This window comes from Bauldia sp. (assembly GCF_020442045.1).
Lineage (GTDB): Bacteria > Pseudomonadota > Alphaproteobacteria > Rhizobiales > Kaistiaceae > Bauldia.
In genome coordinates, this window is record NZ_JAGRLA010000129.1 from 1 (window position 1) to 54067 (window position 54067).

The window sequence follows — 54067 nt, forward strand, 5'->3', positions numbered from 1 at the left end:
AGGCCCATCAGCATGTAATTGTAGACGCGCAGCATATGCGCGCGCAGACCTTCGTCGATCGCAGGTACGGAGGCGGCATGCGTCCCGTAACGCGCCTGCTGGTTGTCGTAATTGGCCATCGAAACCCTTCCTTTTCTCAAGTCTTTCCGGTTTTGCCCGGAACTCGCAGACCTGACGGCAATATGGGGCTTTGGCCTATCGCAAACAAGGGTCAAGGAAGCGTGAAACGTACCCTTGCGTAAACGATTTCCAGATATCCGGCCCCGATGATGCAATCGGTTCGCGAACCCCGGACGCGGTCGTCCCCCCTGTCCGGTTCGTATTGCGTGAAGGGAGATCATCGACCATGCAGCGAGCACCCATGCTTCGGCGAATCGTCACCGGTCTGGCGGTGCTCGGAGGCATAGCGGCAATCGCCACCGAGGCCGGCGCGGACGCGTCCAGGTCGAACCCCGATTCCGCCTTCCAGCTTGCCCTCGAAGACCTTGTCACCCGGGCACGCCCCGGAATCCTCGGAATCTCGGTCATCGACCTGGATACCGGCAACCAGTGGGGCGTGAACGACAAAGATGCCTTCCCGATGATGAGTGTCTTCAAGGTACCCGTCGTGGCCGCGGTCCTCGACATGGTGGACCGGAATGAGCTCGCCCTTTCCGACACCGTCACGATCGGCCGGGGCGACCTGCGCAAAGGCGCCAGCGAGATCGCGAAGTCGTTCGCCGGGACGGAGATGACCTTCACGGTGGACCAGTTGATGGCCGCCGCGGTCAGCCGGAGCGACAACACCGCGGTCGATGCCCTCATCAAGCGGATCGGCGGACCGGCCGTGGTCGACGCCTTCCTAAAGGATAAGGGCATCGGTGGCATGCGTATCGACCTGGACGAAGGCGGCATCGAGCACGTCTTTTCAGGGCTGGGTGCCAACGCGAAACCGCCGCCGGGCGAAACCGGCGACGCGAGTGACGCGCGGCTCTGGCGCGGATACCAGGCTTTCCTCGCGGATCCGAGAAACCGGAGCACACCGCAGGCGGCGGCGGCTTTTCTGCAAAAGCTCTGGAATGGCGATCTCCTCTCGGACGCATCCACGCAACGGTTGCTGGACCTGATGTACGCTCAGACCAAGCCGATGCGGCTGAGATCAGGCCTGCCGGAAGGCGCGCGCCTTGCCGACAAATGCGGTACGTCGGTTTCCATGCGAGGCGTGACAGCGGCCTTCAATGACATCGGCATCATGACACTGGCCGACGGCCGCTCCGTCATCATCGCGGCATTCCTAACCGCGGGCACGGGGTCGCGAGAGGAACGAACCACACTCTTCGCCGATCTCGCGCGCCAGGTGGCCTCGCGCCGGAGATAACGGCGCCGGCCCGCCGAATCCGGAGGCGGCTAGAGATTCCGGAGCACGGGAGCCGCCTTCTGGCCGAGCACCCGCCAGGTCCCGGCGAGGCCGAAGACCAGGGTCAACAGCAGGGCAAGCGCCGCCGCGCCGAGCGCCGGCCCGGGCAGGAAGGCAAAGGGCACGTCCATGATCGTCGCCAGCACGAACCAGGCGGCGAGCGACCCGGCGACGACGCCGAACAGTGCGGTCGCGGCCCCGAGCAGCAGGAATTCCAGGGCAAAGGCCGCGATCAGCTTGCCGCGCGTCGCCCCCAGCGTCTTGAGGACGACGGCATCGTGAATCCGCCGCCGGCTGCCGGCGGCGAAAGCCCCGCCCAGGACCAGCATCGAGGCGACGAGGGTGATCGCCGATGCGCCGCGGACCGCCCAGCCGATCTGGTCGACGAGATCGTTCGCCGTCTCGATCGCCTCCTTGACCCGGATGACCGTGATCGCGGGAAAGGCGTTGACCACCGCCTTGAGGAAAGAAAGCTCCTCCTCCGTGGTGCCGCCATCGGGATAGGCGAGCGTCGCGAGGCTGGTGAAAGGCGCACCGCGCAGCGTGTTCGGCGAGAAGATCATCACCGAATTCATCGATAGCGACTGCCAGTTGATGGTTCGGAGGCTGCTGATTTCGGCCGTGATCTCCCGGCCGAGGACGTTGACGGTGATGGTATCGCCGAGCTCGAGGTGCAGCTCGCCGGCGATCTCGTCGCCGAAGGAGACAAGCGGCGGACCCTCGTAATCGGGCGGCCACCATTCGCCGGCGGTCAGGTCGTTGTTCTCGGGCTTCGAATCCGCATAGGTGATGCCGCGGTCGCCCTTCAGCACCCAGCGCGCTTGCGGGTCGATCTCCGCCTCGTCTGCCGGGACGCCGTTGAGCTTGGTAATCCGCCCGCGCAGCATCGGCTGCATGTCGAGCTTCCCGCCGGGCGCCTTCTCCGCGACGAAAGCCTTGAGGCCGTCCGCCTCCGCCCCCTGGATGTCGAGGAAGAAGAAGCTCGGCGCGGTCTTCGGGATCGAGCCGAACAGCTCGCGCCGGAAGTTGCCGTCGATCAGCACCAGCGACACGAGAAGCGTCAGGCCGAGGCCAAGCGAGAGGACGACGGTCTGGGTGAGCGCCCCCGGCCGGTGGATGTTGCCGACCGCAAGCCGCACCACGGTCGAGCGGACACGGGGGACCCGGCGGGCGAGCGCCATCACCCCGAGGGCGACGACGCGGAGCAGCACGAAGGCGCCGGCCGCGCCGACCACGAAGGCGGCGGCGATGCGCGAATCGAAGGCGAGGCCGATGGCGAGCCCGGCCAAAACGGCGAGCGCGGCAGCGACCGCGGCGAGATAGGCCACCGGCGGCCGCTTCTGCACCGGCGCGACGGAATCCCGGAACAGCGCGGTCGCGCTGATCTGCCGGGTCCGCCCCAATGGATAAAGGGCAAAGGCGAGGGCCGTCAGCAGGCCATAGACGGCGGCTATTGCCAGTTCGAGCGGATAGAAGCCGGCGATGTCGACCGGCACGAATGCAGCGAGAAGCGGCCCGGCGACAAAGGGGATAACCGCGCCGAGAACGAGGCCGGCGACGATGCCGAGGCCGGCGATGATCATGATCTCGATGAGGTAGACGGCGACGGGAAGGCCGGCCGGCGCCCCGAGGCACTTGAGCGTGGCAATGACCGCTCTCTTGCCTTCGAGGTAGCTCGACACGGCGTTGGCGACACCGACGCCGCCGACCACCAGCGCGGTCAGGCCGATCAGCGTCAGGAATTCGGCAAAGCGTCGGATGTTGGTGTCGAGCGACGGCGCGGCATCCTCCCGGGTCCGCACCCGCCAGGCCTTGTCGGGGAAGTCGTCGGTGACTTTCTTGGCCAGCGCTTCGACCGCTGAGTCTCCCGGGTGGCCGGGAAGCAGGATGCGGTAGTGCCAGGTGGAAAGCGAGCCTGGCTGGACGAGGCCCGTTGCGCCGATAACGCCGCTGCTCACCATCAGCCGGGGACCGATCGAGAAGCCGTCGCCGAGTCGATCGGGTTCGCTCGCGATGACACCACGCAGGACGATCTCGGCTTCCCCGAGCTTCATCACGTCTCCGACCTCGACCCCGGCGCGGGTGAGAAGCTCGGCTTCCGCGAGCGCACCGAACCTGCCGTCCTTTTCGGCAAGGAGCGCCGGAGGGTCGCCGCCGCCTTCGACCGTGATCTCCCCGACCAAGGGATAGCTGTCGTCGACGGCCTTCAGCTCGACGAGTGCCTGGCCCTCACCGTCGACCCGTCGGGCGATCGCCCGCAGCGTCGCGACTTCCGAGACTTTCCCGAGCCCGTCGAAATAGGCGCGCTCTTCGGGAGTAGCCCGATTCTGGAGGAGGCGGACAGCGATGTCGCCGCCGAGGATGGCGCGCCCTTCCCGCGCCAGCCCCTCGGTCATGCCGCGGGCAACCGACCCGACGCCGGCGATGGTCGCAACGCCCAGGATGATGCAGGCAAGGAAAATACCGAAACCACGCAGGCCGCCGCGCAACTCACGCACCGCGAAGCGCGAGGCCAGCCGAAGCCCGGGCGACCGGCCGGCCTTGCCTTTGACCGTGGGCGCGGCCAGGACGCCGCTGGTCGCCGACGCCATGCCGGTCAGACACCCATAGCGGGTTCGGGCGACGGTTGAGTCGACCCGCCATCGGCGACGATGCGCCCCGACTCGAGACGGACGACCCGATTGGCCCGTTCGGCCAGCGTCCGGTCATGGGTGACGAGGACCAGCGTCGTGCTTCGCTTGCCGCTCGCCTCGAACAACAGGTCGGCGATCATCGCACCATTGGCGCTGTCGAGGTTGCCCGTCGGCTCGTCGGCGAGGAGCAGCGCCGGACGCGGCGCGAGCGCCCGCGCGATCGCGACCCTCTGCTGTTCGCCGCCGGACAGCTCCGCCGGATAGTGGCCGACGCGGTCGCCGAGGCCGACGTCGCGGAGCTCTTCTTCCGCCCGCTTGAAGGCGTCGGCCTCACCGGCAAGCTCCAGAGGCACCGCGACATTCTCGAGCGCCGTCATGTTGGGGATGAGATGGAAGGACTGGAAGACGACGCCGATGGCGCGGCCGCGGATACGGGCGAGATCGTCCTCGCCGAGACGGGTGATCTCCGTTCCCTGGATCGCGATGCGGCCGGCGGAGGGCCGTTCGAGGCCCGCCAGCGCCATCAGCAGGGTCGACTTGCCCGAGCCCGAAGGCCCGACGAGGCTGAGCGATTCTCCGGCCTGGACCGCAAGATCCAGCCCCCTGAGGACATGGACTTCGCTGGCGCCGGTTCCGAGCCTGATATGGAGGTCCTCACAAAGGATCACTGTTCCGGTCACGCAACCTGCCCCATATAAACGGCTTCCCGAGCGACAAGTGTCTCATATGGTGGAGTTCCCGTGTCGATCCAGCCTTTCGCCCTCGCCCTGGCGCTTTCGGTCGCACTCGCAGCGCCGGCCATGGCTGATCCGATCCGCATCGTCGCGCTCGGCGACAGCCTGACCGCGGGCTACGGCCTCGCCGCCGACGAGGCCTTTCCGGCCCGCCTCGAGGCGGCGCTGAAGGCGCGCGGCTACGACCTGGTTATCGTCAATGCCGGCGTTTCCGGCGACACCGCGAGCGACGGGCTGGCCCGCCTCGACTGGTCGGTCGGCCCCGACGCCGACGCGGTGATCGTCGAGCTCGGCGCGAATGACGCGCTGCGCGGCGTCGATCCTGCGATCACCCGGAAGGCGATGGGTGACATCATGGCACGGCTCGACGAACGCGGCATCCCCGTGCTGCTGGCGGGCATGCGGGCACCGCCCAATCTCGGCCACGACTATGTGCAGGCCTTCGAGCCGATCTACAGCGATCTCGCCGAGAGCCATGGCGCCCTGCTCTATCCGTTCTTCCTTGACGGTGTCGCAGCGCGGCCCGGGCTCAACCAGGCGGACGGCATCCATCCGACCGCGGACGGCGTCGACATCATCGTCGAGCGAATCCTGCCGTCGGTCGAGGAGCTGATCGAGCGCGTCGGCGAAGAAACCAAATCCGGGGCTTTACATCCTGGCGGACAACAACCGATGCTACCTGTGATTCGCGATGGAGGTGCCTCATGCCGCGCTTGTTCACCGGCATAGAAATCCCCGCTGATATCAGCGAGCGACTCGCGCTCCTCCGCGGCGGAATTCCCGGCGCGCGCTGGATCGACAAGGAAAACTATCACATCACCCTCCGGTTCATCGGCGACATCGACATGCGCACCGCCGACGAGGTCGCCGATGCGCTCGGCCGCATCGACCGGACCGCCTTTCCGGTCACCATCGACGGCATCGGCTCGTTCGGGACCCGCAAGCCGCATTCGATCATTGCCCGGATCCAGCCGAGCCGTGCCCTGATCGAGTTGCAGGCCGAGCAGGAACGGCTCATGCAGCGCCTGGGATTGCCGGCCGAACAGCGGAAGTTCACGCCGCACATCACGCTTGCCCGCGTACGCGGCGTCAATGCGCAGGAGATCGCCAACTACCTGTTCCAACGCGGCGGCCTGGTGTCACGCCCGTTCGAGATTTCCGAATTCGTGCTCTTCTCGTCACGGAATTCGGTCGGCGGCGGCCCCTATGTCGTCGAGGAAGCTTATCCGCTCATGCAGCGGGCCCCGGCCAATGACGGTAGTTTCGATGGCCGCGCCGCTAGCGCCTGAGGAACGCGACCGGGCGGTCTCGGAACTCGATGGATGGGTCCAGACCGACGGCGGCAAGGCCATCCGCCGTATGCTGGAATTCGACGGGTTCGTTGCCGCCTTCGGCTTCATGACAAAAGTCGCGCTGGTCGCCGAGAAGATGGACCATCACCCCGATTGGCGGAACAGCTGGAACCGGGTCGAGATCACCCTGACCAGCCACGACGCCGGCGGCGTCACCCAACGCGACATTGCGCTCGCCAGGGCGATCGACGGGCTGCTGCAAGGCTAGGCACGTTGCGCCATCCGCCCCGCGGCCCCATGTTTCATCGAAACCGGAGCGGAGGCATGGCCGTGAACGAAGTACTCTACGGCGAAATCCTGGGTCCCGAGGACGGCGCGCGCCGCGAGAAGCGGGTGCGGAGCCGATTCTGGGCGACCGTGCGGAAAGCGGCGCGGGCCATTCCCTTCGTCGACGACGTCGTCGCCGCCTATTTCTGCGCCCTCGACCCGGCGACCCCGCCCCGGGTGAAGGGGATTATCCTCGGCGCCCTCGCCTATTTTGTGCTGCCGCTCGACGCCGTGCCCGACATCCTGGCCGGCGTCGGCTTCACCGACGACATAACGGTGCTTCTCGCCGCGATCTCGGTGGTCGGGGCGCATATCAAGCCTGCCCATCGCGAAGCGGCCCGGCAGGCGCTCGCCGGGGACGAGGCGACCGGCTGAGGGTGCCGAACCGGCGCTGGAAGTCCCTCAAGGCCAAAAAAGCCGCGCGATCACGGATTTTTGCCCCACAACCCGTCCCCGAGAGGGTATGTTCGCGTGAACATTGTCTCGGCGAATCAATCGTCGCCCTGTGGCGGCGAGATCACATTGTTGTCGATTTTCTCGGCACAGATGGCGGCAAACGTTGATCTCTTCGACCGGGCGGCGGCGATGCATTCACGGAATGGTAACCATGATTGCCGCAGGTCTGTCAGTGAGATCGCCGTTGGCCCGACGGGGAATCCAACCAGCAGACCGACAGGAAGAGACTAGTGGGTAGGACGATGAATTCACGGATCCTTTTCACGGCCGCTACGGCGATATTCGCAGTGACCGCGATGGCGCCCGCCCATTCGGCAACGAGCATCGGCACCTTCAAGCAATGGGGCGCCTATACGTCGACCGAGGGCGGCGCGAAGATGTGCTTCGTCGCCTCGCAGCCGACCGAGAAGAAATACTCGAAGGATATCAGCGGTCGCGACCCGGCCTTCTTCATGATCACGACGATCCCCAACAAGAACATCCGCAACGAGGCCAGCACGATCATCGGCTATCCATTCGCCGATAACAGCAAGGTCACCGTCAAGATCGACGGCAACGGCAACTTCACCATGTTCACCGACAAGGACAGCGCCTGGATCGAGAATCCGGCGCAGGAGCCGGAGCTGATCAACGCGATGCGCAAGGGGAGCAGGATGGAGGTCCAGGGGACCTCGCGCCGCGGCACGATCACCACGGACACCTATTCGCTTTCCGGCATCACGGCGGCGCTCGAGGCGATCGCCAAGGAATGCCCCTAGGCCGCATCTGCTGATATAACCGCGGAGGATGCGGGTCCGGGCGCGGGCGACCTGTCCGCTCCTGGATGTATGTCATTTGCCCCGATCGATCGCGGATAGCCATGCTCGACCTCACCGAAAAGACGGGCTCCGGGAAAGCCGCGCCGGCGGCGCGGCCGTCGCTCGTCGGCCTGTCGCGCGAAAAGCTCGCCGAAGCTCTGGTCGCGATCGGCGTCCCGGCCAGCCAGACGCGGATGCGCGTCGCCCAGCTCTGGCACTGGCTCTATATCCGCGGCGCCACCGACTTCGGTGATATGACCAGCGTCTCCAAGACGCTGCGTGCCGACCTCGACCGGCACTATACGCTGGCCCGCCCCGAGATCGTCAGCGAGCAGATATCGGAGGACGGCACCCGCAAGTGGCTGTTCCGCTTCCCCTCGCGCGGCGCCGGGCGGCCGGTCGAGATCGAGACCGTCTACATCCCCGAGGAAGACCGCGGCACGCTCTGCCTGTCGAGCCAGGTGGGCTGCACGCTCTCCTGCACCTTCTGCCATACCGGCACCCAGAAGCTGGTCCGCAACCTCACCTCCGAGGAGATCGTCGGCCAGATCCTGATGGCCCGGGACCGGCTCGACGACTATCCCGGCCGCTTCGCGCAAGGCACCGCCGGCACGCCGGAGACGGGACGCCTCGTCTCCAACATCGTGATGATGGGGATGGGCGAGCCTCTCTATAATTTCGACAACGTCAAGGAAGCGCTGGCGATCGCCGCCGACGGCGACGGCATCGGCCTGTCGAAGCGGCGGATCACCCTGTCGACCTCGGGCGTCGTGCCGATGATCCCGCGGACCGGCGCCGAGATGGGCGTGATGCTGGCGATATCGCTTCACGCGGTGCGCGACGATCTTCGCGACGAGTTGGTGCCGCTCAACCGCAAATACCCGATCGCCGAGCTGCTCGACGCATGCCGCGCCTATCCCGGCCTCTCCAATTCGCGCCGCATCACCTTCGAATACGTGATGCTGAAGGACGTCAACGACTCGCTCGCCGACGCCCGCGAGCTGGTGCGGCTGCTCAGGGGCATCCCGGCCAAGATCAACCTGATCCCGTTCAATCCCTGGCCGGGCTCCGCCTATGCCTGCTCGGACTGGGACCAGATCGAGCGCTTCGCCGAGGTGGTCAACCGGGCGGGCTATGCCTCGCCGATCCGCACCCCGCGCGGCCGCGACATCCTCGCCGCCTGCGGCCAGCTGAAGAGCGAGAGCGAGCGGCTGAAGATCCGCGAGCGGATGGCGCTCGAGGCGATGATCGCGGGATAGGCAGCGCCGCGAGGCAGGAGGAACCGGCCGGCCCTTCGCCTACCGCGATTCAGCCAGCACCAGCCGAATCGCGAAGGCGCCGAGCACCGTCGCGAAGGCCCAGTCGACGATGCGTGTGGCGCGCGGCGAGCGCTTGAGGAACCCGGCGATCCGGTCCGCGAAAAGGATCAGCCCGACGCAGATCGGCACGTTGACCACAGCGAAGAACAGCCCGAGGAAGAGCAGCTTCTTGGCCGCTTCCGGATCGGCCGGCGAGACGAATTGCGGCAGGAAGGTCACGAAGAACACGATGATCTTCGGGTTCAGCAGGTTGACCATCAGACCCTTGAGATAGACCGAACGGAGCGCCTCCACCCGCCCCTTCTTGTCGAGGGAAAGGGCCGAGCCGTGCCGGATCGCGTCCCAGGCGAGGTAGGCGAGATAGGCCGCGCCAACCACCTTGAGGATCGTGAAGGCGGTGACCGAAGCGGCAAGCAGGACGGAAAGGCCCGCCGCGATCAGTACCGAATGGATGACGAGGCCGGTTGACGCGCCACCGAAGGCCGCGAGGCCCGCGGCCCGCGACTGCGACACGGTCCTGGACAGGAAGAACGTCATGTCCGGGCCAGGTGTCAGGCTGAGAATGATGGCGGCGACCGCATAGGCGGCGAGGACCGGCAGGGCCGGGACGAAATCCGCTAACATCCGAGGAAAGCCTTGTCGTGGCGTGGCCGGCAGATTATCCGATCCGACTGGCGAATGGCAGGGGTGCGGGCGGACCGCGCCGACGCCGTGAAAAGACAGGAGAAACGAGCCACCTTGGATCAGCCGGATCGGAGCGCGAACAAGAAGAATTGGCGCCGGGTCGTCCGGCTGCCGACGTCCTATCCGCTCGCCACCTGCCTGGTCTTTGTCCTGGTCGTCTCGCTCTTCTTCCTTGCTTTTCCCGGCGTCGATGTCTGGGTCTCGAGCCTTTTCTACAAGGAGCCGAAAGGCTTCTACCTGCGCAACTACGCCTTCTTCAAACAGATCCGCGACCTCGGTTCATTCGCGGTGGTTGCGGTGGTTGTCTGGCTGCTCGCCCATTTGCTGCTCAAGCTGGCGAGACCGGAACGGCCGAGCTACGTCCCGCCGGGTGTGACGCTTTTCCTCCTGTCGACGCTGATTGCCGGCCCCCTCCTCCTCGTCAACATCATCCTCAAGAACAACTGGGGCCGCCCGCGACCGGTGATGGTCGACGTCTTCGGCGGCGATTCTCCCTATGTCGAGGTGTGGCGCATCACCGACTATTGCCAAACCAACTGCTCTTTCGTGTCCGGGGAAACCGCCTCCGCCTTCTGGCTGATGGCGCTAGCTCTTGTCGTCCCCAGGCGGTTCCGGGTCGCGACGGCGATCGTCACCGGACTCTATGCCGCCCTGCTCTCCTTCAACCGTATCCTTTTCGGTGGCCACTTCCTTTCCGACGTGCTGCTTTCGATGGGCCTGACCCTGATGGTCGTGGTCATCGGCTACCGGCTGTTCATCCTCCACCCACCCGACTGGCTGGCGAATGAGCGGCTGGAAGGCGGGCTGACGCGAATTGGCGAGCGGTTGCACGGGCGGCGGCGAAGCGACGCGTGAGGTCACCTGCCGGCTTGCCCGGCACAAGCGCAGCGTCCTATAAGCCGGCGACATTTCTCCAGAACCGGGGCGCCAAAGGCATGGCTGACGTAAAGAAGGTGGTACTCGCCTATTCGGGCGGGCTGGATACCTCCATTATCCTCAAGTGGCTCGAGACCACATACGGTGCCGAGGTCGTCACCTTCACCGCCGATCTCGGTCAGGGCGAGGAGCTCGAACCGGCGCGGCGCAAGGCCGAGATGCTGGGAATCAAGGATATCCGCATCGAGGACCTGCGGGAGGAATTCGTCCGCGACTTCGTCTTCCCGATGATGCGGATGAACGCGCTCTACGAGGGTGTCTACCTGCTTGGAACGTCGATCGCACGCCCGCTGATCGCCAAGCGGCTGGTCGAGATCGCACAGGAGACCGGCGCTGACGCCATCGCCCACGGCGCGACCGGCAAGGGCAATGACCAGGTCCGTTTCGAGCTGACCGCCTATGCGCTCGACCCCAACATCAAGGTGATCGCGCCGTGGCGGGAGTGGGAGTTCAAGTCGCGCAGCGACCTGATCGACTTCGCCGAGAAGCACCAGATCCCGGTTCCCAAGGACAAGCGCGGCGAAGCCCCCTTTTCGGTCGACGCCAACCTTCTCCATTCATCCTCGGAAGGGAAGGTCCTCGAGGATCCCTGGACCGAGCCGCCGCCCTACGTCTTCCAGCGCACCGTCGCGCCGGAGGACGCGCCGGACGAGGCGAGCTTCGTCGAGATCGGCTTCAGCCATGGCGACCCGGTGGCGATCGACGGCGAGGCGATGAGCCCGGCGACCCTGCTCACCCATCTCAACGGCCTCGGCCGCGATAACGGGATCGGCCGCGTCGATCTCGTCGAGAACCGTTTCGTCGGGATGAAGTCGCGCGGCATCTACGAGACCCCCGGCGGCACGATCCTGCTGACGGCTCACCGGGCCATGGAGTCGCTGACCCTCGACCGCGAGGCGGCGCATCTCAAGGACTCGCTGATGCCGAAATATGCCGAGCTGGTCTATAACGGCTTCTGGTACGCGCCCGAGCGCCACATGCTCCAGGCCCTGGCCGATACCAGCCAGGAGCATGTCGAGGGCACGGTCCGGCTCAAGCTCTACAAGGGCAACGTAATCGTCGTCGGGCGAAAGAGCCCGAAGTCCCTCTATTCCGACGAGCTGGTCACTTTCGAGGATGATCGCGGCGCCTACGACCAGAAGGACGCCGCCGGCTTCATCCGGCTGAACGCGCTGCGGCTGAGGACGCTCGCGGCGCTGAACCGACGTTAGCGGGCTCCCTCGCGAGGGGAGCTACTCCGGCAGGCCGGCGAGGCGGAGTCCGTCGAGATACATCTCGAGGATGCGCGGCTGGACGAATTTCATCGCGTCGCCGACCTGGGCGACGGTGATCCCCGGCCTCGCCGAGGTGAACCGGGCCAGCGCGTCACGCGCGCCTTCGATATCGCCCGCCCTTGCCAGAAAGACCGCGAGATCGCGGTAGGCCCAGGTCATACCGACCTTCTCGCCGAGCGCCCGCCTGGCCCATGTCGCCGCTTCGATCGGGTTCCCCGCCGCGAAGCATGAAAAGCCGATCCCGATATAGCCGTTGAAGCTGAAGGGATCGAGCGGGCTCAGCTTGATCGCCTTCTCGAAGCTGCTCCTGGCTATCTCGGGGTCGCCCCGATACGCCTCCAGAAATCCCCTGCGGGTCCACGCCCAGGCATTGTTGGGGTCGAGCGCGAGCGCCCGGTCGACGAAGGCCCGCGCCCGGTCGAGGTCTCCGAAGAGCAGCATGGTGGCCGTGGCGAGCGCGGTCAGCGCGGTGGGATCGTCGCCGACGACCGGCGCCGCCTCGGCAATCAGCCGATCGCCCTCGGCACGAATCCCTTCAAGGTCGTCCGACCAGTTATAGACCACATGTTGAGCCCGCGCCCAGGCGGCGATCGCCTTGGCGCGGGCATAGGAGGGATCGAGCCGCATCGCTTCGTCGAGCAGCCGGATGGCTTCGTCATTGTCGTCCTGCTTATGCGCCCACAGGTGCGGCAGTGCCCGCAAGACGAGGTCATAGGCATCCTGGCTCTCCGGCCGCTTGCGCCGGGCATGGGCGATCTCCGCGTCCCAGATCGACGGGCGTAACGCGCCGGTCACTTTCGTCGCGATCTCGTCCTCGAAGTCGAACAGGTCGGCGACCACGCCGTCGAACCGATCGGCCCAGATATGGATGCCGGTGGCAGCGTCGATCAGCTGGGCGGTCACACGCACCCGGTCCCCGGATTTCCTGAGGCTGCCTTCCAGGACGTAGTGGACGCCGAGCTCGCGCGCGATCTGGCGCACGTCGACGGCGCGCCCCTTGTAGGCGTAGGCGGAATTGCGGGCGATCACCACGAAGTCCCGGACGCGCGACAGGGTCGCGGTGATCTCCTCGATGATCCCGTCGATCAGGGGATCGGCGGCGGGATCGCCGCTCATATTGTCGAAGGGCAGCACGACGATCGATGGCTCGTCGGTTTTCAGGGCTTCGAGCGGAGCCGTTTCTTTATTCGCCGCGGGCTCCGCGACGGCCGGGGCGGCGGAGGTTGGACGCCGCATGTGGCCATAGCCGGTGGGCAGCGGCTCCTCGCCGGCATCGTCGCGATGGCCGGTCCAAATCCAGACCTCGAAGAGCTCCTCCGACTTGCCCTTGAACGCGACCCATTCCGTCTTGTTGAACTGTCCCGCAAGCTCCCGCGTCAGCTGCCAGCGTACCGAGTGGGTGATCGCGATCCCGCCCGGTGGCGCCGATTCCTGAAGCCGGGTGACGAAGCCCACGGCGGCACCGAACCGATCCTGCCCCTGAACGAAGACGTCGGCGAGGGCTATGCCCACCCGCACCAGGATCGGATCGTCGGACCGGGCCTCGTTGAACGCCGCCATGCCGGTCTGGAAGGCGATCGACCATTCCACCGAGTCTTCGACGCTGGGGAATTCGATCAGCGCGCCATCCCCCATCGTCTTGAACAGGTCGCCGGAGAAGCGGGTGACGGTGGGCCTCAGGATCTTGCGCCGCACCCGGGCCAGGTCGCTGAGCGTGCGCCGTTCCTCCCGCTCGACAAGCCGCGAGTAGCCAGCGACATCGAGCGAGGCCAGGACAGTCAGCTTGCGCGGCGCGCGCTGCATGGCGATCTTCCCCGGGCGAATGCCGGGAGTTTTCGTCTACTGCGACGCACCTTGCAAGCTTAGTCTTTCATCTGTCTGCCCGTTCGTTCATCGGGATCGCCCGCTCGCGGGGTCTGGCATTCGAACGGCGCAACCATCCTTCAGCGCAGACTGTCGAGCCATCTCTGCGTCGGGCCATGGACTTGAACGACCCGGCGCGGACGCGCGCCTGGCTGAAGCCGCGTAGCCGGTGACCGACCGGCGGCCGTCTGACCGGTCCAGAAGCGGCGAACAAGGGCGACGAAAGCCGTCGGTCGGATTGCAGTCATCGTCAGGGCTCCTTCCTGCCCGGTGATTATCGGAGACAGGAAGCGCCAAATATGGTCCAATTGATATGTCCAATTCTGGATATATGACTGGACCAATTAAATGAGGAGCGCCGTGACCGGAAGGAATGACGACCTCGCCTGGCTTTTCGATCCGCCACCCGCCGGGGGCGGGCTCGAACGCCAGATCTACCGCCGTATCCGGTCGGCGGTGCTGGAACGGCGGTTGCGCCCCGGCACACGCTTGCCGGCAAGCCGCAGGCTGGCGGTCGACCTCGGCGTCAGCCGCGGCACCGTCGTTGCCGCCTATGACCAGCTCATCGCCGAGGGCTACCTCGAGGCCTGTACCGGTCGCGGTACCGCCGTCACAGCCCTCCCCGACGCGATGCTTGGAGCGCCCGACGCCGCCACGGCCGAATCGACCACCGCGCCGGCTTCCTCGACCCGGGCGGCATCGTTCCGGATGCCGGCCATCGGCGGCGGCCTTGACGCATCATGCTTCCCGCCGGGCGTGCCCTCGCTGGACACCTTTCCCAAGCGCGAGTGGTCGCGCTGCCTCGCCGCCAGGGCGCGGCGCCTGCGCGCTGCCGATATGACCTATGACAATGCCGCCGGTCTGCCGATCCTGCGCGAAACGCTGATCGGGCACCTCAATCCGGCGCGAGGGGTCGTCGCCGAACCCGATCAGGTCATCATCGTTCCGTCCGCTCAAGCCGCCTTCGATGCCGCCGCGATCTGCACCACCGAACCGGGGGATCTGATCGCGGTCGAGGATCCCGGCTATCCCCACGCCCGCGAAGTCCTTGCCGCGGCCGGCGGTGTCCTGGCGCCGGTCCCGGTCGACGCCGATGGCATCGAGGTTGCCGCGCTGACGAGGCTCAAGCGCTTCCGGCTCGTCGCCGTCACCCCGTCGCACCAGTATCCGACCGGCGTCACCATGAGCCTCGAACGCCGACTCCGCCTTCTCGACCTCGCCCGCGAGCGCGGCGCCTTCATTCTCGAGGACGACTACGATTCTGAATTCCGCTACGCCGAGCGCCCCATTGCCTCGCTCCAGGGTATCGACGGCGGCCGCACCGTGATCTACGTCGGCACCTTCTCCAAATCGCTCGCACCGGGGATCCGGGTGGCCTACCTGATCGCCCCGCCCTCGCTCGCCACGACGCTGGCGCGCATCGTTGTCGGCAAGGGTCAGGTCGTCGCCGGCGTGGTGCAGGCGGCGCTCGCGGATTTCATCGCCGAGGGCTATCTCGCGGCCCATATCGGCCGCATGCGCGCCATATACGCCGCCAAGCGCGACGCGCTGGTCGAGGCGCTCCGCGCGAATCTCCCGTCGGAGATCAGGGTCGAGCCACCGCGGGGTGGGCTGCAGTTGCTCCTCCGCCTCCCCGACCGGACAGACGACAAGGCGATCGTCCACGAGCTCGCCGCCGCCGGCATCGAGGCCCGCGCCCTGTCGCGCCAGTCACTTCGCGCCACGGGCCGGGGCCTGCTCCTCGGCTACGCCATCGCACCGCTCGACGCGATCGCGCCGGCGGCGAAACAGCTTGCGGCAATCGTCAGCCGCCACCTCGACGGCTGAAAACGGATACCTCCCATGCCGTTCCGGCGATTGCGTTTGTTGCAGCGCAACCTATATTGCGCGCGGTTTCACCCGGAAAAATCGACCATGCGCCTCCGCAACATCGCCATCATCGCCCATGTCGATCACGGCAAGACGACCCTGATCGACGTGCTGCTCCGCCAATCCGGTGCGTTCCGCGACAACGAACGCGTCGCGGAGCGGGCCATGGATTCGAACGACCTCGAGCGCGAACGCGGCATCACCATCCTCGCCAAGGTGACGTCGCTCGTCTGGAACGACACCCGCATCAACATCGTCGACACCCCCGGCCACGCCGATTTCGGCGGCGAGGTCGAGCGCATCCTGTCGATGGTCGACGGCGCCATCCTGCTCGTCGATGCCGCCGAGGGGCCGATGCCGCAGACCAAATTCGTGCTGCAGAAGGCGCTCCGGCGCGGACTGAAGCCGATCGTCGCGATCAACAAGATCGACCGGCCGGACGAGCGCCACGTCGAGGTCCTGAACGAGGTCTTCGACCTCTTCGCCGCGCTCGACGCGACCGAAGAGCAGCTCGACTTCCCGGTCCTCTATGGCTCCGCCAAGCAGGGATGGATGGCGACCGACCCGTCCGGTCCGAAGGATTCGCTGGCTCCCCTGTTCGATCTCGTGCTCTCCCGCGTGCCCGAGCCGGCTGTGGAGGAGGGCGAGTTCCGGATGCTCGCGACGACGATCGAATCCAATCCCTATCTCGGTCGGATCCTGACCGGCCGGATCGCGTCCGGAACCGCCCGCGCCAACATGGCGATCAAGGCGCTCGCCCGCGATGGTTCGCTGGTCGAGCAGGGACGCATCTCCAAGGTGCTCGCCTTCCGCGGCCTCGAACGCCAGCCGATCGAGGAAGGCGTCGCCGGAGACATTGTCGCGATTGCCGGTCTTGCCGAAGCGACGGTTGCCGACACGCTCGCCGCGCCCGAAGTCACGACACCGATCGAAGCGCAGCCGATCGATCCGCCAACGCTGGCCATGACCTTCCGCGTCAATGACGGACCGCTCGCCGGAACCGAGGGCGACAAGGTTCAAAGCCGCGTCATTCGCGAGAGGCTGATGCGGGAGGCCGAAGGCAACGTCGCGCTGAGGATCGAGGAGACCGCCGAGGCGGATGCCTTCGTCGTCGCCGGCCGCGGCGAGCTGCAGCTCGCCATCCTGATCGAGACGATGCGCCGGGAAGGCTTCGAGCTCTGCGTGGCGCGGCCCAAGGTATTGTTCAAGACTTCCGAGTCGGGCCAGCGGCTCGAGCCGATCGAGGAAGTCACCATCGACGTCGACGAGGAGCATTCCGGCGTCGTCGTCCAGAAGCTCTCCGAGCGACGCGCCGACCTTCTCGAGATGCGCCCCTCCGGCGGCGGACGGGTGCGGCTGGTCTTTCACGCGCCGACGCGAGGACTGATCGGCTACCAGTCGGAGCTTCTTTCCGATACGCGCGGCACCGCGGTCTTCAACCGCGTCTTCCATGACTATGCGCCCTATCGCGGCGATATTCAGGGCCGCAGGAACGGCGTCCTGATCTCCAACGCCGACGGCGAGGCCGTCGCCTATGCGCTCTGGAACCTCGAAGACCGCGGCCCGATGCTGATCGACCCCGGCGTCAAGGTCTATCGCGGCATGATCATCGGCGAGCACAGCCGCGGCAACGATCTCGAGGTCAATGTCCTGAAAGGCAAGCAGCTGACCAACATCCGCTCGGCCGGCAAGGACGAGGCGGTGCGGTTGACCACCCCGATCCGCCAGTCGCTGGAAGCGTCGCTTGCCTATATCCGCGACGACGAACTGGTCGAGATCACGCCGCAGTCGATTCGCCTGCGCAAGGCCCTGCTCGACCCCAATGATCGCAAACGGGCCGAGCGTGCCGGCGCGGCCTGACCGGGAAAGGGCGCAGCTTCCGCGAAAATCATCGGCGATCGGGGTGAAACGGGGCGAAACGATTGATCCGGGCGACCGGCTAACCTATCGTCTCCCGGCGGCGAGTGGCGGGGAGCCCCTTCGAAGATGATACGTCAGGTACCGGCGGATACCAGCCTGATCTCCAGTGCGTTCGATACGTACGACTATCTCGCCTTCATCTTCCTTCTGGTGGCGATCGTCGCCATCTTCTCGCTGATCATCTGGGTATTGGGCCTGCCGGGCAAGATCGCCATTCAGCGACGCCACCCCCACGCAGAAACGGTCAAGCTGATGGGCTGGGCCGGGGCGCTGGCCGTCATCCCGTGGATTCACTCATTTATCTGGGCGTATCACGACTCCATAACGGTCGACATCCGGCGTTTCCCGGAAGAGGAGAAGGAGGCGATCGACAGGGAGATCGCGGAATTGACGAAGGACGACAAGAAGACGAAGAAGGTCGAGATCGACAAGCCGACACGGCTGCCCGACCCGACCCCGACCCCGCAAGCGTGATGGTGGCCTGACCCATGGGTGTCGCCCTTGTCATCACGATCGTCTACATCATTGCGGTCTATCTCGTTTTCTTCCGCTTCAAGTGGCTGAAATTCAGCATTGTCTGGGGCGTCGTATCCTTCTGGATCGGCTTCCATCTGATGCTGATCTTCATGATCGGCCTTCGCTTCTACGCGCCCTTCACGGTCGATGCCCACCTGATCCGCAACACGATCCAGATCATCCCGCGCCTCGAAGGACCGACGCTCCTGACCGACGTCCTGGTCAAGCCGAACGAGCCGATCAAGAAGGGGACGCCGCTCTACAAGTTCGATACCACGATCTACGAGCAGAAGCTTCTCAATGCGCGGGCCCAGCTCGCCGCGGCGCAGCAGAATCTGAAGGTCATGGATGCCGACGTCGACCAGGCGCAGCAGCAGCTGGTCCAGGCGCAGTCGGAACTCGCCTACGCCAAGGCGCAGCAGGACCGGTTCACCAAGCTCGCCAGCCAGGGCGGCGCCCGCCAGGAAGACGTCGACAAGTGGAACGCCGAGGTGGAATCGGACAACGCCGCGGTGGCGGCCGCGTCGGCTAACCTCCAGAAGGCGCAGCTTCAGCGCGATTCCAGCATCGACGGCGTCAACACCAGTGTCGCCCAGGCCCAGGCCCAGGTCGCCGAGGCCCAATATTATCTCGACAACACGACGCTTGTCGCACCGGAGGACGGCTATATCGTCAGCCAGCAGGCGCGACCGGGCATGGTTGTCGGCGACTTCCGGGTCGGAGCGATCGCTGCTTTCGTCACCATGGACGATCCATACATGCTTGGCGCCTTCTTCCAGGAACACATCAAGTTCGTGGAGCCGGGGCAGACGGTCGAGGTGGCGCTGGATACCGCGCCTGGCGAGATCTATACCGGCAAGGTCGAGGCGATCTGGTGGGCCACCGCCCAAGGCCAGTATCTGCCGACAGGCCGCTTGCCCGAATTCATCCTGCCCAAGCTCCAGGGCAAGTTCGCGGTGCAGGTTTCCTTTGACGACAAGAAGGCGTTCCTCCCGGCCGGCGCGCACGGCGCGATCGCCGTCTATACCGGCCGTCAGACGGCTTTCGAGGTGCTGCGCAAGATCAATATCCGGCTCTACAGCTTCGCGAATTTCATCGTTCCTTTCGACCTTTAGGAACAAGCCCGCGGCTATCCGCCCCGCCGTTAACCCAAAATTATTTACGATCCCGAATAATATCCGCGACGGGAAATCAGGGTGGGGAACTCATGAGCGTCGCGGGCGTGGCCGCCGCCGCCGGCAGGATTCTTGTGCCGATCATTGCCGGCTCGGTGATGGCGGGATGCGTCATGGTCGGCCCGGATTTCTTCACGCCGACGGTTGCGACCAAGGCGGGCTGGCAGCCTTCAAACCGGCAGGATCCCACGGTCTCGCAGCGCCGCGAACCGTCGATCGAATGGTGGCGGCGCTTCAACGACGCGACTCTCAACAAGCTGGTGGCGATGGCCTACGAGCAGAACCTCACGGTCCGCGCCGCCGGCGTCCGGATCTACGAGGCCCGCGCCCAGCTCGGGATCGTCATCGGCGATCAGTTCCCCCAGAGCCAGTCGGTCGGCGCCGGCTACAAGGCGGAGCGGGTCAGCAAGGATGTCGGCATCCTCAAGACGGTGTCCAAGATCGTAGACTTCGACCCGACCTTCCAGGACTGGTCGGCCGGCTTCGACGCCGGCTGGGAGCTCGACCTGTGGGGCCAGGTACGCCGCGGCATCCAGTCCGCGAGCGCCAATCTCGTCGCCAAGATCGCCGACTATGACGACGTCCTGATCACGGTCACCGGCGACGTCGCGACGGCCTATATCACGATCCGCGAGCTTCAGGACGAACTCGCCCTCGCCCGTCAGAACGTCAACCTGCAGACAGAGAGCCTCCGGATCACGCAGCTTCGCCTGAAAAACGGCGTCACGACCGAGCTCGACGTCGACGAGGCGACGGCGCTGCTCAACAACACCAAGGCCGAAATCCCCTCGCTTGAGTCAGACCTCGCCAAGGCCAAGAACGCCCTTGCCGTCCTGCTCGGCGTCCCGGCGGGCCAGATCGACGCCGCCGTCGACCGGCCCGGCCCGATTCCCCGGCCGCCGGCCGAGGTCGGCATCGGCATTCCCGCCGATCTGTTGAGGCGGCGCCCCGATATTCGCGCCGCGGAGATGCGCGCCGCAGCCCAATCGGCACAGATCGGCGTCGCCAAGGCCGACCTCTACCCGCAGTTCACCATCTCGGGCGCCATCGGGTTCAAGGCGACCGATCTCAGCGACCTGTTCACCGGCAAGAGCTTCACCGGCCTGATCAATCCCGGCATCACCTGGAATTTCCTCAACTACGGGCGCATCCGCAACAACGTTCGCGTCCAGGATGCCAGGTATCAGGCGTTGATCGTCGAGTATCAGCAGGCCGTCCTCAAAGCCTATGCCGAGGCGGAGGATGCCCTGACAGCGTTCCTCAAGTCCAAGCAGCAGGCGGTCTATCTCGCGCGCGCGGCGACGTCTGCCAAGAAGGCGGCGCGGATCGCGCTCCAGCAGTATCAGGAGGGTACCGCCGACTATAGCCGCGTCCTCAATACCCAGACCACCCAGCTCCGAACCGAGCAGCGGCTCGCTGCGGTCAGGGCCGACGTCTCGACCAATCTCGTCGCCCTCTATAAGGCGCTCGGTGGCGGCTGGCAGCCCGCGAACGAACGCCCGTTCATCCCCGAAGCGACGAAAGAGCAGATGGCCGGCCGGACGAATTGGGGAAAACTCTTGAACGAGGACGCAATACCGCAGGACGACAGGCAGTTGCTGGTTCCGCCGTCGCCCAAGGAAAACCCGCGCCGCTACCTGAGCGCCGACTGGTAGCCGCGGCCCTTTCCGACAGCCGATTTTCGGCCATGCGAAGCAGCGGTGCAACAGTGCGGTGAATTTTCTTCGCACGGATGCGCGCGCCCTCTTTGCAGAGCCCTTCGGTGGTCATAAGCTCACCGACATGAGCACGTTCACCATAGGCGTCCGTCGGGCCGAGAATTCCGACGCGGAAGCGATCACCAAGGTCCATGATGCGGCCTGGCGCAACGCTTATGATGGCGTGATTCCGGCTCAGGAGCTGGCGCGAATCATCGCGCGACGGGGCCCGCGCTGGTGGGCGAGGGCAATCCGTCGCGGCACCGCTATCCTTGTCATGGAGGTCGCGGGCGAAATTTGCGGCTACGCGACCTTCGGTCCGAACCGCGCCCGGAACCTGAACCAGAAGGGCGAGGTCTACGAGCTCTATCTCCTGCCGGAATATCAGGGCGTCGGGCTGGGAACGCGGCTCTTCCTTGCCGCGCGGAAGGAACTCGCCCGCTTCGGCTTCGAGACGGTTGTCGTGTGGGCGCTCGCCGACAACGACAGCGCCTGCCGCTTCTATCAGAATGCGGGAGGCCGCAAGGTCGCGCGGGCGAGCGAACGATTCGGAAGCACCCAGCTCTCCAAGCTCGCCTACGCCTGGGGCCGCGACGGCTGAGGGCGGACGAGGCGCCTTATTCGCGGGCGTCGTCGCCGGTCAGCCCGAATTCCAGCGCATTGTCCTTCGCGCAGTCGAAGGCCCGGGCCAGATTGTCCGCCACCTCGCGCGCGATGGTGTTGGCATCGGGATTGATCGAGGCGTTGACGTAGCCGATATGGCAGGTCTGGCCACCCGGACCCAGCCTGGTAATCACCAGGACCTGAACCGTTTCGCCCATGCCTCCCGGATCGGTGAAAAAGCGCAGGATCGTCGCGAAAGGCTTGCCCGACGGGTCGAGGCGCCATTCGAGCGTTTCATTGATGGTGTTGAAGGCCGGCAGCGTCTGGGATGCCGCGCGTTCGCCGGCCGCGGCCTCCCCGTAGGAGACCAGGAAACGGGCGTCCCCCTCGGCGACCCGCACCGGGATTCCGGCATAGCCCTCGCACCACCATACACCGCCGCCCAGCGGATCGTCGGGATCCACCGGTTCCTGACGGCACTGGTCGAGGATGAGCCTGGTATAGGCGCTGCTATCCTCCGCCGCCGACGCCGGCAAGACCATGAAAACGCTCAGGAAAACAGCGGGGATCAGGTGATATCGGGCCATGCGGCGATCGTCTCCGACAAGACGGCGGGGTCACCCTCGACCCTAACCTGTTTGAGGCGCGAGGTATGCCCGGAAACGACGGTCACCGCCGATTTCGGCACCTTGAAGGTCTTCGCCAGAAGCACGCAGAGCGCCTTGTTGGCGGCGCCCTCCGCAGGGAGCGCGTTCACCCTTGCGACAGCCACGAAACGGCCGTCGGACAGCCTTGAGACACCTTGGACGGCATCGCGGGAGGATTTGGGCGTCAACCGGACGGCCAGTATCAAAGCCGTCTCATCGAGACGGTAGCAGACGTCCGACGTCACCCCATGCGTCCCGGCCTAATAGCCGAAGAGGTGCGCGATATTGGGCAGGATCACGCTCTGGATGAAGATGATGATCAGGATGACGACGACCGGCGAGATGTCGACACCGCCGAGGTTGGGAAGCAAGTTGCGAATCGGTCGCAACACCGGCTCGGTGATCGCATAGAGAAGCTGCACCAGCCCGGCCACGAACTGGTTGCGCATGTTGACGACGTTGAAGGCGATCAGCCACGACAGGATCGCCGCGGCAATCAGCACATAGACATAGAGCTGCAGAACGTAGGCAATGAAGTTCAGGAGCTCGATCATCGGCGATTCCGGCTGGCTGAAGGAAGACTAGGGCGAACGTCATGTAGCTGCCGGGACGATGCGCCGCAACCCTTGGCCTTCGGCTATCGGGGTCCTTGACACGGCCCGGGGGCAAACCCTAAATGGCGCCACGTCGGCGGGGCCGTAGCTCAGTTGGGAGAGCGCTACGTTCGCAATGTAGAGGTCAGGGGTTCGATTCCCCTCGGCTCCACCATTAAGTCACCGGGTTGTGTGCCCGGTTTTCGGCTATTTCCGGCGGGTGTTTCCTGGATCGGTGGTTCGGAAGACCGCATTTCCGTGCGCCGCTGGCGCCAATTCGCCATTCGTCCCTGCGGCGCCTTTCCAGCAACCACTTGTTTTGCGGAATGATGGTGGAAGCCGGACGGAGTCTGGGCGTCGAACTCAAGGGTCGACCACTGATCCGCCCATGAGCACGGCAGCGGTGGTAGCTGCCGCAAGTTACCGACGACGAGGTCAACCGGCTGGGTACCCAGAACCGCTTCGATGACATCCGGTGGCAGAAACGCCTACCCGCAAACGGCATTCAACCGAAGAGAGGATACGCATCGTGCTGGCGGGGCTTCGTGGCGAGGAATCGATTGCCGCGTCATGCCGGCGCAAGGGGATCGCCGAGAGCCTGTATTACAAGTGGTCGAAGGAGTTTCTGGAAGCCGAGCGGCTGGCCGGCGACACTGAACGCCAAGCCGATAGCGGCGCGTGACTTGACTGATCGCGGACCTTGCGCTCGAGAACCGGCTGCTCAAAAAACGCACTCTTGCGGAAGTCTTTTCCCGTCGCGTGGGTCGAACAGGTGCACATTGGCGGGGTCGATGGCAAGAAAGACTTCGCGGTCGACTTCGGCGGTGACCGTCCCGTCGAGGACGGCGACCACGCTGCTCCCGCCAACGTCCAAGAGCAGACTGGTTTGCGCACCCGTAGGCTCAACGAGGGTCACGTTGCCGGTAATGCCGGTTGGTTGATCCGAAAGCGACAGGTGTTCGGGTCGAAGGCCCAGAATGACCTCTTGTTGACGCTCCTCGGGAGGATAGGCGTACCCCATCTCGCCGCCCGAAAAGACGAGTTTCCGATCACACAGGGACGCCGGAATCATGTTCATGGCCGGCGAGCCGATAAACTCCGCCACGAACCGGTTAGCGGGCCGCGCATAGAGCTCCATGGGGCGCCCCACCTGCTCGATCCTGCCGTCATTGAGGACGACGATCTTGTCTGCCAGCGTCATCGCTTCGATCTGATCATGGGTCACATAAATGGTGGTAATGTTCAGCTTTCGATGCAACAGCTTGATCTCCGACCGCATTTTGACCCGTAGTTGAGCATCGAGGTTGGAAAGCGGTTCGTCGAAAAGAAAGAGAGCGGGATTCCGTACCATGGCCCGCCCCATGGCAACCCTCTGCCGCTGTCCCCCCGACAACTGATTAGGCTTCCGATCGAGCAGGTCCTCGAGACGCAACAAAGACGCGGCATTCTGAACGGCGCGTTCGATTTCGTCCGCGGTTCGACCGGCCAGCTCCAGATTGAAGCTCATGTTCTTGGCAACGGTCATGTGGGGATAGAGCGCGTATGACTGGAACACCATCGCCACGTTTCGTTCCTTCGGATCGGAATAGCTCACGTCGCGCCCGTCAAACGTTATCGATCCGCGGGTGACCGGCTCAAGGCCGGCTACCATGCGCAGCACAGTCGACTTGCCGCAGCCTGACGGACCAACCAGCGCAACGAACTCACCCGCGTCGATCGTGAGATCCAGATCGGGAACGACGGTCACACGGCCGAAATCCTTACGCAAACCGCGCAGCTCCACGCGCGTCATGGCTGCTTGTCCTAACCTTTGACCGCACCGCCACTCAGGCCGCCGACGATATAGCGCTGAATGAAGATTCCGATGAGAATGACCGGCACTGTCGTCACCACGCAGGCAGCGGCTAGGTTGCCGTAGTCGGACGAATATCCAAGATAGTTGAGCAGGCCGGTGGTGACCGGCAACAGGTCCGGTCCAGCGAGGATTAGCGCGAACAAGAAGTTGTTCCACATGTATATGAGCGCCAGCAACGCCGCCGACACGAGGCCCGGCATCATCACGGGAACGACGACGCGGAATAGCATCCGGAATGTGCCGCAGCCATCAATGATCGCGGCTTCCTCGATCTCCTTGGGCACCGCAGCGACGTGCCCCCGCACCAGCCAGGTGTAGAAGGGTATGCCGATAAAAAGATAGACGAGGATGAGGCCGAGATATGTGTTGTACAGGCCCGTGTCCCGATACATCACATAGAGCGGCAACAACACCGTCAGCACCGGCACCATGCGGATGAGGATCAGCAGGAACCCGACGGCGTCACGACCTCTGAAATTCAAGCGGGCCAGCGCATATGCGGCTATCGTTCCCAACAGCACCGTCAGCGCAAGCGCTCCACCGACAATCGCTATGCTGTTGAGAAAATATCGCGGGAAGTTGGTCGAGCCGCTACCGTCCTGCAACAGGCCGAACACGTCGAGGTAGTTGTCCGGTGACCAGTCGAAGGCGAGGAACTTCGGTGGGTAGGCGAAGATGTCGATCTCCCGCTTGAACGACATGGTGGCGATCCAAAACAGGGGGAACAGAACGAACGCGGACCATGCCAGCAGGACGATGTAGGTGAGCACGTCGCCGAGTCGAAATTTGCGAGAGCGCACGGCCATCATGCCCTTGCCTCGTCGGACTGCGTGCCGCCTATCCAGCGTACGATGGCAATCGACACAAGAACCACGATGAAACCAAGGACGTAGGCGACTGCCGTGCCGTAGCCCAGAAAGCCGCTGATGAACGTTTCCCGATAAGCATGCAGGTGCAGCACCATCGTCGCATTTGCAGGACCGCCCTGGGTCGCCACCATCACGATGTCCAGAACCTGGAGGAGTTCGATCGTCCGAATGAGCATGGCCACGACCAGATAGGGCCGGATGATGGGAAAGGTGACGCGCCAGAACGTTTGCCAGGCCGTCGCACCATCGATCCGGGCCGCTTCAAGGACATCCTTGGGGACAATCTGAAGCGCGGCAAACACCAGGATCACGACCTGTGGCGTGGTTTGCCAGATATCGATCAGCAGCAGGCTCGCCAGCGCGCTATCCGAACTCGACAGCCAGGATGCCGGACCCAACCCGATGAAGGACAGGAGGTAATTGGCAACCCCCCTAACCTCCAGAAGCTGACGCCAGATCAGGCCACAAACTACCGTGGGGACCATGAATGGGATGATAAAGAGAGTACGAAAGATATTGCGGCCGGGCAGCTTGCGATTGAGCAGCAGGGCAAGGCCGAGCCCCAGGCTCATTTCCGATGCAACGCAAAGCACCGCAAACAGGCCGGTCACGCGCAGCGATTGCCAGAAGGCATGGGACCCCAGGACATCGATGTAGTTGGACAGGCCTATAAACTGCTCCTGCCCCCAGTGACCGATGCGCAAACTGGTCATGGAGGTCCACAGCCCGACCACCCATGGCCAGACCAAGAGCCCGCCCAGCATCAAGACCACCGGAGCGACAAGCAGGTAAGGCAACCACCCGGTCCTGGATAACGGACGTCCCCAAGCAGGTGCGATTGCGGTCATCGGTGGCCTCTAGCAACAAAAAGGGGAGGCGCTACCGACGCCTCCCCCCAACGTGAACTACTGAGCCTTACGATAGCCGGCGCGATCCATCAAAGCATTGATGTCGGCGGCAACGCCATCAAGGACGGTCTGTGGGTCGGCACCTTCATAGATCTGGTGCGCACCGGCTGCCCACACGTTCTTGATGGCGCCTTGCTGGTCGGCCGGCATGAAAGCGGGCTTGGACCACTGACTGAGATTGGCCTTGGCAGCCTCGATCCAGGTGCCGTTACCCCATTTTCCGTACTTTTCGGCAAATTCGGGCGCCTCGTACACCGAAGCACGACTCGGCATAAGCAGGTTCTTTTCGACAGCCAGCTTCAGCATGACGGGTTTGCTGCTGAAATACTGGGCCAGCAACCAGGCCGCCTGCTTGCGCGGGGAGTGATCGTTGATGGCCAGGCCGAAATAGTAGTAATCGGCAAACTTGGACTCGGCGCTGCCAAGGTTTCCATAGACGACGTCGCCAGCGACCCGGGACTGCTCCGGATCTTCGTACCCGACGGCGAACCAGTCGGCATCATACCACATGCCGAATTCACCCTGGGCTGCGCGGTTCCGCAGGTCCGTCCATTCCATCGTCAGCCAGCCCTGCGGCCCATAGGGTTGGAGGATCTCGTTCAGCAGCAGATTATGAACATAGACGCTCTCGGGCGATGCAAGCTGAGAATTCATGCCGCTGTCGAGATCGACGGCACCATAGTTGATGAGGAAGTTGATAAGCGCGGCGTTGACGACGCCAACGCCGCCACGAGCGGCAAAGCCCGCCATAGCGTCACCTTCACCCTCCTGAATCGTCTTCGCCGCATCACGGACCTCCTCAAGAGTCGAGGGCAGGGTCAGCCCGTATTTGTCAAGGATGCTCTGGCGCGCCGCGATCATGTAGGACTCGGACATGAACGGCACCACATAGGTATTGCCTGTACCGGCCGGATGACCCGGTTGGCCGTCCCAGCTGGCCGCGGCCAGAACCTTGCTGTCGACATCGTCGAGATCGTACCAGTCGAGATCCGTCAGCTTAGGATCGTTCAGGAACTGATCGATATTTGAAATGCTTCCGGTCGGTCCATAGAGCCAGTCGAAATCGCCGCCATTGGCCAGAAACATGTCGTATTGCGGATCGGGACTGCTGAGATCGAGCTGAACTTTCTGGAAGTATGCGTCCCAGGAAATCTGTTCGACCTCAACCTTGATTCCGGTCAGTTGCTCAAAGTCGGCGACGACTGACTGCAGGGCGGCCGATGCCGGATGTTGCCCGCCCAGAAAGCGAAGCGTGGTCCCTTCGAACTGGCGCCAATCAATGTTGGCGCCTTCCGGCCCTACGATGTCCTGAGCCCACGCCGTCGACGCCAGCCCCAGACCGGTGACAACAGCGAGGCCGGCCAGAAACTGGCGGCATATGTTATCGCGAGTCATTTCCTCTCCTCCTCCTCAGATATGAAGCACCGTGTCCAGCCCGGCGGGCTGGCCCGTCGGTCAGATCATCCGGGCTCACCCGGAAACAGATCCGGGCGCAGATGCGTAAGGCCCGTTGGATTGTGTTCGATCCGTTCTATGGGATTGGGAACGAAAACGTTCAGCGTCTCCCGGGAGTCCATGAAGACGTACGTGCCGGGCTCATTCAGGGCCGCACGCTCTTCTTTGGTCGGACGCGGGGGCTTGGTATAGACATAGGCGCCGTGTGGATACCGGCTGGTTCCGGGCACCTTGCCGAACACGCTCTGCCGCGTATGGAAATAGAGCGCCGTGTAGTCGCCGGCGTCCACATGGGGCATGCCGCGTGGCAGGATGACGAGATCACCGGCCTCGTAGTCGTAGACTTCCGTCTCGACTGTGGGATCGCCGTCACCGATTGTGACCGTGCCGCGACCGCTGATGATGTATTTGTATTCCTCGACATCGGGATGAGAATGCGAGTCGAAAGGCCGATCGCGATCAGAAATCGAACTGTGGGTCGCCCCGATGCAAATGGCTAGATCGTCGGTCCAGGTCAGCGGAAAGGCCCACTGCTTGTTCCCCGCATTCGCGTTATAGACCTCCGGCGCGTCGACGGCCTTGCGCAGCAGCCTGGCACCGATCACCGAGGGATTGACCAGTTCCTGGGCCTGGTTCGCCGCGTCTCCGGTCTGAGGATCGCGCGGCGTCACATTTCGATAGAGCGCTTCCGCATCGGCGCGATGCGGGCTTGCGGCAACCGATCCGTACGGCACCGGTACCTCGAGCCGCTGACTGCACAACGGGTCAAAGAGATAGGCGCCATTCGGTCCGTCCTCGGCACCGCAACTCAGATAGTCGAGCACCGGATGGCAGAAACGGCTGTGGGGCGCTGCCTTTCCGAAAGCATTGGTGCGCGCGTGCAAGGCGACCGCCTTGAACGCTCCGGCCAGGCAATAGGGCACGTCGCGCGGGACGATGACGAGATCGCCGGCCTCGAACTCGTAATGTTCAACGCCATATCCGCCGGTCCCACCCAGACGAACCTGACCGCTCCCTTCCAGGCACAGCACATAAAGATTGAAATCGGGGTGGGCGCGTAGGGACGAATCCTCGTCGGTCGCCATCTCGATGCGCGCAAAGAAACCGAGATCGTTCAACTCGCTCAACGGATAGAGGTGATATCGCACCCCGGTTCCGAGGTCCGCAGAGCATGTTGCCCTGCCGGGGAGGATACGGGCGCCGGGAATATACGGATTGGCGGCCTGTGCCGCATTGGGCCGCCGGAACATTTCGTCCAAGTCTCTCCTCCATCACGCAGGCTTAGAATGCAACGTTAATTGCAAAATTGCTACAAATTGCTGCAATTTGTCAAGGATTTTTGCGGATGGCATCGAAAAATGCTCAGTTCAGGCCTTCACAAATGAAAAATCTGCTGCAATCTTGCGAACTTCCACCGGATGATCGGTGATCTGACATCGCCATGGGGAACATCGGTTGGTGGCAAAACGCATAACGCTCGCGCAACTGGCGCGGGATCTGGGCCTTTCGACAGCCACGGTGAGTCGTGCCTTGCGCGATGACGAGGCGGTCAATCTCGATACCCGATCGGCCGTACAACGCCACGCGGCTGAACTCGGCTACACGCCGCGGTCGAGCAAGGACCGCGATTCACGCCGACCCGGGGCACGGCTCAAGGGCGGGTTCGGCCTCGTGCACCCGTTGACCAGCTTCGCCTTCGAGGATCCGCTGCTCCTAGATTTCATTGGCGGAATGGCAAGCCGCACCTTCGAACTGGGGCGCCTGTTCCACATGGTGCCGATCGAAGTGTCCCAGGAGGAGATGTGCTATGGGAATCTTCTCGATGAGGGCACCCTGGATGGCTTCATCCTCCTGAATGCCCGACCGAGCTCCGATTGGCGCATCCGCTACCTGCTCGCCCGCAACGTTCCCTTTGTCGTGCATGGACGCGGCAAGGAGGCCACGCCTTATCCGTGCCTTGACGTTGGCTTTCGCAGCGGCCACCGGCGTGCTGTCCAGCACCTTCTGGATTTTGGACACAGGCAGATCGCCCTCCTCAATTCGCTACCCGGGACACTCATTGCCGCCGAGTGGGATGCCGGATATCGAGAGGGACTTGAGGCCGGCGGAATAAAAGGCCGTGCCAATTGGATCCTCAGCGGGCCCAAAACCGAAGAGTTCGGCTACCGCGCCCTGAGGCAGCTTCTCGAAAGCGAGCCGGCACCCACAGCGCTTGTCTGCTCGAATGTGCTTTCGGCCAAGGGTGCCGTGCAGGCAGTAAGTGACCTCGGTCTTGCCATTGGCAGGGATTTCTCCCTGGTCGCCTACGACGACCAACTGCCTGGCGCATTCTTCTCCGTTCCGTTGACGACGATCTTCGCCCCATGCCGCCCAATGGGAACCATGCTGGTGGATCTGCTGGATCGTGCAGCGGCCAGTGAACCCTATGATTCACTGCATGCTTACATCGAACCAGAACTCGTCATCAGGACATCGACCGGCCCTTCACCTGCTTAAGCCGCTCGCGGTCGCCGAGGCGATAATCGACCAATACTTGGCGCGGAAGGATAACAATTCAGCCGCCGCCCTCCGCGTAGTCCTGTGGCGCGAGGTACCAGGTGTTGACGCCACCACCATCGACGAGAAGCATATGCCCCGTCGTCGAGGCGGCATGAGGTGACGCGAGGAACGCCACTGCCCGCGCCACATCGACGGGGTCGGCCGCCTGCCGCAACGGCAGACGCCGGACCTCCTCCGCGAGCTCCGGTTCACGCGTTTCCCAGCCGGAACCCGCCTCACGGATCGGCCCCGGGCTGACGCCGTTGACCCTGATGCCGTGCTTCGCCCATTCGAGCGACATCTGGCGCGTGAGATTGACCACGGCCGCCTTTGCCGGGCCATAGCCACCGGCGAAGGGATAGGACCGGTGCGCCGACGCCCCGGCGATGTTGACGATCGATCCGCGCCCCGCCGGGATCATGCGCCTGGCGGCGGCGACGCTGCAGAGAAACGTCCCCTTGGCGTTGACGGCGAAAACGGCGTCCCAATCCGCCTCGGAGAGTTGTTCGAGCGGTCCGTGGGCGGTGTATCCGGCATTGTTGACCAGCACGTCCAGGGTTCCCAGCGCATCGCAGACCGTCCCGATCATGCCTTCGACGGATTCGCGATCGGTGATATCGGCCTTGACCGCGACCGCGCGGCGGCCAAGCTCCCGGATCTCCCCGGCAACCTGCTCGGCGGCGGCGACATCCGAGTGCGAAACCACCGCGACATCCGCGCCTTCGGCCGCCAACTCCAGGGAGATTGCCCTGCCAACCCCCTTGCCACCTCCGGTTACGACGGCTATTGCGCCAATCAAGCGCCCGGTGCGGGCACCCTGCTTCGATACGGTTTGCATTATCTGGCGGCTCCTGCCCGATTGAAAAGCGGATTGTTTTTGTCTAGGCAAAGCATCCCGATCAGCATTGCCCTCACTTCCAGTCGCCGGGCCCGGTCGCCTCGCGATGTCTTTCGGCCTGCCCTAATGGGTGATCGACACTGAACGGCAACATGCGTCTCCCGCAACCGCGAAATCCAAGCCATGACGAAGATGCCTCGGTCCAAGCCCAGCAAGCCTGAAAACGGCTCGATTTCCGCCCGCATCCGCGCCGATATCGAGCGGAATATCGTTTCCGGCAAATGGCCCCCGGGCTACAAGATTCCGTTCGAGCGGGAGCTCGTGTCGCAATACGGCTGCTCCAGAATGACCGTGAACAAGGCCCTGCTCGCGCTGACGGCCAACGGGATGATCTATCGCCGGCGCAGCGTCGGGTCTTTCGTCTCCGCCCCGCGGGTGGAACGCTCCGTCCTTGAAATCCAGGACCTCGCCAAAGAAGCCGCGCGCCGCGGCGTCGCCTACCGGCACGAGGTCAGAAGCCGCAAGGTCGAGACGCTCGATCCGGCCACGGCCAAGTCGGTCGGCCTCGGCAATCGCCGTCGCGTCATGCACGTGGTCTGCGTCCACTTCATGAGCGACGTCCCGGTCGCCTTCGAAGACCGGCTGATCTCCCTGGCGAAGGTCCCCGAGGCCCGGAAATGCACCTTCGAGGATACCGCGCCGGGAACCTGGCTTCTGCAGACCGTTCCCTGGACGGAGGCGGAACACATCATCCGCGCGCGCAGTGCCACGCCGGCAATCGCCAAGCAGCTCCGCATCGAGCCGAACGCGGCTTGCCTCACGCTCGAACGACATACCTGGCACGAAAACCTCCTCGTCACCCGCGTCGAGATTGTCTATCCGGGCGACCGTCATCAGTTCGTCGGCCGCTTCTCGCCGGTCGAGCACCGCGGTTCCGAATAGCCGTTCACCTCAGCGGCCCGCCAGGTCGAGTGAGAAGCGGCGGGCGCAGGCAATCGCTTCCTCATAGCCCGCGTCCGCGTGGCGCATGACACCGCTGGCAGGGTCGTTCCACAATACCCGACCCAGCCGTTCCGCCGCTTCCGGCGTGCCGTCGGCCACGATCACCATCCCGGCGTGCTGGGAGTAGCCCATCCCGACGCCGCCGCCGTGATGGATCGAAACCCAGGTTGCCCCCGAGGCGCAATTCACGAGCGCGTTGAGCAGCGGCCAGTCGGACACCGCATCCGAGCCGTCGCGCATCGATTCCGTCTCGCGATTCGGACTGGCGACCGAACCGGAGTCGAGATGATCCCGGCCGATGACGATCGGCGCCTTGAGCTCTCCGCTGGCGACCATCTCGTTGAAGGCGAGGCCGAGACGGTGGCGATCCCCGAGGCCTACCCAGCAAATGCGTGCCGGAAGCCCCTGGAACCGGATGCGGCTCCGGGCCATGTCGAGCCACCGGTGAAGGTGCGGATTGTCGGGCATCAGCTCCTTCACCTTCTCGTCCGTGCGGTAGATGTCCTCCGGGTCACCGGAAAGCGCCACCCACCGGAACGGACCGACGCCCCGACAGAACAGCGGTCGGATATAGGCCGGAACGAAGCCGGGGAAATCGAACGCCCTGGCCACCCCTTCATCCTTGGCCACCTGCCGGATGTTGTTGCCGTAGTCGACAGTGGGAACACCATCATGGAAGAAGTCGAGCATCGCCTGGACGTGTTGGGCAATCGAGGCCTTGGCGGCCTTGGCCACGGATCCGGGATCGGATTCCCGCCGTGACTGCCACTCCGAAAGTGACCAGCCGACCGGCAGGTAGCCGTTGGCCGGGTCGTGAGCGGAGGTTTGGTCGGTCAGGAAGTCGGGACGGATGCCACGGCGGAAAATTTCCGGCAGGACCTCGGCCGCGTTGCCGAGCAGAGCGACGGAGACCGGCTTGCGCTCGGCCGTGCTCTGCCGGATCATCGCCAGCGCCTCGTCGAGATCCTTCGCCACCTTGTCGACATAGCCGGTGGCGAGTCGCATCTCGATGCGGCTCGGCTGGCATTCGATCGCCAGGCAGGACGCGCCTGCCATGGTCGCCGCCAGCGGCTGCGCGCCACCCATCCCGCCGAGGCCCGCGGTCAGCAGCCAGCGGCCGGAAAGGTCCCCGCCATAGTGCTGACGGCCCGCTTCGACAAAGGTCTCGTAGGTGCCCTGAAGGATCCCCTGCGACCCGATATAGATCCACGAGCCGGCCGTCATCTGGCCGTACATCATGAGCCCCTTGCGGTCGAGCTCCTGGAATGTCTCCCAGGTCGCCCAATGCGGCACCAGGTTCGAATTGGCGATCAGAACCCGCGGCGCCGCGCCATGGGTGGTGAAGACGCCGACCGGCTTCCCCGACTGGATCAGCAGCGTCTCGTCGCCCTTCAGGCGTCGCAGCGTCTCGACGATGCGGTCGAAGCTGTTCCAGTCGCGCGCCGCACGACCGATGCCGCCGTAGACGACCAGTTCACTCGGGCGTTCGGCGACCTCGGGATCGAGATTGTTCATGATCATGCGGAGCGGCGCCTCGGTCAGCCAGCTCCGTGCCGTGAGGTCGGTGCCGCGCGGTGCGCGAACAACGCGGGTGTTATCGAGCGGGGTCATTGAAGAAGCTTTCCTGAAAGTGAGACTAGCGGACAGCAGAAGGGGCCTCGCCGGTAAAGGCGAGGCAGGTTCGGAGAACATCGCCGAGGACGGCGCGCATCGGCGCAGCGCGCGCATCGTCATAGGGGCGGGGCCAGTTGTCCGGCGTCGGGCGGCCGGGTTCGTCCATGTAGCCGCGGCAGGCGAGTTCCATCTGGACGGCGTGCACCCCGTCGGATGGCCGGCCGTAATGCCGGGTGATCCAGCCGCCCTTGAAGCGACCGTCGACAACCACCGAGTACGGCGAGACCGCGCAGACCGAGGCGATCGCGTCGCTGAGCCGGGCATCGCAGCTCGCGCCGCCATTCGTACCGATATTGAAGTTGGGAAGGGTGCCCTCGAAGAGCCGGGGGATGTCGGAGCGGATCGAATGGCAGTCGTAGAGCACGATCCCGCGATGCCGCCGGCGGAGGCGGGCAATCTCCGCCGAAAGGACCTCGTGATACGGCTCGAAATATCGCGTTCGCCGCTCGTCGATCTCGGCACCGGCCGGTTCCTCGCCCGCGCGGTAGAGCGCCTCGCCGTCGAAGGTCTCGACCGGTACCAGACCGGTCGTCGCCTGGCCCGGATAGAGCGACACGCCCGACGGATCGCGGTTGACGTCGATCACGGTCCGCGAGACGGCGGTCCTTACGATGGTCGCGTCGAATGCCTCGGCGAAATCGTAAAGACGGTCGACCCACCAGTCGGTGTCCTTGACGGCGAGCCAGCGGGACGCCAGACGCGCTTCGATCGCCGGATCGAGCTCCGTCCCCGTATGGGGAAGACTGAGGATCAGCGGGACTGCCCCCTGCCTCACGGTCACGAAGCCCGGCGCGGGCGTCACGACGCACCCTTGTCCAGCCAGGGCAGGTCGATGCCGGCGGCGGTGATCGTCGCTCCGGTTCGCACGAGATCGGCCGCCGCGGCGATATCCGGCGCCATGTAGCGGTCGTCGGTCAACCGGTTGACACGATGCCGGATGCAGGCGCGAACCCTCTCCAGGGGCGGGCTGGAGGTCAGTGGCTCGTGGAAATCGCAGCCCTGCGCGGCCGCGAGCAGCTCGATGGCGATCACGTTTGCCGCATTCTCCGCCATGGCGAGCAGGCGGCGCGCACCATGGGTGGCCATCGACACGTGGTCTTCCTGGTTGGCGGAGGTCGGTATCGAATCGACGCTTGCCGGAAAGGCCCGCTGCTTGTTCTCCGAGACGAGCGCCGCGGCCGTCACATGGGCGATCATGAACCCGGAATTGAGCCCCGGCGAGGGGGTGAGGAAGGCCGGCAGGCGGGACAGCGCCGGGTCGACCAGCAGCGCGATCCGGCGCTCGGAGAGCGAACCGATCTCGCAAAGCGCCATCGCGATCTGGTCGGCGGCGAAGGCCACCGGCTCGGCATGGAAATTCCCGCCGGAAATCACCTCGCCATCCTCGGCAAAGACCAGCGGATTGTCGGAGATCGCATTGGCCTCGGTTTCGAGGGTCGATGCCGATTGCCGCAGCAGGTCAAGTGCCGCGCCGACAACCTGCGGCTGGCAGCGGATGCAATAGGGATCCTGGACGCGGTCGTCATTGGCGAGATGCGAGGCGCGGATGTCGCTTCCCTCCATCAGCCGCCGCAGCCCGGCGGCCACTTCGATCTGGCCGCGATGCCGGCGGACGCGATGGATGCGCTCGTCAAAGGGCGTGTCGGAGCCTTTGGCCGCATCCGTCGACAGCGCTCCGGCGACGAGCGCCGTCTGCAGGACCCGCTCCGCCTCGAAGAGGCCGGCAAGGGCCAGGGCCGTCGATATCTGGGTGCCGTTGAGGAGGGCCAGTCCCTCCTTCGGACCAAGCCGCAACGGCGCGATGCCGGCGCGCAGGAGCGCGTCCTCGGCCGGCAGCCGCTCGCCGGAATGGATCGCCTCGCCAATCCCGAGCAGCATTGCCGACATATGGGCCAGCGGCGCGAGGTCCCCCGACGCCCCGACCGAGCCCTGCGCCGGAATCACCGGAACGAGGTCGGCTTCGAGGCAACTCAAGAGCGCGTCGATGACCTGCCAGCGGACGCCGGAAGCACCTTGCGCGAGGCCGGCGATCTTCAGGGCCATCGCCAGGCGGACAACCGGCACCGGCATCGGTTCGCCGACGCCGGTCGCATGCGAGATCACCAGGTTCCTTTGCAACGCCGCCAGGTCGCCGTCGGCGATCCGTATGCTGGCGAGCTTTCCGAAGCCGGTATTGATCCCGTAGACGGGTTCGCCGCGGGCCAGAATCGCTTCGACCGCGGCCGCACCCTTGTCGACCGTCGTCCGGGCCGTCGGGACCAGCGAGACTTTCGCCCCCATCAGAATCCGGCGCCAGGAGGAAAGCGGGACCGCGCCGGGCTCGATCGACACGCGTCCGACCTCACCTTCGCCCCCCTGCGCCGCCATCGAGCCGAGACCCGCTTCGACAAATGTCACCGCTTGCATACCTTAATTCCCCCTGCGAACGCGCTGATGGAGCGGATTGAAACCGATCCGGTAGACGAGCTCGGCCAGGCGATCGACGTCCCAGATCGCCAGATCGCACTGCTTGCCCGTTTCGATGGTGCCGATGCTGTCCGCGCGGCCGAGGACCCGCGCGGCATTGCGCGTGACGCCGATGAGGCACTCCTCGACCGTCAACCGGAACAGGGTCGCCGCCATGTTCATCGCCAGGAGCAATGACGTCAGGGGCGACGAACCCGGATTGCAGTCGGTCGCGACGGCCATCGACACGCCGTGGGTCCGGAATGCGGCGATCGGCGGCATGCGGTCCTGTCGCAGGGTATAGAAGGCGCCGGGAAGGACGACCGCGATCGTCCCCGCCGCGGCCATCGCCCGCGCGCCGTCCTCGTCGGTGAATTCGAGGTGATCGGCAGACAGCGCGCCGAGATCCGCGGCGAGCCTCGCGCCATGCAGGTTCGAAAGCTGGTCGGCGTGAAGCCTGATCGGCAGTCCCAGCGACCTGGCGGCATTGAAGACCCTGGTGACCTCGGCCGGCGAAAACGCGATTCCCTCGCAGAAGGCGTCGACCGCGTCGGCCAGCCCCTCGCCGGCAATGGCCGGCAGCATGACGTCGCATACGACGTCGACATAGGCATCGATGTCGCCATCCATCTCGGGCGGCAGTGCATGGGCTCCAAGGAAGCTCGTCACGACATCGACCTGCCGGAGATGCGCGAGCGACCGCGCCGCGCGCAGCATCTTGATCTCGCTGTCCTTCGAGAGCCCGTAGCCGGACTTGATCTCGACGGTCGTCACGCCTTCGCCGATCAGCGTATCGAGGCGCGGAAGCGATTCGGCGACCAGCTCTTCCTCGCTTGCCTCGCGTGTCCTGGCGACCGTGGCGGATATGCCGCCGCCACGACTGGCTATCTCCTCGTAGCTCGCGCCTTCCAGGCGCAGTTCGAACTCGCCCGCCCGGTCTCCCGCGTAAACCAGGTGGGTGTGACAATCGATGAGGCCCGGCGTGATCCATCGGCCGCCGCAGTCGACCTCGCGATCGATGCGCAGATCAGACGGAAGCGCGTCGACCGGGGCAACCACCGCGATCCGTCCGTCGCGCGCTCCGATCGCGCCCCGCTCGATGATGCCGAGCCCCGGGCTGGCCGGTGCCATGGTGGCGATTCGGGCATTGGTCCAGAGGGTATCGAGTTGCATGGTCTTGCCGTGCCATTTTGTCTATACATACTGACGAACGCATCTTGCTGTCCAGTGTGGAGATGGAACGTGACGGTGATTCACTTCGGACGGGCACTGCTGCCCGACGGCTGGAGCAGCGACGTACGGGTCGCCATCGACGCCGACGGGCGTATCGCCGGGGTCGAGCGCGGTGCGAAGGCAGAAGCCGACGACGAGCGCGCCGCCATCGGGATTCCCGGTGTCCCGAACGTCCATAGCCACACCTTTCAGCGCGGCATGGCAGGTCTCGCCGAGACCCGCGGTCCGATAACGGACACGTTCTGGACATGGCGCGAAACGATGTACCGCTTCGCCGGCGCGATCACGCCGGAGGACGCCGAAGCGATCGCCGCGATGGCCTTTGTCGAGATGCTCGAGCGCGGGTTCACCACAGTCGGCGAGTTTCACTATCTCCACCATGACCGCGACGGGCATGAGTATTCGGATATCGCGGAAATGGCCGTTCGCATGGCGTCGGCCGCCGCGTCGACAGGAATCGGCATGGTGCTCCTCCCGGTCTTCTACGCCCATTCCGACTTCGGCGGCGCCCCGCCGGAGGACCATCAGAAGCGCTTCATCTGCGACCTCGACGCTTTTGCGCGGCTGGTCGAAGGCGCACGGCGCGCGACCTCGCCCCTGCCCGGCGGCCGGACCGGAATCGCCCCGCACAGCTTGCGCGCCGTAACGCCCGACGAGCTCGACGCTCTCCTGCCGCTGGCTGGCGACGGCCCCGTTCATATCCACGTTGCCGAGCAGACAAGGGAGGTCGAGGATTGCGTGGCCTGGTGCGGGACGCGTCCTGTCGCGTGGCTGATCGACAACCAGCCGCTCGATCAGCGCTGGTGCGCCATCCACGCCACCCACATGACGACGCCGGAAACCTCCGGCCTGGCACGCAGCGGAGCGACGGCCGGCCTCTGTCCTGTCACGGAAGCCAGCCTCGGCGACGGCTTCTTCCCGGCTGTCGCGTGGCGCGAGGCGGGCGGCCACCTCGGGATAGGCACGGATTCGAACGTCCTGATCGGTCTCGCCGACGAGCTTCGCCAGCTCGAATGCAATCAGCGCCTGGTTACGCGGTCCCGCAACGTGCTCGCGGAGACCGGTCGCTCGACCGGACGATCTCTTTTCGACGCGGCCCTTGCCGGCGGATCGGCCGCGCTCGGCCTTGGCGAGGCCGGTCTGGCCGAAGGCTCCATCACCGGCGTCGTCTCGCTGGAGGTCGAGCCATCGCTTCTCGATTCCCTCGAAGCCGATATGCTGCTCGACATATGGATCTTCGCCGGACGGGCGCGGGTCGATACGGTCTGGCGGAACGGCGTCCGGCAGGTCGAGCGCGGCAGACACCGGCACCGTGCGACCGTCGAGCGCGCGTTTCAGACAACGATGATGCGTATCCTGTCGGCGTGACGCGTCATCACCCGCTTTCGCAGATTGTCCGCCCGGCGATGTAGCCCCAGGCCATGTTCGGGCCAAGCGTCGTGCCCGCACCGACTGCGCGCGTACCGATCGGGTTCGCCATCGCGACGCCGCAGCAATAGAGCCCCTCGATCACGCTGCCGTCCGGCCGGAGCACGCGGGCGCGCGCATCGGTCCGTGGCCCTCCCTTGGTGGCCAGGATCGAGCGGTTGAACGAGATCGCGACGAAGGGGGCACGCTCGATCGCCTCGAGTCCGTCGCGCGAACGGCGACCATGCCCGGCCGGCGCCTTCAAGCGTCCGAACGCGTCCCTTTGACCGGAAGCGATCGCCTGGTTGAAGCGCCTGACGGTGTCGACGAGGGCGTCGGCGGGAACACCGATGCGGGCCGCGAGTTCCGCGACGGTGTCGGCGTGCACCTTCCAGGCATCGTCGCGACGGGCATACCAGCGGATGATCGGGGCCCGGCGCAGGAACCGGGCATCGCTGATCAGCCACACAGGCCGGTGGACCGGCAGCCCGGTCGCCGCATCGCGCTTGTCGAGCACCTCGCCGAGATTGAAGACAGCCTCGTTGACGAACCTCCGACCGGTACCGTCGACCAGGATGGCGTTTGGCTCGACGTGATAGAACAGGGCCATCCCGTGCGGCTGCCCGTCATAGGTCGCCGGGATCGCAGAATTGATGTTCGCCTGGTCCATATGCGCCATCGCGGCGCCGACAGCCATCGCCATGCGATGTCCGTCGCCGCTGTTGGTCCGCGGGCTTGCGATGAAATCGATCGGCCCGGGAAAGTATTCGGCGAGCAGATCCGGATCCCATTCGAAGCCGCCACTGGCGAGGACAACCCCGCGCCGGGCCGTCAATGTCGCCTTCCCGTCCCCGGTCTCGACGACGACGCCGGTGACACGACCTTCCTTATCGGTTTCAAGTCCGGCGGCGGGCGTCGACGGCAGGATGGTGCAACCGCTGTCGAGGCAGCCCTTGAGGAGCCCGGCGATCAGCGCGGTCCCCTGCCCCCGGCGGCCGGTCAGCCAGCGCCAGGCGAGGCGCGGCCCAAGGACGATGCTCGTTCGAACGGGATGATGATAGACGTCGGTTCCGATCATCTCGTGGTAGGTGAAAAGATGCGGCTGGGTCGACCGACGCAGGCGCCGGCCGAAGGAACCGAGGATGCGCAGAGACAACGGAAGCGGCGACAGCATCCGGCCACGGGATTTCCAGCCGGGAAGATCGCGCAGCGGATCAGCCTCGTCGGTGAGGTCGAAATGAAGCGGAGAATGCGCCTCGACGAAACGCAGCATGTCCGGCGCGTATTCCACGAAACTCTGCCACAGGCGATCCTCTGTCTCGCGCCAACCCTCCGGTGCCGCGGCGCGAAGATAGGCGAGAGCGTCGGCGGGACCGTCGTCGATGCCGCTCGCCGCGGCGTGGTGATTTCCCGGCACCCATATGCCGGCCCCCGACATCGCGCTGGTCCCGCCGATGGTGTCCGCCTTCTCGACGATGGTGACACGCAGGCCGTTGGCGGCGGCCGCGAGAGCAGCGGTCAGGCCCGCCGCGCCCGAGCCGACGACAATGACGTCGCTCGCCGTGTCCTCCATTCGCGCCACCGATTCCAGTCGTGCCCCAGGGGACCGGTTCCGCGCGCCCGGATCGTGATTGCCGATACGGCCAGTCACGGACATTCCGGCGCCCGGAAGCGGACGACTTTCGCGGCTTCCTTTTCCATCAGTCTCAGGCATAGTCCTTGCCCTGTATCGCATCAATTGCCCGCCCAAGCAGCAGGAGGTTTCGTTGACTCAAATTTGTTTTGTCTATACATTAGAGATGTGGGCGCCATGTCGAAAGACATTCCGAGCCATCACCGGGGAAACAACCAAAACAGGACTAGCGATCATGATGAAATTCGTGCCTTCGCTCGGGGCAGTCGTGCTTGCAATCGCCGCTGGCGGTGCATCGGCACTTGCACAGACCCCGACGGAACTGAATGCTCCCATCATTGAAGCGATCCAGCCGGACCCGGCTTTGAAAGCGATGCTTCCTGAAGAAATCCAGAAGTCGGGCGTGATCAAGCTCGCGACCGACGCGCACTACCCGCCCTGCGAAATCTTCGCAGAAGACAACAAGACGATGATCGGCTACGAGCCGGATACCTGGAACGCCATTGCCAAGAAGCTCGGCGTCACCATCGAACCCACTTCCATCGCGTTCGACGGCCTGCTCCCCGGCGTCGTCAGCGGCCGGTACGACGTGGCCATGGAATGCATGTCGGACAACGCCAAGCGCGAAGAACAGGTGATCTTCGTCAACAACGCCTATGCGATCACCGCGGTTTTCACGCTCGAGAGCAACGATACGATTACCTCCGACCCGAAGACGCTATGCGGCTTGACCATCGCCATTCCGAAGGGCTTCGACGTCGCCGGCATCGTCGAGACCAAGCTGACGCCGCATTGCGAGAAGAACGATCTTCCGGCGGTCACGATGAACGAGTATCCGTCGTCCGACGCCACCCTGCTCGCCCTCTATTCCGGACGAGCCGATTTCGTCATCACCGACTATGCGGCGATCGAGGAAATGCGGAAATCGGCGCCGAAGCCGATCCGGGTGGTTGCCAACCCGCTGCTGCCGAAGCTCTATCTCGGCATGATCGTCAACAAGGACAACATGCAGCTCGCGGAAGCGCTGCTCGCCGGCCTCAAGGGCGTCCACGAGGACGGTGCCTACGACAAGATCATGGACAATTGGGGCCTGAGCGACCTCAAGCTTGACGAGCCGGGCATCAATCTCTTCACCAATAATCCGCTCCCCGAGCCGCAGCCCTGATATCCTGCTCGCTGCCGGATCTGGGTCTCGTGTCGACCAACGCGTAAGCCACAAGCGATCCGTCAGCGGGATATAGGGTGGCCATGGAAGAGAAACACACCGTTCTCCCGGCCTCGGCCGGGAGAACATCCGGGGAAGACGGTCCGGATAGCGAAGACCTCGTCGTTGTTCCTATCCGCCATTATGGACGATGGATCGCCTCGGCCATCGTTCTCTTGTTCCTGGCGTCCCTCGTCCACTCGATCGCCAATAATCCGAATTTCCTCTGGCCGGTCTTCTTCGAATACCTGTTTTCCGAAGTGATGATCGACGGCCTCGAGCTGACCGTCCTGCTCACCGTCGTCGCCATGATCGTCGGCATCTCGGGGGGAATCGTGCTCGCGGTCGCGAGATTGTCGGCGAACCCGGTCGTCTCGGGGCTTACCGCCGGCTACCTCTGGTTCTTTCGAGGCACGCCGATCCTCGTCCAGCTGATCTTCTGGTACAACCTCGCCGCCCTGTTTCCGGTGATCTCCATCGGCATCCCGTTCACCGGCCCGACATTCTTCGAGGGATCGGCAAACGACCTGATCACCCCCTTCACCGCGGCCGTTCTCGGCCTCGGTCTGAACGAAGCAGCCTATATGGCGGAAATCGTCCGGGCGGGCATCCTTTCCGTCGGCACCGGCCAGGACGAGGCGGCACGCGCGCTGGGCATGCGCCGCCTCTTGGCGATGCGTCGCATCATCCTGCCGCAGGCGCTGCGGGTCATCATCCCGCCGACCGGCAACGAGACGATCGGCATGCTCAAGATGACGTCGCTCGTCAGCGTCATCGCCCTGTCGGAGCTTCTCTACTCCGCCCAGACCGTCTATTCGCGAACCTTCGAGACCATTCCCCTGCTGATGGTGGCGTGTTTCTGGTACCTGGTCCTGACCAGCGGACTGACATTCGCGCAGAGCGTCATCGAACGTCGGCTTGGTCGATCGACCGCGGCTGCCAGCGCCCGTCCCAACTGGCTTCCGGGCTGGCGGAGGCAGAAATGACCGGGCCGATGGTAAGAGCGGACGGCGTCCGCAAGCGCTTCGGCGCCCACGAAGTGCTGTGCGGCGTCGACCTGACGGTCGACCGCAGCGAGGTGGTGTGCATCATCGGGCCTTCCGGCTCCGGCAAGTCGACCTTCCTCCGCTGCATCAACCATCTCGAGAAGATCAGCGGCGGGCAGCTCTACGTCGACGGCCATCTCGTCGGCTACCGGCGTCGCGGCAACAAGCTCTACGAGATGCGCGAGCGGGAAGTCGCGGCGCAGCGCATCGACATCGGCATGGTCTTCCAGCAGTTCAACCTGTTCCCCCACATGACGGCTCTCGGCAATGTCATCGAGGCACCGATCCGGGTGAGGAAAGAACCGCGCCAGGAGGTCATCAGGCGGAGCAAGGAGCTTATCGACAGGGTCGGCCTCTCGAGCCGGATGGATGCCTATCCCGCGCAGCTATCGGGCGGCCAGCAGCAGCGGGTGGCCATTGCACGGGCTCTCGCCATGCGGCCGAAGCTGATGCTGTTCGACGAGCCGACCAGCGCGCTCGACCCCGAACTGGTGGGCGAGGTCCTCGACGTCATGCGCGACCTCGCGGCCGAGGGGATGACGATGGTGGTCGTCACCCACGAAATGGGTTTCGCCCAGGAGGTCGCGAGCAAGGTCGCCTTCATGGACGAGGGCCAGATACTCGAAATGGGGCCACCGCGCGAACTGTTCCGGGACCCGCAGCACGAGCGGTCCCGCACGTTCCTCTCAAGAGTGCTTTGAGATGTCGTGAAATCCGCCTTCTTCTCGGAATCGGTCTCGCCGAGGCGAAGACCGGCCCGGTCACGACCGACGGCGCCGCTCGGCGGCGCCGTCGACTTTCCGTAGTCAGCAAGGGAGCCGTAAGGTCAAAATTACGATGCGTATCCGTCTAAAGGTAGCGGGCGAGGAAGCCTGCGTCATGGAAATCTGGGAGGAAAAGGCTCCGCTATTCGCGGCGACCCTGCGCGAGAAGCTCCCGATCAAATCAACCCTCCAGCACGGCAAGCTCGTCGGTGACATGGTGTTCTTCACCACGCCGTTCGTCTCGCCGTGGGAGAACCTGTTGCGCACCGAGGAGGTTGGCCGGCTCCGCCGCAAGGAGACGGGCAAGGCGACGGGCGCCGTGTGCTTTTACAATCCGCGCCAACAATTCTGCATCGTCTACGGCGACGACGTCGCCGACGAGCCGCTCAAGATCTCCTATGTCGGCGAAGTCGTCGAAGGGGCGGTCACGTTGCGGTCGGTCGGCCTCGAATGCTGGATGCAGCAGGGCGCGATCGTCGAGCTGGAAATGGTGTGACCCTTCGGTCCGCCGGCCGGCAGGGGCGGCCCGTCCGGATCAGGCCCTTTCTTCCACAGATCAGACTGAACCGCCGCGCGCCCTGCCCCCGATCGCGGTTCAAAACCATGGAGTTCGATCGATGACTACCGACGAAATGATTGCCAAGCTCGAGCAGGAGCGCGAGGCCATCTGGCTCAAGGCGCCCCAGGAGGTGAAGGATATCGGCAACGGCATCATACCGAGGGGTACCGGCTCGCGGGGTCAGTATCTCAGCAACCTGATGTTCGCCGAGGGCGAGGCGCGCACCCTGGCCGACGAGATGTTGTGGGGGCTGATCCAGGTCTCCGAGAAGCCCGGCATCGACCTCAAGACGCTCCAGGCCATCGTCAGCGAAATCATCTCCTACAAGGCCGACTTCTTTGACTTCCTCGGAATGCCCGAGGCCGCCAAGCTTATCCACCAGTATGTCGAAACGGCCGAGAAGACCACGACGGTCGAAGAGTTTGCCAAGTTGAGCGGAGCCGCCCTGTCTTACGCCAATCGCCTGCACATGTGGGTCGACGCGGTGTTCCCCTGGGGCGTCTGCAACGGCTTCAAGCGCCCCGACCGCAAGGACGTGATCTGAGCATCGCCGAACCGGAGGAGGCGATCAGGTTGCGTCTTCGTCCGAAAGTCGGCGGCGGGCAGGCCCGCCTGGCACCGATCAGGGCAGGCCGGCCGAGCCCGAAGCCACCTGCCTGAGCGGCATCAGCCTGCATGGCGCTGAAGAGGCGGGGCCGGGCCCCGCCTCTTCCTTTTGTCTATTCAGATCTATTTGCCGGTCTGGGCCCAGATGCCGGAAAGCACCTCGGCGGGCAGTTCGCCGCTCTCGACGAGCGCCGCGACCTCTTCCTTGGTCTTTCGCTTGAGGTTGTCACCCAGCTCCCAGGGGAACACGAGGAAGAACCACCTGTTCCACCGATTCATGTAGGCGAACCAGCTCCACAACAAGCTCGCCAGCTCTTCCTTGGTCTTGATGCTGGGGAAGGAGTCGACGATGTCATCGCAGAGTTCCGACAGCGTCGGAAGGTTCATCCAGGGAGCGGGGCAACGCGGCGGGTCGACGTCGCCCATCAGGTGGGCCATGTGCACCGTCGTATAGGCCCAGAACTTCTTGCAGGCCTCGACATCGAGGTCGGGGTCGTCGAGAGCCTGCAGCATCGCCGGCTCCACGGTCCACCAGCTCATCGCCTGAGTGTCGGCGACCTGATAGAGCAGGTTGGAGAGATTGCCCTCGTGGGTGCCGGAACCGCTCGGGAATACGCCGAGCCGGGACATCTTCACCTCGAGCGGCTCTTCCCACATGATGCGGTCGAGATCGCGTTCGATCTTGGCTTTCACGTCTTTCCAGTTCTGTCCCATCTCTGCCTCACATCCTGCTGGCCGTTACGGTGACGAGTTTGTGCGTGTGGGATTGTGCGTTCCACACATGCTTTCCGACGTCGTAGAAGTCCTTGAGGCAGTCCTCGTCGACGACGGCCGTGATCGGCCCCTTGTCGGGCAGCGGCTCGGTGATGTCGGGACCGTAGGCGAAGGACATCTCTTCCGCCCCGCCATAGCAGATCGTCCCGGGCTTCAGCTGGCAGATGAACAGCGACTTCCCGAGTGGATTTGCCTGGGAGCCGACCCGCTCAGGCTCGGTCGGCCCGCGCCCCTTGCCGAGGAAGTAGTCCCCCGTCGATGTGGTGTGCGAGATGGCCATCTTCATGGGCTTTGCGAGCGCATCCCATACGATGTCGCCGACCTCTCCGCTCTCCTCGACAATCGTCGCGAAGATCGGTTTGTCGATTCCGGAAAATTCGAACTTGATTCTTCTTGGCATCGTGCAGTCTCCATGCCGGTGTTGGATTGCATCGCCAACGGCGCGCATCGCGCATCCGTCGAACGCTTTCATCGGGTTGAAAGAAGTGCAGTGCGAGCGCTACCCGCGCACGCCTCACTCACGTCCCGTCGGTATCCTCGTCCGGGCCCGAACCGCCGTGGGCATAGGATGCCACCGACCAGGTGAACCAGCTGGATACGGGGAAATGCTGCAGGTTGACGCCGATACCCGCGCCGGCCTTCGCCGAGGCCTGCAATACGCGAGGGGAGAGTGCACGACGCCAATGCATAGACATTATTCAATCACCAACCGACGCCGACTTCAATCACCCGCGTCGACTGGTCGAAGCGGCCACGGCGAGCATCGATCGGACGGATGACAGGCGGCCGGCATCCAGGGACATCGCCACCACGGCGGGGCTCCTCGGGCCGACAGCGCGCGGCGCCGCCAACGCGCGCGCCACGTCGGCGCATCCGACGCATGCGAAAGCCGGACGGGCCGCCCACCACATCTTTTTCCACCCGATTCCCAACATCGGCTCCGAATTCGATCGACCGATCGGGCGGCGAATCGCACGACAGGGCTGGTCGCGAACCACGGCCACCGTTTCGATCGCGCTGCCGATTTTTCCCCCTGCTTCGCGAGCCGTCTTCCGCCGCGGTCAACACGACCATGCCATCGACGACGACGAGGGCGAAAATCGGAGAGTCGCCTTCCCGCGATCAGCGTGACGAGTCCGGGGAACCACCGGCAACAGGTGGCATGGATGGGCGAATCGACGCTCGCCGCGTCGACGCCGGCAAACAGCGGCAGGACCCGGATGAGCGTGCATTCGTCGTCGCAGATCACGAAATCGGCCACGGAATTGATAAATATCAATCAATAATTGAAGATTACAAAATCCATAGAGTAAATTACTCAATCATAAGATTGATGTATGTATTACCTACGTTTATTCTGGTAATAAATTATCGTTTGTTTGACCGCGATCAAACGGACGTGATCCATTCCCGCCATCTTCATCGCTGACTTGCGGAACCGGGCAGCGAGAACGGGGAATGGACATGGACGACGCCTATGACCGGAAGCGGGCGCTGGGGCTCAGCACGTTTTCATTCACGGTCTGTTTTGCCGTCTGGACGATCTTCGCCATCATCGGCGTGCGAATCAAAGCGGATCTCGGCCTTTCCGAGACGGAATTCGGGCTGCTCGTCGGTCTTCCGATCCTGACCGGATCGCTAAGCCGCATCTTCCTTGGCATCTGGACCGACCAGTATGGCGGGCGGGTGGTCTTCACGCTGACCATGCTTGCGGCCGCTGTTGCGACCTATCTCCTCTCCTTCACGAATACCTATACCTGGATGCTTGTCGCGGCCCTCGGCGTCGGGCTCGCCGGCGGATCCTTCGCCGTCGGCATCGCCTACGTATCGAAGTGGTATCCGCCGGAGAAGCAGGGGACGGCGCTCGGCATCTTCGGCGTCGGCAACGTCGGCGCGGCGGTCACCAAATTCGTCGCGCCTTTTGTCCTGGTCGCCTTTGGTTGGCAGACGGTAGCGGTGGTCTGGGCATCCGCGCTGGCGATCGTCGCCATCATCTTCTGGTTCGGCAGCAAGGAAGATCCCGATATTCGCGCCCGGCGCGCGAGCGGCGAGAAGGCCCGCTCGACGCTTCTGCAGCTGGAGCCGCTCAGGCATCAGCAGGTCTGGCGGTTCGCGCTGTACTACTTCTTCGTCTTCGGCGGCTTTGTCGCGCTGGCCCTGTGGCTGCCCCACTACCTGATCGACGTCTACCGGCTGGATATCGAAACGGCCGGCATGCTCGCAGCCGCCTATTCGATCCCGGCGAGCCTGTTTCGTGCCTATGGCGGTCACCTCTCCGACCGCTACGGGGCCCGTATGGTGATGTATTGGACCTTCGGCGTCTCGGCGATCTGTCTCTTCATGCTCTCCTACCCGGAGACCGACTACGTCATCCACGGCATCGAGGGGCCGATCGCCTTTTCGACGCGGATGGACCTCATCCCCTTCGTCATCACCACATTCGTCCTCGGCTTCTTCATGTCGCTCGGCAAGGCCGCGGTCTACAAGCACATCCCGGTCTACTACCCCGGCCATGTCGGAGCCGTCGGTGGCCTGGTCGGCATGATCGGCGGTCTCGGCGGCTTCGTGCTGCCGATCGCCTTCGGCGTGATGGCCGACCTCACCGACATCTGGACGAGCTGCTTCATGCTCCTCCTGCTGGTCGTCGTGGTGTCCCTGCTATGGATGCATTTCGCCATCCGTGCCATGGAGCAGCGGGCCGCGGGCGAGGCGCTCGCCAAGCTGCCGCCCCTGGCCGAGCTCGAACACGTGCACAAGCCCGCCGAACATCCCGGCCGGAGCGCGCTGATCGAGGACTGGCGGCCGGAGGATGATACCTTCTGGCGGGAGAAGGGCCGGCGGATCGCGAGCCGCAACCTGTGGATCTCGATTCCGGCGCTCCTGCTCGCCTTCTCGGTCTGGATGGTGTGGAGCGTGGTCGTCGCCAAGCTGCCGGCGATCGGCTTCGGCTATTCGACCAACCAGCTCTTCTGGCTGGCGGCATTGCCCGGCCTTTCGGGGGCGACGCTCCGCATCTTCTATTCTTTCATGGTGCCGATCTTCGGCGGGCGGCTGTGGACGACGCTCACGACCGCTTCGCTGCTCGTGCCGGCCTTCGGCATCGGCTACGCCGTTCAGAATCCCGAGACGCCATATCTCATCTTCCTTGTGCTGGCTCTGCTGTGCGGCCTTGGCGGCGGCAACTTCGCCTCGTCGATGGCCAATATCTCCTTCTTCTTCCCGAAGCGGGAAAAGGGCAACGCCCTTGCGCTCAACGCCGGGCTCGGCAACACCGGCGTCAGCGTCGTCCAGTTCGTGGTGCCGCTGGTTATCACCACCGGCGTCTTCGGCGTGGCCGGCGGCGAGGCGCAGACACTCTCCGACGGCTCGATGCTGTGGATCCAGAACGCAGGTTTCATCTGGGTGCCGTTCCTGATCATCTCCACGATCGCCGCGTGGCTGGGGATGAATGACATTGCCTCGGCGAAGGCCTCATTCTCCGAACAGGCGGTGATCTTCCAGCGCAAGCACAACTGGATCATGTGCTGGCTCTACACCGGCACCTTTGGCTCCTTCATCGGCTATTCCGCGGGCTTTCCGCTGCTCGCCAAGACCCAGTTCCCCGAGGTCGATTCGCTGAAATTCGTCTTCCTCGGGCCGCTGGTCGGCGCCCTGTCGCGGGCGGCAACCGGCTGGATTTCCGATCGCTGGGGTGGTGGCCGCGTTACCTTCTGGGTGTTCGTGCTGATGATCGCGGCGGTTGCCGGTGTCCTCTACTTCCTCGGGATCAAGGACCAGCCCGGCGCGTTCTGGGGCTTCTTCGCGATGTTCATGGTGCTGTTCTTCGCCACCGGCGTCGGCAATGCATCCACCTTCCAGATGATCCCCGCGATCATGCGCAAGGAGACGGCGCGTCTGATGCCGGGCATGGCGGCAGCCGAGCAGGTGCGCCAGGGCGACAAGGAGTCGGCGGCGATCATCGGCTTCACCTCGGCGATCGCCGCCTATGGGGCCTTCTTCATCCCCAAGGCCTACGGCTCGTCGATAGCGACGACGGGCGGACCGGAGCTGGCGCTGGGGGGCTTCATGCTCTTCTACGTCACCTGCGTCGCCGTGACCTGGTGGTTCTACACACGCCGTGGCGGCCTTCTGTATGAGCAGGAGCGCCACGGCCCGACGCCGACTTCAGGATCCTCCCAGAAGAGCACGGCGTAAGGAGACGGAGACAATGAGCCATTTCATCGATCGCCTGACCTTCTTTCGCCGCGTCGAGGGCGAATTCGCCGACGGCCACGGGGTGACAACCAACGAGGACCGCCGCTGGGAGGATGGGTATCGCAAGCGCTGGCAGCACGACAAGATCGTCCGCTCGACGCACGGCGCCAACTGCACCGGCTCCTGCTCATGGAAGATCTACGTCAAGGGCGGGATCGTCACTTGGGAGACGCAGCAGACGGACTATCCCCGCACCCGCCCGGAGCTGCCCAATCACGAGCCGAGAGGCTGTTCGCGAGGCGCGAGCTACAGCTGGTACCTCTATTCCGGCAACCGCGTGAAGCACCCGCTGGTGCGGGCGCATCTGGTCCGCCTGTGGAGGGAAGCGCGGAAGTCGAAGAAGCCGGTCGCTGCCTGGGCCTCCATCGTCGAGGACGCGGCAAAGCGGAAGAGCTACACCACAAAACGCGGTCTCGGCGGCTTCGTGCGCGCCTCGTGGGACGAGGTCACCGAGATCATCGCGGCGGCAAATGCCTATACCGCGAAGACCTATGGCCCCGATCGGGTGACCGGCTTCTCGCCGATTCCGGCGATGTCGATGGTGAGCTATGCCGCCGGCGCTCGTTACCTGTCGCTGCTCGGCGGTGTCTGCATGTCGTTCTACGACTGGTATTGCGACCTGCCGCCGGCCTCGCCGATGACCTGGGGCGAGCAGACCGACGTTCCCGAATCCGCCGACTGGTACAATTCCAGCTTCATCATCCTGTGGGGCTCGAACGTTCCCCAGACGCGGACGCCCGACGCTCATTTCTACACCGAGGCGCGCTATCGCGGCGCGAAGAGCGTGGTCATCTGTCCGGACTATTCCGAGGCATCGAAGTTCGCCGACCTCTGGCTTTCCGTGAAGCAGGGGACCGACTCCGCGCTCGCGATGGCGATGGGGCATGTGATCCTCAAGGAATTCCACGTCGATCGCCAGGTCCCGTATTTCGTCGACTACATCCGCCGATATTCCGACATGCCGATGCTCGTCCGGCTGGTCGCCAAGGACGGGTATCTCATACCTGAGCGCTTCGTGCGTGCGTCCGACTTCGCCGGCGCACTCGGCGAGACCAACAATCCGGATTGGAAACCGGTGGCCTTCGACGAGGCGAGCGGCGACGTCGTCGTACCGCGCGGCTCGGTCGGCTTCCGATGGGGCGAGAAGGGCAAGTGGAATCTCGAGGAAAAGGAATCGACCGGCAACGAGGCGACGCTGCAGCTCAGCCTTGCCGGCGGCGAGCTGGTCGATATCGGCTTCCCGTATTTCGGCAATGTCGAGCATGACCATTTCACCGGGACCGATCACCCGAGCGTGTTGACGCGCAAGGTGCCCACCCGGCGGATGCGGCTGAAGGACGGCGAGGCGGTGGTCGCCACCGTCTACGACCTCTTCCTTGCCAATTACGGCGTCGACCGCGGCTTCGGCGGCGAGCACCTGCCGCGCTCCTATGACGAGGTCGCTCCCTATTCGCCGGCCTGGGCCGAGGCGATCACCGGCGTCAAGCGCGACCAGATCGTCGCGGTGGCGCGGGAGTTCGCCCGCAACGCCGAGAAGACCGGCGGCCGGTCGATGATCATCATCGGCGCCGCGATGAACCACTGGTACCACATGGACATGAACTACCGCGGCGTCATCAACATGCTGGTGATGTGCGGTTGTGTCGGCCAGTCGGGCGGTGGCTGGTCGCACTATGTCGGCCAGGAGAAGCTGCGGCCGCAGACCGGGTGGCTGCCCCTCGCCTTCGGTCTCGACTGGAGCCGGCCGCCGCGCCAGCAGAACTCGACCTCGTTCTTCTACGCCCACTCCGACCAGTGGCGCTACGAGAGCCTCGACGTGAGCGAGATCCTGTCGCCGACGGCGCCGGAAGGGTCGTGGAGCGGTTCGCTGATCGACTATAATGTCCGGGCCGAGCGGATGGGCTGGCTGCCATCGGCGCCGCAACTCGAGACCAATCCGCTGACGATCGCGGCCGCGGCCGAGGCGAAAGGGCAGGACGCGAAGGATTATGTCGCCGAGGGGCTGAAGTCGGGTGCGTTGAAGCTCTCCTGCAACGATCCGGATGCGCCGCAGAACTGGCCGCGCAATCTCTTCGTCTGGCGCTCCAACCTGCTCGGATCCTCGGGAAAGGGGCACGAGTATTTCCTCAAGCACCTCCTCGGCACCAGCCACGGTGTCCTCGGCAAGGATCTCGGCGAGGACGGCCGGCAGAAATCCGAGGAAGTCGTCTGGCATGACGAGGCGCCTCAGGGAAAGCTCGACCTGCTGGTGACGCTCGACTTCCGGATGTCGACCACCTGCGTCTATTCCGACATCGTTCTGCCGACCGCGACCTGGTACGAGAAGAACGACCTCAACACCTCCGACATGCACCCCTTCATCCATCCGCTGACCGCCGCGGTCGACCCGGTATGGGAAGCGCGGAGCGACTGGGAGATCTACAAGGCGATCGCCAGGAAATTCTCCGAGATCGCGCCGGAGGTGCTCGGCGTCGAGAAGGATGTCGTGATGACCCCGATCCTTCACGACACGCCGGCGGAGATCGCCCAGGCGTTCGAGGTCGAGGACTGGGCGCGCGGTGACGTCGATCCGATACCCGGAAAGACAATGCCGCAGGTCACCGTTGTCGAGCGCGATTATCCCAACCTCTACAAGCGCTTCACGTCACTCGGCCCGCTGATGGCCAAGATCGGCAACGGCGGCAAGGGCATTGCCTGGAATACCGAAGACGAGGTCGATCTCCTGAAGCGCCTGAACGGCGTCGTGACCGATGACGGTCCGACCCAGGGCCTCGCCCGGATCGACAGCGATGTCGACGCGACGGAGGTCATCCTGTCGCTCGCGCCGGAGACCAACGGCGAGGTTGCGGTCAAGGCATGGGAGGCGCTGAGCAGCGCGACCGGACGCGACCACGCGCACCTGGCGCTGCCTAAGGAAGACGAGAAGATCCGCTTCCGCGACGTGGTCGCGCAGCCGCGCAAGATCATCTCGTCACCGACGTGGTCCGGGCTCGAATCCGAGAAGGTCTGCTACAACGCCGGCTATACCAATGTCCACGAGCTCATCCCGTGGCGGACACTCACCGGACGTCAGCAGCTCTACCAGGATCACATGTGGATGCGGGCCTTCGGGGAAGGCTTCTGCGTCTACCGGCCGCCGATCGACACCAAGACGGTCAAGCCGGTGATCGACCGGGAGCCGAACGGCAACAAGCCGGTGGTTCTCAACTTCATCACCCCCCACCAGAAATGGGGCATCCATTCCACCTATACCGACAACCTGCTGATGCTGACGCTGTCGCGGGGTGGGCCAATCGTCTGGATCAGCGAAGCTGACGCTGCGAAGGGCGGCATCGTCGACAACGACTGGATCGAGGCCTTCAACGCCAACGGAGCGCTGGTCGCCCGCGCCGTCGTCTCCCAGCGCGTCAAGGAGGGCATGTGCATGATGTACCACGCGCAGGAGAAGATCGCGAACGTCCCGGGCTCGGAGCAAACCGGGCAGCGCGGCGGCATCCACAATTCCGTGACCCGTACGGTGCTCAAGCCGACCCACATGATCGGCGGCTATGTCCATCAATCCTACGGCTTCAACTACTACGGCACCGTCGGCTCCAACCGCGACGAGTTCGTCATCGTGCGGAAGGTGGCGAAGGTCGACTGGCTCGACGAGCCCGTGGAGCAATCCTCGACATCCGATGGTGCTTCGAACCTGGAGGCCGCAGAATGAAAATCCGCGCTCAGATCGCGATGGTACTGAACCTCGACAAGTGCATCGGCTGTCACACCTGCTCGGTCACCTGCAAGAACGTCTGGACCAGCCGCGAGGGAATGGAATACGCCTGGTTCAACAACGTCGAGACCAAGCCGGGCATCGGCTACCCCAAGGAGTGGGAGAACCAGGAGCGCTGGAAGGGCGGCTGGCGGCGCAAGCGCAACGGCAAGATCGAGCCCCGGATCGGCGCCAAGTGGCGCGTGCTGGCCAATATCTTCGCGAACCCCGACCTTCCCGAGATCGACGACTATTACGAGCCTTTCACCTTCGACTACGAGCATCTGCAGCAGGCGCCGGAGCTCAGGGCCTCGCCGACCGCGCGGCCACGCTCGCTGATCACCGGCAACCGGATGGAGAAGATCGAGTGGGGGCCGAACTGGGAGGAGATCCTCGGCGGCGAATTCGCCAAGCGCTCCAAGGACGTCAATTTCGAAGGCGTTGAGAAGGAAATCTACGGAGCCTTCGAAAACACCTTCATGATGTACCTGCCGCGGCTCTGCGAGCACTGCCTCAACCCG

The 54067-nt window shown here is 64.5% G+C and carries 48 protein-coding genes, 1 tRNA gene and 2 pseudogenes; 30 read left to right on the forward strand and 21 right to left on the reverse strand.

All coding sequences use genetic code 11. The features are described 5' to 3' along the window. Nucleotides 1-119, reverse strand: a pseudogene (locus KDJ86_RS20640) (BAX inhibitor (BI)-1/YccA family protein); the annotation flags it as partial. A 227-nt stretch (nt 120-346) separates the two neighbouring features. Here KDJ86_RS20640 and bla point away from each other — a divergent pair. Beyond that, a complete protein-coding gene (gene bla / locus KDJ86_RS14505) occupies nt 347-1357 on the forward strand; it encodes a class A beta-lactamase (protein ID WP_291747205.1) in 1011 nt (336 codons plus the stop codon). A 29-nt stretch (nt 1358-1386) separates the two neighbouring features. On the opposite strand, the gene KDJ86_RS14510 is transcribed toward bla, so the two are convergent. Together KDJ86_RS14510 and KDJ86_RS14515 are read right to left on the reverse strand one after the other, a co-directional pair. Continuing rightward, nucleotides 1387-3987: an ABC transporter permease gene (locus KDJ86_RS14510; protein WP_291747207.1), complete on the reverse strand. Its 2601-nt coding sequence runs from the start codon at nt 3985-3987 to the stop codon at nt 1387-1389. A 5-nt stretch (nt 3988-3992) separates the two neighbouring features. Continuing rightward, complete coding sequence (locus tag KDJ86_RS14515) at nt 3993-4709, reverse strand: ABC transporter ATP-binding protein (protein WP_291747210.1); 717 nt, start codon at nt 4707-4709, stop codon at nt 3993-3995. 120 nt (nt 4710-4829) lie between these two features. Between KDJ86_RS14515 and KDJ86_RS14520 the strand changes: the two genes are divergently transcribed. The 6 genes from KDJ86_RS14520 to rlmN all read left to right on the forward strand — a co-directional run bounded on the left by KDJ86_RS14520 (nt 4830) and on the right by rlmN (nt 8894). Then, nucleotides 4830-5492, forward strand: coding sequence for an arylesterase (locus KDJ86_RS14520; protein WP_291747357.1), 663 nt, complete (start codon nt 4830-4832; stop codon nt 5490-5492). Further along, entirely contained in the window at nt 5468-6052 is a 585-nt protein-coding gene (thpR, locus tag KDJ86_RS14525) for an RNA 2',3'-cyclic phosphodiesterase (protein ID WP_291747213.1), read from the forward strand. Before KDJ86_RS14520 ends, thpR begins: the two co-directional genes overlap by 25 nt. Next, on the forward strand, nt 6030-6323 hold the full coding sequence (locus KDJ86_RS14530; protein WP_291747215.1) for a 4a-hydroxytetrahydrobiopterin dehydratase: 294 nt from the start codon (nt 6030-6032) through the stop codon (nt 6321-6323). The genes thpR and KDJ86_RS14530 overlap by 23 nt, the downstream gene beginning before the upstream one ends. A gap of 62 nt (nt 6324-6385) precedes the next feature. Further along, nucleotides 6386-6757: a YkvA family protein gene (locus tag KDJ86_RS14535; protein WP_291747217.1), complete on the forward strand. Its 372-nt coding sequence runs from the start codon at nt 6386-6388 to the stop codon at nt 6755-6757. Between the two features lie 377 nt (nt 6758-7134). Next, complete coding sequence (locus KDJ86_RS14540) at nt 7135-7596, forward strand: invasion associated locus B family protein (protein ID WP_291747359.1); 462 nt, start codon at nt 7135-7137, stop codon at nt 7594-7596. 101 nt (nt 7597-7697) lie between these two features. Beyond that, nucleotides 7698-8894 carry a dual-specificity RNA methyltransferase RlmN gene (gene rlmN, locus KDJ86_RS14545; protein WP_291747220.1) on the forward strand — a complete coding sequence of 399 codons (1197 nt, stop codon included), beginning with the start codon at nt 7698-7700 and terminating at the stop codon, nt 8892-8894. Nucleotides 8895-8933: 39 nt separating this feature from the next. Here the strand turns inward: rlmN and KDJ86_RS14550 are convergent, their stop codons facing one another. Next, on the reverse strand, nt 8934-9578 hold the full coding sequence (locus KDJ86_RS14550; protein ID WP_291747223.1) for a LysE family translocator: 645 nt from the start codon (nt 9576-9578) through the stop codon (nt 8934-8936). Between the two features lie 114 nt (nt 9579-9692). Between KDJ86_RS14550 and KDJ86_RS14555 the strand changes: the two genes are divergently transcribed. Together KDJ86_RS14555 and KDJ86_RS14560 are read left to right on the forward strand one after the other, a co-directional pair. Next, a complete protein-coding gene (locus KDJ86_RS14555; protein WP_291747225.1) occupies nt 9693-10493 on the forward strand; it encodes a phosphatase PAP2 family protein in 801 nt (266 codons plus the stop codon). Nucleotides 10494-10573: 80 nt separating this feature from the next. Then, complete coding sequence (locus KDJ86_RS14560) at nt 10574-11785, forward strand: argininosuccinate synthase (RefSeq protein ID WP_291747227.1); 1212 nt, start codon at nt 10574-10576, stop codon at nt 11783-11785. Between the two features lie 21 nt (nt 11786-11806). On the opposite strand, the gene KDJ86_RS14565 is transcribed toward KDJ86_RS14560, so the two are convergent. Next, nucleotides 11807-13651: a tetratricopeptide repeat protein gene (locus KDJ86_RS14565; protein WP_291747230.1), complete on the reverse strand. Its 1845-nt coding sequence runs from the start codon at nt 13649-13651 to the stop codon at nt 11807-11809. Nucleotides 13652-14071: 420 nt separating this feature from the next. Here KDJ86_RS14565 and pdxR point away from each other — a divergent pair, with 420 nt between their 5' ends. The 6 genes from pdxR to KDJ86_RS14595 all read left to right on the forward strand — a co-directional run bounded on the left by pdxR (nt 14072) and on the right by KDJ86_RS14595 (nt 21489). Further along, nucleotides 14072-15538, forward strand: coding sequence for a MocR-like pyridoxine biosynthesis transcription factor PdxR (gene pdxR / locus KDJ86_RS14570; protein ID WP_291747233.1), 1467 nt, complete (start codon nt 14072-14074; stop codon nt 15536-15538). A gap of 87 nt (nt 15539-15625) precedes the next feature. Next, nucleotides 15626-17440: a translational GTPase TypA gene (typA, locus tag KDJ86_RS14575; RefSeq protein WP_291747236.1), complete on the forward strand. Its 1815-nt coding sequence runs from the start codon at nt 15626-15628 to the stop codon at nt 17438-17440. A 126-nt stretch (nt 17441-17566) separates the two neighbouring features. Next, a complete protein-coding gene (locus KDJ86_RS14580; protein ID WP_291747238.1) occupies nt 17567-17974 on the forward strand; it encodes a DUF3302 domain-containing protein in 408 nt (135 codons plus the stop codon). 14 nt (nt 17975-17988) lie between these two features. After that, nucleotides 17989-19131 carry an HlyD family secretion protein gene (locus KDJ86_RS14585; protein ID WP_291747240.1) on the forward strand — a complete coding sequence of 381 codons (1143 nt, stop codon included), beginning with the start codon at nt 17989-17991 and terminating at the stop codon, nt 19129-19131. 92 nt (nt 19132-19223) lie between these two features. Continuing rightward, nucleotides 19224-20846, forward strand: coding sequence for an efflux transporter outer membrane subunit (locus KDJ86_RS14590; RefSeq protein WP_291747243.1), 1623 nt, complete (start codon nt 19224-19226; stop codon nt 20844-20846). Between the two features lie 127 nt (nt 20847-20973). Next, nucleotides 20974-21489, forward strand: a complete 516-nt coding sequence (locus KDJ86_RS14595; RefSeq protein ID WP_291747245.1) for a GNAT family N-acetyltransferase — start codon at nt 20974-20976, stop codon at nt 21487-21489. A 16-nt stretch (nt 21490-21505) separates the two neighbouring features. Here KDJ86_RS14595 and KDJ86_RS14600 read toward each other — a convergent pair whose 3' ends face one another. From KDJ86_RS14600 to KDJ86_RS14610, 3 genes are read right to left on the reverse strand one after another with little or no spacing between them, the layout of a single operon-like run. Continuing rightward, on the reverse strand, nt 21506-22078 hold the full coding sequence (locus KDJ86_RS14600) for a hypothetical protein (protein WP_291747247.1): 573 nt from the start codon (nt 22076-22078) through the stop codon (nt 21506-21508). Continuing rightward, nucleotides 22060-22383 (reverse strand): DUF167 family protein, encoded by a 324-nt coding sequence (locus KDJ86_RS14605; RefSeq protein WP_291747249.1) that lies wholly within the window; start codon nt 22381-22383, stop codon nt 22060-22062. The genes KDJ86_RS14600 and KDJ86_RS14605 overlap by 19 nt, the downstream gene beginning before the upstream one ends. A 15-nt stretch (nt 22384-22398) precedes the next feature. Continuing rightward, nucleotides 22399-22692, reverse strand: coding sequence for a YggT family protein (locus tag KDJ86_RS14610; protein ID WP_291747252.1), 294 nt, complete (start codon nt 22690-22692; stop codon nt 22399-22401). Between the two features lie 138 nt (nt 22693-22830). Here KDJ86_RS14610 and KDJ86_RS14615 point away from each other — a divergent pair. Together KDJ86_RS14615 and KDJ86_RS14620 are read left to right on the forward strand one after the other, a co-directional pair. Next, a tRNA-Ala gene (locus tag KDJ86_RS14615) sits at nt 22831-22906 on the forward strand. 315 nt (nt 22907-23221) lie between these two features. Then, nucleotides 23222-23398 (forward strand): annotated as a pseudogene (locus KDJ86_RS14620) (transposase); the annotation flags it as partial. A gap of 54 nt (nt 23399-23452) precedes the next feature. Here KDJ86_RS14620 and KDJ86_RS14625 read toward each other — a convergent pair. From KDJ86_RS14625 to KDJ86_RS14645, 5 genes are all read right to left on the reverse strand, one after another. Continuing rightward, complete coding sequence (locus tag KDJ86_RS14625) at nt 23453-24523, reverse strand: ABC transporter ATP-binding protein (RefSeq protein ID WP_291747256.1); 1071 nt, start codon at nt 24521-24523, stop codon at nt 23453-23455. Nucleotides 24524-24534: 11 nt separating this feature from the next. After that, a complete protein-coding gene (locus KDJ86_RS14630; RefSeq protein WP_291747259.1) occupies nt 24535-25392 on the reverse strand; it encodes a carbohydrate ABC transporter permease in 858 nt (285 codons plus the stop codon). Next, nucleotides 25392-26252 carry a carbohydrate ABC transporter permease gene (locus KDJ86_RS14635; protein ID WP_291747262.1) on the reverse strand — a complete coding sequence of 287 codons (861 nt, stop codon included), beginning with the start codon at nt 26250-26252 and terminating at the stop codon, nt 25392-25394. Before KDJ86_RS14635 ends, KDJ86_RS14630 begins: the two co-directional genes overlap by 1 nt. Nucleotides 26253-26360: 108 nt before the next feature. Continuing rightward, nucleotides 26361-27758, reverse strand: a complete 1398-nt coding sequence (locus tag KDJ86_RS14640; protein WP_291747265.1) for an ABC transporter substrate-binding protein — start codon at nt 27756-27758, stop codon at nt 26361-26363. Nucleotides 27759-27823: 65 nt separating this feature from the next. Continuing rightward, nucleotides 27824-29068, reverse strand: a complete 1245-nt coding sequence (locus KDJ86_RS14645) for a cupin domain-containing protein (RefSeq protein WP_291747362.1) — start codon at nt 29066-29068, stop codon at nt 27824-27826. A gap of 208 nt (nt 29069-29276) precedes the next feature. Here KDJ86_RS14645 and KDJ86_RS14650 point away from each other — a divergent pair, with 208 nt between their 5' ends. Continuing rightward, entirely contained in the window at nt 29277-30314 is a 1038-nt protein-coding gene (locus tag KDJ86_RS14650) for a LacI family DNA-binding transcriptional regulator (protein WP_291747269.1), read from the forward strand. Between the two features lie 58 nt (nt 30315-30372). Here KDJ86_RS14650 and KDJ86_RS14655 read toward each other — a convergent pair whose 3' ends face one another. Beyond that, the gene (locus KDJ86_RS14655; protein ID WP_291747272.1) at nt 30373-31194 is read right to left on the reverse strand and encodes an SDR family NAD(P)-dependent oxidoreductase; all 822 of its coding nucleotides are present in this window, start codon (nt 31192-31194) and stop codon (nt 30373-30375) included. A 183-nt stretch (nt 31195-31377) separates the two neighbouring features. Between KDJ86_RS14655 and hutC the strand changes: the two genes are divergently transcribed. After that, nucleotides 31378-32136, forward strand: coding sequence for a histidine utilization transcriptional repressor HutC (gene hutC, locus KDJ86_RS14660; protein ID WP_291747275.1), 759 nt, complete (start codon nt 31378-31380; stop codon nt 32134-32136). A 9-nt stretch (nt 32137-32145) separates the two neighbouring features. Here the strand turns inward: hutC and hutU are convergent, their stop codons facing one another. From hutU to hutI, 4 genes are read right to left on the reverse strand one after another with little or no spacing between them, the layout of a single operon-like run. Continuing rightward, nucleotides 32146-33807 carry a urocanate hydratase gene (gene hutU / locus KDJ86_RS14665; protein ID WP_291747278.1) on the reverse strand — a complete coding sequence of 554 codons (1662 nt, stop codon included), beginning with the start codon at nt 33805-33807 and terminating at the stop codon, nt 32146-32148. Between the two features lie 25 nt (nt 33808-33832). Next, the gene (gene hutG / locus KDJ86_RS14670; protein WP_291747281.1) at nt 33833-34672 is read right to left on the reverse strand and encodes an N-formylglutamate deformylase; all 840 of its coding nucleotides are present in this window, start codon (nt 34670-34672) and stop codon (nt 33833-33835) included. Beyond that, complete coding sequence (gene hutH / locus KDJ86_RS14675; protein WP_291747364.1) at nt 34669-36237, reverse strand: histidine ammonia-lyase; 1569 nt, start codon at nt 36235-36237, stop codon at nt 34669-34671. The genes hutG and hutH overlap by 4 nt, the downstream gene beginning before the upstream one ends. Before the next feature lie 42 nt (nt 36238-36279). Next, complete coding sequence (hutI, locus tag KDJ86_RS14680; RefSeq protein ID WP_291747283.1) at nt 36280-37488, reverse strand: imidazolonepropionase; 1209 nt, start codon at nt 37486-37488, stop codon at nt 36280-36282. A gap of 69 nt (nt 37489-37557) precedes the next feature. Between hutI and KDJ86_RS14685 the strand changes: the two genes are divergently transcribed. Next, a complete protein-coding gene (locus KDJ86_RS14685; protein WP_291747286.1) occupies nt 37558-38916 on the forward strand; it encodes a formimidoylglutamate deiminase in 1359 nt (452 codons plus the stop codon). A 7-nt stretch (nt 38917-38923) separates the two neighbouring features. Here KDJ86_RS14685 and KDJ86_RS14690 read toward each other — a convergent pair whose 3' ends face one another. Beyond that, the gene (locus KDJ86_RS14690; protein ID WP_291747289.1) at nt 38924-40528 is read right to left on the reverse strand and encodes an FAD-dependent oxidoreductase; all 1605 of its coding nucleotides are present in this window, start codon (nt 40526-40528) and stop codon (nt 38924-38926) included. Nucleotides 40529-40961: 433 nt separating this feature from the next. On the opposite strand from KDJ86_RS14690, the gene KDJ86_RS14695 reads away from it, so the two are divergent. The 5 genes from KDJ86_RS14695 (at nt 40962) to KDJ86_RS14715 (ending at nt 44705) form a co-directional block, all read left to right on the forward strand. Continuing rightward, the gene (locus KDJ86_RS14695; protein WP_291747292.1) at nt 40962-41753 is read left to right on the forward strand and encodes an ABC transporter substrate-binding protein; all 792 of its coding nucleotides are present in this window, start codon (nt 40962-40964) and stop codon (nt 41751-41753) included. Between the two features lie 215 nt (nt 41754-41968). Next, complete coding sequence (locus KDJ86_RS14700; RefSeq protein ID WP_291747295.1) at nt 41969-42778, forward strand: amino acid ABC transporter permease; 810 nt, start codon at nt 41969-41971, stop codon at nt 42776-42778. After that, nucleotides 42775-43539 carry an amino acid ABC transporter ATP-binding protein gene (locus KDJ86_RS14705; RefSeq protein ID WP_291747297.1) on the forward strand — a complete coding sequence of 255 codons (765 nt, stop codon included), beginning with the start codon at nt 42775-42777 and terminating at the stop codon, nt 43537-43539. The genes KDJ86_RS14700 and KDJ86_RS14705 overlap by 4 nt, the downstream gene beginning before the upstream one ends. A 136-nt stretch (nt 43540-43675) precedes the next feature. Then, nucleotides 43676-44098 carry a hypothetical protein gene (locus tag KDJ86_RS14710; protein ID WP_291747300.1) on the forward strand — a complete coding sequence of 141 codons (423 nt, stop codon included), beginning with the start codon at nt 43676-43678 and terminating at the stop codon, nt 44096-44098. Nucleotides 44099-44219: 121 nt separating this feature from the next. Further along, complete coding sequence (locus KDJ86_RS14715; protein WP_291747303.1) at nt 44220-44705, forward strand: cucumopine synthase-related protein; 486 nt, start codon at nt 44220-44222, stop codon at nt 44703-44705. Nucleotides 44706-44890: 185 nt separating this feature from the next. On the opposite strand, the gene KDJ86_RS14720 is transcribed toward KDJ86_RS14715, so the two are convergent. Beyond that, complete coding sequence (locus KDJ86_RS14720) at nt 44891-45460, reverse strand: cucumopine synthase-related protein (RefSeq protein ID WP_291747306.1); 570 nt, start codon at nt 45458-45460, stop codon at nt 44891-44893. 28 nt (nt 45461-45488) lie between these two features. After that, nucleotides 45489-45941, reverse strand: coding sequence for a hypothetical protein (locus KDJ86_RS14725; RefSeq protein ID WP_291747349.1), 453 nt, complete (start codon nt 45939-45941; stop codon nt 45489-45491). Between the two features lie 182 nt (nt 45942-46123). Here KDJ86_RS14725 and KDJ86_RS14730 point away from each other — a divergent pair, with 182 nt between their 5' ends. From KDJ86_RS14730 to KDJ86_RS14750, 5 genes are all read left to right on the forward strand, one after another. Further along, entirely contained in the window at nt 46124-46672 is a 549-nt protein-coding gene (locus tag KDJ86_RS14730) for a hypothetical protein (protein ID WP_291747351.1), read from the forward strand. Between the two features lie 31 nt (nt 46673-46703). Continuing rightward, entirely contained in the window at nt 46704-46970 is a 267-nt protein-coding gene (locus KDJ86_RS14735; protein WP_291747352.1) for a hypothetical protein, read from the forward strand. 29 nt (nt 46971-46999) lie between these two features. Next, nucleotides 47000-49735: a nitrate/nitrite transporter gene (locus tag KDJ86_RS14740; RefSeq protein WP_291747354.1), complete on the forward strand. Its 2736-nt coding sequence runs from the start codon at nt 47000-47002 to the stop codon at nt 49733-49735. A 13-nt stretch (nt 49736-49748) separates the two neighbouring features. Beyond that, nucleotides 49749-53504 (forward strand): nitrate reductase subunit alpha, encoded by a 3756-nt coding sequence (locus tag KDJ86_RS14745; RefSeq protein ID WP_291747355.1) that lies wholly within the window; start codon nt 49749-49751, stop codon nt 53502-53504. Then, the coding region (locus KDJ86_RS14750; protein WP_521085296.1) for a nitrate reductase subunit beta at nt 53501-54067 on the forward strand (567 nt) is incomplete at its 3' end. The genes KDJ86_RS14745 and KDJ86_RS14750, both read left to right, overlap by 4 nt.

Excerpts from the sequence above, each read along its gene's own strand:
- bla (WP_291747205.1), top strand. The coding sequence starts at position 347 with ATGCAGCGAGCACCCATGCTTCGGCGAATCGTCACCGGTCTGGCGGTG.
- KDJ86_RS14510 (WP_291747207.1), bottom strand. The coding sequence starts at position 3,987 with ATGGCGTCGGCGACCAGCGGCGTCCTGGCCGCGCCCACGGTCAAAGGC.
- KDJ86_RS14520 (WP_291747357.1), top strand. The coding sequence starts at position 4,830 with ATGGCTGATCCGATCCGCATCGTCGCGCTCGGCGACAGCCTGACCGCG.
- thpR (WP_291747213.1), top strand. The coding sequence starts at position 5,468 with ATGCCGCGCTTGTTCACCGGCATAGAAATCCCCGCTGATATCAGCGAG.
- KDJ86_RS14530 (WP_291747215.1), top strand. The coding sequence starts at position 6,030 with ATGGCCGCGCCGCTAGCGCCTGAGGAACGCGACCGGGCGGTCTCGGAA.
- KDJ86_RS14540 (WP_291747359.1), top strand. The coding sequence starts at position 7,135 with ATGGCGCCCGCCCATTCGGCAACGAGCATCGGCACCTTCAAGCAATGG.
- rlmN (WP_291747220.1), top strand. The coding sequence starts at position 7,698 with ATGCTCGACCTCACCGAAAAGACGGGCTCCGGGAAAGCCGCGCCGGCG.
- KDJ86_RS14550 (WP_291747223.1), bottom strand. The coding sequence starts at position 9,578 with ATGTTAGCGGATTTCGTCCCGGCCCTGCCGGTCCTCGCCGCCTATGCG.
- KDJ86_RS14560 (WP_291747227.1), top strand. The coding sequence starts at position 10,574 with ATGGCTGACGTAAAGAAGGTGGTACTCGCCTATTCGGGCGGGCTGGAT.
- KDJ86_RS14565 (WP_291747230.1), bottom strand. The coding sequence starts at position 13,651 with ATGCAGCGCGCGCCGCGCAAGCTGACTGTCCTGGCCTCGCTCGATGTC.
- typA (WP_291747236.1), top strand. The coding sequence starts at position 15,626 with ATGCGCCTCCGCAACATCGCCATCATCGCCCATGTCGATCACGGCAAG.
- KDJ86_RS14580 (WP_291747238.1), top strand. The coding sequence starts at position 17,567 with ATGATACGTCAGGTACCGGCGGATACCAGCCTGATCTCCAGTGCGTTC.
- KDJ86_RS14585 (WP_291747240.1), top strand. The coding sequence starts at position 17,989 with ATGGGTGTCGCCCTTGTCATCACGATCGTCTACATCATTGCGGTCTAT.
- KDJ86_RS14590 (WP_291747243.1), top strand. The coding sequence starts at position 19,224 with ATGAGCGTCGCGGGCGTGGCCGCCGCCGCCGGCAGGATTCTTGTGCCG.
- KDJ86_RS14595 (WP_291747245.1), top strand. The coding sequence starts at position 20,974 with ATGAGCACGTTCACCATAGGCGTCCGTCGGGCCGAGAATTCCGACGCG.
- KDJ86_RS14600 (WP_291747247.1), bottom strand. The coding sequence starts at position 22,078 with ATGGCCCGATATCACCTGATCCCCGCTGTTTTCCTGAGCGTTTTCATG.
- KDJ86_RS14610 (WP_291747252.1), bottom strand. The coding sequence starts at position 22,692 with ATGATCGAGCTCCTGAACTTCATTGCCTACGTTCTGCAGCTCTATGTC.
- KDJ86_RS14625 (WP_291747256.1), bottom strand. The coding sequence starts at position 24,523 with ATGACGCGCGTGGAGCTGCGCGGTTTGCGTAAGGATTTCGGCCGTGTG.
- KDJ86_RS14630 (WP_291747259.1), bottom strand. The coding sequence starts at position 25,392 with ATGGCCGTGCGCTCTCGCAAATTTCGACTCGGCGACGTGCTCACCTAC.
- KDJ86_RS14640 (WP_291747265.1), bottom strand. The coding sequence starts at position 27,758 with ATGACTCGCGATAACATATGCCGCCAGTTTCTGGCCGGCCTCGCTGTT.
- KDJ86_RS14645 (WP_291747362.1), bottom strand. The coding sequence starts at position 29,068 with ATGTTCCGGCGGCCCAATGCGGCACAGGCCGCCAATCCGTATATTCCC.
- KDJ86_RS14655 (WP_291747272.1), bottom strand. The coding sequence starts at position 31,194 with ATGCAAACCGTATCGAAGCAGGGTGCCCGCACCGGGCGCTTGATTGGC.
- hutC (WP_291747275.1), top strand. The coding sequence starts at position 31,378 with ATGACGAAGATGCCTCGGTCCAAGCCCAGCAAGCCTGAAAACGGCTCG.
- hutU (WP_291747278.1), bottom strand. The coding sequence starts at position 33,807 with ATGACCCCGCTCGATAACACCCGCGTTGTTCGCGCACCGCGCGGCACC.
- hutH (WP_291747364.1), bottom strand. The coding sequence starts at position 36,237 with ATGGCGGCGCAGGGGGGCGAAGGTGAGGTCGGACGCGTGTCGATCGAG.
- hutI (WP_291747283.1), bottom strand. The coding sequence starts at position 37,488 with ATGCAACTCGATACCCTCTGGACCAATGCCCGAATCGCCACCATGGCA.
- KDJ86_RS14690 (WP_291747289.1), bottom strand. The coding sequence starts at position 40,528 with ATGGAGGACACGGCGAGCGACGTCATTGTCGTCGGCTCGGGCGCGGCG.
- KDJ86_RS14695 (WP_291747292.1), top strand. The coding sequence starts at position 40,962 with ATGCTTCCTGAAGAAATCCAGAAGTCGGGCGTGATCAAGCTCGCGACC.
- KDJ86_RS14705 (WP_291747297.1), top strand. The coding sequence starts at position 42,775 with ATGACCGGGCCGATGGTAAGAGCGGACGGCGTCCGCAAGCGCTTCGGC.
- KDJ86_RS14710 (WP_291747300.1), top strand. The coding sequence starts at position 43,676 with ATGCGTATCCGTCTAAAGGTAGCGGGCGAGGAAGCCTGCGTCATGGAA.
- KDJ86_RS14715 (WP_291747303.1), top strand. The coding sequence starts at position 44,220 with ATGACTACCGACGAAATGATTGCCAAGCTCGAGCAGGAGCGCGAGGCC.
- KDJ86_RS14725 (WP_291747349.1), bottom strand. The coding sequence starts at position 45,941 with ATGCCAAGAAGAATCAAGTTCGAATTTTCCGGAATCGACAAACCGATC.
- KDJ86_RS14735 (WP_291747352.1), top strand. The coding sequence starts at position 46,704 with ATGGATGGGCGAATCGACGCTCGCCGCGTCGACGCCGGCAAACAGCGG.
- KDJ86_RS14740 (WP_291747354.1), top strand. The coding sequence starts at position 47,000 with ATGGACATGGACGACGCCTATGACCGGAAGCGGGCGCTGGGGCTCAGC.
- KDJ86_RS14745 (WP_291747355.1), top strand. The coding sequence starts at position 49,749 with ATGAGCCATTTCATCGATCGCCTGACCTTCTTTCGCCGCGTCGAGGGC.